Raw genomic sequence first — 56,303 nt, forward strand, 5'->3', positions numbered from 1 at the left:
ACGGGACCGCATCTGTACCTTGACAACTCAACAGTGTGAACAAGCCTGCTGACCGACCGACCCGAACGTCAGCGACGGACGCGACACCATCGCGGCCGGTCGGTCAGCACGCTCGATCAGCCGGCTTGGCCGGCAACGACCGACGCCAGCGCGGAGACCGACAGCTGCCACAGCTCGGTGAGTCGTCCGGCTTCTCCGGCGGTCAGCAGGCTCTCGCCGTAACGCCAGTTGGCGACGAGCTGTGGGCCATTCTCGGTGGCGCGCACCACGGTTACCACGTCGAGTGTGTATCGAAGCGGCAGATCGGGCTCCGGATCGGTAGGGAGCCGATCGTTGAGCTCGAGGTCGGTGATCGGCGCCCACGGCTGCCACGAATCGTCACCACGGCGCGAACCCCCACCGCTGCGCGAATCGTCAACACCGCGCGAATCGGCACCGTGCAGATCGAAGCGGCCGAGATAATTGAACTCGATCTGCGGCTCGACCGTATCGACCAGCTCGTCGGCGCCGCGGACATACTTCAGGATGCCGAAATCGATTCCGCTGCCCGGGATCGTGGAGAGGTCGGTGGCGACGTCGTCGAGCAGACGGGTGGCGGCGGCCCGATCGCCAGCGGCCTGCGCGGGGTCGAGATCGTGTCCGGTGCCGAGCCGGACCGGATAGACGGTGGTGAACCACCCGAGAGTTCGAGTGGTGTCCACCGACGGGCCGGCCAGTTCGTCGTCGCGTCCGTGCCCTTCGAGGGCTATATAGGCACCCTGGGTGGGATCGGCGCCGCGTTCCCGCCGCCATCCGGCGATCGTCAGGGTCAGTGCGGCCAGCAGGAATTCGCGCATGCCGATACGTTTGTCCAGCGCGCCCAGGATGGTCCCGGTGATGTCGGCGGGTGTCAGAGTGACCGCGGACCGCAGCGACGACCAGGTGTCCACGCGCGGGTCCGGCAGCCGGGCACCGATTGGGGCGTCGGGTGCGGACACCTGCGAGACCCAATGGTCGAGGTGTGCCGACACCTCCGGACGATCGGCACGGGCCCGGATCTCGGTGCACCAGTACCGATAGTCGGTGCGTTCGCCGTCGATCGTCGGCGGGGCACCCGCGGCCAGAGCCGCACCGGCGCCGGCGAGGTCGCCGAAGATGATCTGCCAACTGACTGCGTCCACAGCCAGGTGATGGATCGCGAGCAGCAAGATGTCATGGGCGCCCAGCCGGTTCAGTCGAACCGCGGCCAGCATCCGCCCCTTGTCGGGGTCGACCGCGTCATTGGCGCGTCGCGCGGCAGTGGTGATGCCCGCGGGCAGATCAGTGCTCGGCATCGAGGCGAGAATAGTTGTGGCGTCAACGGTTCCAGCATCACGGGTGACGACCCCCGCGGGCGTACGCGTGGCCCGCAACATGTCGTGACCGTCGATGAGGGTCTGCAGGATCGTCTGCAGATCGCCCTCGGACAGACCATCTGGCAACGCGAACAGCACGGTCTGCGTGAATCGCCGATCGTTGCCGTACTCGTCGAGCCATTCCACGATGGGCAGGGCGGGCACGATGCCGGGGCCGGCGCGGGTGGCGTCGGGTTCATCGACGTGGCGGTCGATGGCATCCGCGAGGTCGGCGACCGTGGGATGCGCCAACACCATCCGTGGTGTCACGGTCAGGTCGTGCTCGCGCAGTGCGTGCACCGCGGCCATGGCGACGATGCTGTCGAGGCCGAGGTCGAAGAAGTCCTCGTCGGCCGCCGGGGTACTCCCCAAGACCGCACCGATCACCGACGACACCACGCGCCCGGTGGGGGTCAGGTCGGCGCTGTCCGCGCCGGATCGCGCTTGCAGCGCCTGCGCCGCGGACTCGGCCAGAGCACGGCTGTCCACCTTGCCGTTGCTGTTCATCGGCAACACCGGCAGCGTGACGATCCGGGTGGGCACCATGTGCGCGGGCAGCAGTTCGGCCAACCCTGATCGCACCAGGCGCGCGTCGAGCTCGGCACCGGCAACGAATCCGACGAGCGCGGGACCGGCCGTACGGTCGACCACCACGACAGCAGCCGACCGAATCCCGGGCAGCCGCCGCAGCGCCGCCTCGATCTCGCCGGTCTCGATGCGATAGCCGCGGATCTTCACCTGGTCGTCGCGGCGACCGACGAAGACGATGTCGCCACGATCGTTACGGCGCACCAGATCTCCGGTGCGATACATCCGTTCCCCTTCGGTGAACGGGTCGGCCACGAAGCGTCCGGCGGTCATCGCCGCCTTGCCCGTGTAGCCGCGGGTGACCTGCGTGCCAGAGAGATACAGCTCCCCGGCGACCCCCGTAGGAACGTGACGCAGACGGGTGTCGAGGATGTAGGCGGCCATCCGATCGGTGGGTGAGCCGATCGTGGGCACGGGCGAGTCCGGTATCCGAGCGACCACGGCCTCCACCGTGGTCTCGGTGGGCCCGTAACAGTTGTGTGCGGTGGTGCCGGGTAGCGCGCTCAGCTGACGCCAGAGCGCGGGGCCGATCGCCTCACCACCCAGCGCGAGTACGGACAGATGGGCATGACCGACGCCTTCATCACCGACCAGTCCAGCCGCCGCGAGCTGACCGAACATCGACGGTGTCGTGTCGATCATGTCGATGGCGCGCTCGGCGAGTCCGGCGACAAGTCGTCCTGCATCGCGCATCTCGTCCTCACCGAACAGATGGACGGCGTGACCGTCGAGGAGCGCCGCCAGCGGCTGCCACGACGCATCGAAGCTGAACGTCCAGGCATGTGCCACCCGAAGCGGCCGGTCGAGCCGCTGGCGTGCCGGGGTGAGCATGTGATCGCGGTGGTCGCGGCAGTAGCTCACCAACGCCGCATGAGTGCCTATGACACCCTTGGGTTCTCCGGTCGACCCCGACGTGAAGATCACGTAGGCGGCACTCTCGGGGCATAGCGCGGGGCGCGTGATCTCAGCGGGACGGGCGGCGATCCGGTCGGCCGTGTCAGCATCATCGACGACCACCGCGGTGACCCTGCCGTCGGTCCGGAACCGCGACAGATTGGCCAGATCGGTCACGACGACCCGCGCACCGGATTGCTCCAGCATGTTGGCCATCCGCTGATCGGGCAACGCGACATCGACCGGGACGTATGCGCCACCGGCAAGCATCGTGGCCAGGATGGTGATGACCGAATCCGCCGATCGCGGCAGCGCGATCGCGACCACCGACTCGGGTCCAACGCCGCGGGCGCGGAGTTCACCGGCGAGCTGGGACGAGCGCGCGGCAAGCGCGGCGTAGCCGATGGACTGTGTCGCGTCGACGAGCGCAGGTGCCTCCGGTGTCCGACGGGCCTGATCGAGGAACGCCGCGATCACCGACGGTGCGAGGTCTGCGGCCTCGGCCCGCCGCGTGGAGGTCCGGTCGATCAGTGCGCGCTCCTCGGGCAGCAGCACGTCGATAGCATCTGTGGGACCATCGCCCGCGGCGGGCAGCTGTTCGAGCACCCGCAGCAGTCGCGCCGCGATCTCGGCCGGGCGGAGGTCACCGAGCGCACCGTCGATCGCCTCGGTGATGATGACGAGTTCGCCGTCGAGCACGTAGGCGACGACGGTGAGGGGGTAGTGCGCCAAACTCTCCATGGCCAGCGGTAGGAAGCGGGTGCCGTCGGGCGCGGAGACCGGCTCGGTGGCCGACCCGATCGGGGCATTCTCGAATACGAAGAGCGTGTCGAACAGGGCCGAATGCCCCGACGCCCGTTGGATATCCGACAACCCCAGGTATCCGTGGTCGCGCATCTGGATCGACGTGCTTTGCAGGGCAGCGCAGTTCGCTCTCACCGTCTCGGGTTCACCGGCGGCCGCAGTGAGTCGGACGCGCGCCGGGACGGTGTTGATGAACAGGCCGATCATCTCGTCGGCGCCCGCAAGACCCTGCGGACGCCCGGAAATGGTGGTCCCGAACACGACCTCGTCTCGATCGGTGAGCCTTCCGAGCACGGTGGCCCAGGCGTATTGGACCGCGGTGTTGACGGTCAGGCCCGCCGATCTGGCCCACGTGATCAGGCGTTCGGTGTCGGCGACCGGCAGACGATGACGTGTGCGCACGGGTTCGGTGGTCGTCGTACCGGCCTCACCGAGCATCAACGGCTCGATCCCCGCGAGGTGGTCCACCCACCGCGCGCGGGCCGCGTCGACGTCCTGCGCGGCCAACCAGGCGATGTAGTTGCGGTACGGCCGAACCGGCGGCAATGTCGAACTCGAGGCGCCCGCGGCGTAGATCGTGAGCAGTTCGGAGAAGAACAGCGCGATCGACCACCCATCCATCAGAATGTGATGTGCGGTGACCAGCAGTCGCCATCGGCCGTCGAGCTCGACGAGCTTCACCCGGATCGACGGCCCGCGGCGCAGATCGAACCGGCGGGCGCGTTCGGCGGCGGCCAATTCGTCGAACTGTGCGGCGGTGGCGCTGATCTCGTCCCAGGGGACCTTGACGCGACTGGGCACGATCTGCACCGGTTTCGGTAGATCTTTGTCCCACAGGGACACCCGGAGATTAGGGTGTCTGTCGACGATTACGTCGACGCTGCGATGCAGCCGGTCCACGTCGAGCGGGCCGGTGATCTCGACGACGAATTGCATCGAGTAGACATCGAATCCCTCGCCGGCCATCTCGGACAGCGTGAACAGCCCTTCCTGTAGGGGGCTGAGCGCCAGTACATCCTCGATCTCGGGCGCGGTGGTCACTGCTGCGACTTCCAGGCCGCGCCGAGCGACGACAGCATGTCGTCGCTGAGACCCGACGCACTCATCGGTGCAGCGTCGGCCTGGTCATCGGCGTGCCGTGCTGCGGAATCGCTCCCCGCTTGATCGGCACCCGGATCCTGGGTCGACGATCGGGTCTGCTCCTCGTCGACGGCCGCGGCCAATTCGGCGATCGAGTAGTGGTCGAAGATCTGCTGCGGTGCCAGCGGGAGACCTTCCGCGGCTGCGCGGGCTGACCACTGGATCGAGATGACGCTGTCGCCACCGACGGCGAAGAAGTTGTCATCGCGACCGAGTCCGCCCACACCGAGCAGATCGGACAGGATGACGATCAGCCGTTCCTCGGTCGGGGTCTGCGCCCCTCCCCCGGCAGTCGCGGTCATCGCCATCACCATCGGCGCCGGAGTCGAATCGAACGGATCGGTGAATCGCGATCCGGGTGCCAACGCGGACAGCGTCTCCCCGAGTGCGGCTCCCGCCCCCGACTCGGTGGCCACCCACTCGCGCACCGACCCCAGGTCGGTCGACCCGGTGTGCTGTAGCGCCGCCAGCGTCCGCGGTGTCGCGTGCACGCGGTGCGGCCGGTCGCGGGTGATGATGGCGGCGAGTTCGGCCGGGTCCTCCGCGTGCATGTCCGGGGTGATCACTCCGGGCAGCGGCGGCAGCACGATCGCCTCGACCGGGGTGTCGGCGTCCGCGGCGAAGGCGGTCAGCATGGCGCCGAGCGCGGCCGCGATCCCGTCGATGGTGCTCTGGTCGTAGAGATCTGCACTGCCGACGATGCGACCGTCGAGACCGCCGTCGGCGCTCACGGTGAGGATCACGTTGAGATCCAGGAACGAGGTGTCCTGCTCCACGGGCAGCAGCGCAATGGTGGCATCGGCGTCGTCGAGCGGCCGGCCGGTGATGTTCTGGTCCCGATCACGGAAGTGGATCATGCTCTGGAACAGCGGGTTCCGGGATCTGGTTCGCCGCGGATTGAGCGCCTCGACGAGCCGCTCGATGGGCACATCCTGGTGAGCGAAGGCGTCGAGGACCGTGTCGCGGCAACGCCGGATGAGTTGCCGCACGGTCGGCGCGCCGTCAGTACGCGAACGCAGTGCCACCATGTTGGCGAACAGACCGACGAGGCGTTCGGTACCGACGTCGACGCGTCCGGCCACCGGGGTACCGATGGTGATGTCGTCCCCACCACCGAGCCTGCTCCAGAGTGCCGTCAACGCAGCGGTGATCATCATGAACTCGGTGGCGCCACAGTCATCGGCCGTGCGCCGCAACCGTCGATGCGTTTCCGGGGACACCGCCAGGTCGGCGAGCACGCCGCCCTTCCCGAGCGCGGGCGGGCGTGGCCGATCGGCGGCAACCGTGATCTCATCTGGTTGCCCGTCCAGCACGGCACGCCAGTGCTCGATCTGCCGACGGCCGAATTCTGCTGCGCTGTCCGAACCTGCGGCGCTGTCGGGCTTCGCGGCACCGGACGCATCCGTGGCGTGCACGTCGGCTCGGTCCACCCCCACCGGGAACACCCGATGCTGCCAGAGTGCGTAGTCGGTGTAGGTCAGTTCCGGTGTGGGCAGTGCGGGCGCCATCCCCGCGACGCGGGCCCGATAGGCCGCGATCAAATCGTCGATCAGCACATCGGTGGACCAGTGGTCGATCACCATGTGATGTACCACCAACGACAGGGTGTGCCGGGTGTCGTTCTCGCGCAGCAGACTCACGTTCAGCAGCGGCCCCTCGGCGAGGTCGAAGAGATGCTCGCGGGTCTGAGCCAACTGTGCGGTGAGCGTGTCCGGGCCATCGACGTCGACAACCGGCACGTCCAGACTCACACTGTCGGCGACGCGTGCGGTCGGCAGGCCGTCGCGCTCCACGAACGTGGTGCGCAGCGCGGAGTGGCAGGCGACCACATCGTCGAGCGCGGCACGCAGCGCAGCCACGTCGATCGGACCGTCGAGTCGCAACGCCAGCGGGATGTTCCCCGCCGCGCCCGGCCCTTCGAAACGGTGCTGGAACCACATCGCGAGCTGCGAAAAGGACAGCGGAACCGGGTCGGGCACATCGACATGGCGCAACGGTGGGCGGGTGGATGCCGTGGCGTTCGGGGATGCCGGCATGCTCACCGATGGTGCGGCCGGGACGCTGGTGTCGACGCCGGTGCTGTCGTCGAGACCGACAGCACCGTCATCCAGGGCGTCGAGTTCACCCAGGTCGTCGATATCGCCCAGGTCGTCGAGGTCGATACCGAACTCTTCGCGCACCGCGGCATTCACCGCAGCCGCCAGTCCGGCGACGGTCGGATTGTCGAGCGGCAGACGTACATCCACATCGATACCGAACTCGGTGGTCAACGTGGTCACGAGCCGAGCAGCGAGTAACGAATGGCCACCCAGGTCGAAGAACGATGCTCCGGCCAAAATGTCGTCGCGGCCGAACAGTTCGGCATAAACCGCCGCGATCCGCTTCTCGGTCGGCGTCTGCGGTTCCCGGTCATCGCGGGGACGCACCGTGATGATCGGCAGCGCATCCCGATCGAGCTTGCCGTGCGTCGTCAGCGGCACCTCGTCGATGACGGCGACCGCGGACGGCACCATGTAGTCCGGAAGGCGGGTGCGGGCGTCGGCCAACACCGCGTCGAGGTCGATCGCCGACCCTGCGTGTGCCGCCGGGATGACGTAGGCGATCAGACGCGCACCGGAATCGTCGGAGTCCACCAGGACGAGCGCATGGGCGACGTCGGGATGGTGGGTCAGACCGGCTTCCACCTCACCGAGTTCGATGCGGAATCCGCGCACCTTGACCTGCTCGTCGGCGCGGCCCACGAATTCCAGGTCGCCGTCGGGATTTCGGCGCGCGAGGTCTCCGGTGCGATAGAGACGAGCTCCCGGCGTGAACGGATCGGCGACGAACCGCGTCGCGGTGAGCATCGGGCGACCGAGATATCCCCGCGCCAGTTGCGTACCGCCTAGATAGATCTCCCCGACCACACCGTCAGGGACCAACCGCAGTCCCGGGTCGAGCAGGTAAGCGGCCACATTGGTGTTGGGTGTGCCGATCGGCACCACGGTGTTGCCCTGGGGTGTGGTGATCGGGTGATGTGTGGCTGCGACGACGGCCTCGGTGGGGCCGTAGTTGTTCGACAACGCCGCATCGAAGTTGGTGGTGAAGGCGTCGGCCACCTCGCCGGAGAAGGCCTCGCCGCCGACCGGGACGGTGCGCAGCATCGTCCACTGTTTGACCTCCGGCACCATCAGCAGCGTCGACAGCAAGGTCGGCACCATGTGCATCACGGTCACGCGACGACGTACGAGAAGCTCTGCCATATAGGCGATGTCGTGCACCGCACCGGGCTTGGGCACCACCAGGGTCGCGCCCACGGCCAAGGTGCAGAAGATCTCGAACATCGATGCGTCGAAGCTCACCGACGACGTCTGCACGAGCCGATCCTCGGCACCGATCACCTCGCCGGCACCGAATCCGATCAGATGATCGGCGATGGCATCGTGCGACACCGCAACACCTTTCGGCGCCCCGGTGGAACCGGAGGTGTAGATCACGTAGGCGAGATTCGATGGATGCAGCGGCGATCGACGTTCGGCGTCGGTGGGAGCGCTTGCCGCCGAGGCGTATTCCGTGTTCGACGACACCTCCTCCTCGGCGGCCGCCAACGCGGCTGCGTCGAGTACCAAGCGAGGCGCGGCGTCGGAGATGAGGAACTCGGTTCGGTCGGCCGGATAGTCGGGGTCGATCGGCAGATATGCGGCACCCGACTTGAGTACAGCCAGCGCGGCGACCACGAATCCGACCGATGCGCCGAGGCGGAGTCCGATCACGTCGTCGGGGCCCGCACCCGATCGGATCAGCCAGTGCGCCAGCCGGTTCGATCGCTCGTCGAGGGCCCGGTAGCTCAGGGTGACATCATCGGAGACGACCGCATCATGCTCGGGGCGCGCGGCGACCGCGGCGGCGAACAGATCGACGACGGTACTCGACGCGACCGGCGCGCGGTGCCCGGTGGAGGCCGCCAGCACGCGCTCGCGTGCGGCGGGGGCGAGAAGTTCGTGGTCCCGGATCGGCGCGAGCGGATTGCCCAGCATGTGCTCGAGCAGGTTGAGGTAGCCGTCGGCGATGTCGGATGCCAGGACGTCGCCGAAGCGTTCGGTGTCGTATTCGATCTCCAGCGACGCCTGCTCACCGGTCACGATGCTGAACTCCAACGGCAGCTGACCATTCGGCGTGCTCAGCTCGACGAGAGGTTCAGCGGCGACTCCGCGCAAGGCGAAGCCCTGTGCGTCGCCGCGGGCGCTGAGGCTGATCTCGACGAGTTGTTCGAGTCCGTCGGCTCCGGGCGCGCGCTGCGGGTTGAGCGCTCCGACAACCGCGTCGATCGGCGCACTCTGGTGGGCCAGTCCGTCGGTCAGGCGCTGTCCCGCCAGCGAGATGAGCCGGTCGAAGTTGTCGTGGCCGGCCAGCCGGGTTCGCATCAGCAGGGTGTTGCCGAAGTAGCCGATGAGCGGGGCTGCCTGGGCAGGCCGCTGGGTGACCGGAACCGCGATCGTGAAGTCGGTGGCCCCGGTGAGCCGATGGATCAGCGCGTCGAGGGCGGCGGCGTAGACGGTGAACGGACTGACCGCGCCCGCGCGGGCCAGCTCGTCGACTCGGTCACGCATGGTGTCGGGCAGCGGACGGGTGAGCAGCGCACTCTGGCGCCGCCCGGAGGCGTCGGCGCGCCGGGCCGGTAGGCCGACCGGTTCCGGAAGCGGGGTGAGTTGGGTTCGCCAATGGTCGAGGTCTGCGGCCACTGTCGCGGCGTCGGTGTCGGGCAGGTCGACATACTGCCGCGGCAACGGCGTCGACCCGCCGGCGTCGGCCACACCGTCCTCGGCGTTGTATGCGCGGTTGACCTCGTCGAACAGAATCGGCCACGACTCGTCGTCCCAGCAGATGTGGTGCACGGTGAGCAGCAGGATGTGTTCGTCGGTGCCGGAGGCGATCAGTAGCAGCCGGATCGGCGGCTGCGTCGTGAGATCGAACGGCGTCCCGAACTCCCGGCGCGCGAGCACCGTCAGCCGCCGGTCGCGACGAGTGCCGGTCAGATCGCCGATGTCGTCGGTGCGCCAGGCCAGGGTGGCGGCGGCGTGATGACGCGCACGTGGCTCGCCGTCATCGTCCGATTCGTAGGTGGTGCGCAGGATCTCGTGGCGGGCCACCACCGCGGTGAACGCGGCACGCAGCCGCTCCTCGTCGAGCGGACCGGCGAGCCGATAGGCGACCCCGACGTTGAGGCTGGTGTCCGCGCTGTCGCGGTGCGACACGAACCAGAGTCGGCGTTGGGCCGCCGCCAACGGACTCGTCGCACCGTCCGGGCGGGCCGCGATCAGTGTGTCCGTACCGGAACCGGCCAGCCCGCCGGCCGCCAGCCGCTGACGGAGAAGTTCTTTCCGGCGCTGGGTGAGATCGTCTGCCATCGCGGTCAGAGGCTGCAGGGGATCTGCGCGTAGGAACCGATGTCACAGATCGACCGGTTCGACAACTTCCACTGGCCGCCCTGCCACACCCAGTACACCGGCATGCGGGCCGGCTGGTAGCCCGGCGACTTCAGTTCCAGCGTCGCCTTGGCGGTGTTGCCGTTCACGGTGACCGGCCCGGTCACGTTGTAGGTGAAACCGAGCGGCTTGAACCGCTGGAGCAGCAGCACGATGGGCTGCGCCTGGTTCACTGCGCGCTGACCACCCTCCAGACGCTGCGCCTTCTGGGCATTCGATCCACCACCGACGAGGACGTCGAGGTCGTTCTGAAGCTGACCGACCGTCGGCGTCGCACGCGATGCGGTGGTCGTCTGGGTGGTCTGCTGAGTCTGCTGGGTCGGCTGCTGCGGGGCTGCCTCAGGCACCGCACCCGGTGCCAGTCCCCCGCCGGAGGCGCCGCCACCGGCGGGCAGGTCGGCGCTGCTGCCCTCGCCGGGCGGGCCGAGCACCTCCCCCTTGGGCCCGGCCGCGATCGACGGGTTCGCGGCACCGGCCGGCGGTGCGGCAGACGTCGGCGCACCGGCGGTGGGCGCCTGCTGCGGCAGCTGTCCCTGCGCGGAACCCAGGTTGACCACCGTGGGCTGCGCGGTTGATGCCGACGTGCCCTGCCCGATGTCGGACAGCAACAGACCGACCACACCGATCGTCACGATCAGCGCGGAGATGATCGCCGAGACGCCGCCGGCCACGAGCACGGTCGGCCAGCTGACACCCCCGGCCGGGCCATTCGTGGCGTCGCCCGAGTCATCTGCCGGCTCGTCGGTCGGGGTGTCCACGGCGCTGTCGGCCGCGGACTGCTCTGGCGTTGCCGAGTAGGCCTGGGCACCGATCGGTCCGGTGGCGGTGTCGTCGTAATCGCTCGACATGGGCTCGCTCCCCTCACTGGGCCCGTGCTGTTTCATTAGCCTGACCTTACTTCATCGACCTGCAGGGATGTCAGGAGCCATCAGGGCGATGACCTCCCGCAACGTCGCACCACCGAGTATCGCCTCGATCGGGAGATCCTGGCCGAGCGTGGCCTGCACTCGCTTGCGTAGGTCGAGGGCCTGCAGTGAATCCAGACCGAGTGCTACCAGCGGCAGATCGGGGTCGAGATCCATTTCGCCCGCCGGCAAGCCCATCGCGCCGGCGAGTTCGGCGCGGAGCAGTTCGGCCTGGCCAGATTTGGTCGTCCCAGGACCCGCTTCGACACTGTCGGCGCCAGGTGCAGGAGTGTCGACTGTCTCCATCGGAGTGACCGGGGGCGGTGCCGCGGGTGCCGGATCGCCGACAGACGGCGTGGGGCTGTCACCGACCTCGGTCAGGATCTGCGCGGCTCCCAGCACACTCAGCAATGCACGCAACTCGCCGAAGTCGGCGGCGAGGACGACGCTGTCACCGGACAGATCCGCGAATCCCGCCGCGATGGCCGCAGCGGGAGCCATCGGGATCACCCCGGCGCCCGCCACCCGGGCCACACCGTCGGCGTCGAGCGGCCCTTGAGCCTGCCACAGTCCCCACTGCACCGACACCGCGTTGATCCCGTCGGCGCGCAGCTCGGCGGCCGTGACGTCGAGCATCCGGTTTGCCATCGCGTACAGGGCCTGGTCACGGCCGCCCAGCGTCGCGGCCAGCGACGAACACAGCACCACGCGCACATCGTCGACCTGTGGGACGGCGCGGATGACGTTGCCGATGCCGACGACCTTGGCGCGGGTGGCGGTCGCGATGTCCGTGGTGGAGATGGTTTCCATCGGCCCCGCCACATAGTTCAGGGCCGCGTGCAGGACCACGCTGACGGGTTCGGGCAGGCGGGCCGCGAGGTCGTCGATCGCGGCCTCGTCGCCGATGTCGCAGGCGACCACGTCGATGACCGTCTGGTATCGACGGCGGATGGCGTCGATACGGCCGAGTGCCTCCGCCGTGCCGCCCGAGCGGCTGACCAGCGTGATGCGGCCGGCGCCCCCCGACGCGAAGTGCGCACAGAATTCCAGTCCGAGCTTGCCGGTGCCGCCGGTGATGAGGACGTGTGGCGTGTCTGCCCGCAGCGGCGCGGCGGTCGTCGCATCGGGTGCGGCGGGGATCAGTCGTTTCACGAATGGCGAGCCCCCGCGCAGCGCGATCTCCGGTTCGTCGGCGATGTGCAGCGCGGACAGCACAGCGGATGCCCGCTCGCCGGCGGACGCAGTGTCTTCGGCGGCGCCGAGGTCGAGGTGTCGGAACCGGGTACCCGGGTGTTCGGCGGCCGCGCACCGCAGCGCGGAGCTCACCGAGGCCTGGACCAGATCCGGTGCCGTTCCGTCTCCGGCCGCGTCGCTGTCCACCGATTCACCATCGATCGTCAGCCACCAGAACTGTTCGACGAGCGGCCCCGGGCCGGGCCGCCAGCGTCCGTCGGCGAGAACAGCTGCGAGGTGATCGCCGGCCGTGTCGGGTTTGGTGCCCGGCAGGCCGGTCAACAGCAGCACGGTGTCGAACTCCGACTCCGGTTGCTGCCCTTGACCGTCGGTCGTCGTCGGGTCGACCACGTCGGCGACTGCGCCGTGATCCGGAGCCGCCGCACAGATCTGCGCGGCCAGGTCCGCGCATTGACCGGTGGGATCGAGCACCGCGATCTTTCTCGGCGCCTGGGTCTTGCGGCGCTTCAACGGAAGCCAACCGGCCTGCAGACGATGCGCGGCCCGGCCGACCTGCCGGGCGGCCCAGTCCGGCGAATTGACGTCGTCGCCGAGCCCGGATTCGCGGTCGGCCCACAGATGGACCCGGCGCATCACGGTGTTCGGGAACCCTTCCAGCGGTGGCCGCGGAGTCGCCTGCGCGTCGGCGTCCCCCAGCGCGTCCCACCGGAATCCGGTGTCGGCGACGGCCACCGCGGCGACGTTGCGCGTGAATTCGGCCAGGCCATCGGCATCACGCCGCGACGTACCGAGGATCTGTCGACTCGATCCGGCATCGTCGACCCCGGCCAGCGTCTCGCCGATCGCGAGCAACAGAGTGGGGTGTTCGGACATCTCGACGAACAGGTCGGCGCCATGGGTCCGCGCGGCATCGCTGATCGCCTTGTCGAAGCGCACCCTGTTGCGCAGGTTCCAGAACCAGTAGTCGCCCAGCGACATCGACTCGTCGAGGGCACCGCCAAGTGTCGCGCCGACGCACGGCACACCGCCGGCCAGCATCGACTCGTTCTCCAGGTACGTGCCCAGCGCGTCGAGGAAGGCGGGTTGATACTCGCTGACGATGCTGGTGTGCGCCGGATACTCGACGCGAATCTCCTTGGCGAATTTGCCTTGGGCGGTGAGCGATTCCACCATCTCGAGCACTGTGTCCCGTTGGCCGGAGATGCACAGGATGTGGGCGGAGTTGACCACCGACAGCTGCGCCCACCCAGAGTGGCGAGCCAGCATGTCCTCGCATTCGTCGACGTCGATGCCGACGACGGCCATCGTGTGCCCGCGCGGCGACAGCTCGTGGACCAGCCGGGCGCGGATAGTCACGATCGTCAACGCATCCGGCAACGTCATCGCACCGCTGCGGTAGGCGGCGGCAATCTCACCCTGCGAGTGCCCGACGGTGACCGCGGGCGCCACTCCGGCGGCGTCCCACATCGCGGTGAGCCCCACCATCTGCATGAACAGGGCCGGCTGGATCACCCGGACATCGGATGCCGCCGGGTCGTCCTCGGCGAGCTCGCCGAGCACGTAGTCGCGCGGCGACGTGCCGAACAGTCGCATCGACTGTGTGTGACATTCCTCCACCGCGCGCCGATACGGTTCGGAGAGTGCGTGATACCCCCGTCCCATGCCGGGTCGCTGGCTGCCCTGGCCGGGGAAGGTGTAGGCGATCTGCCGGGATGTGGCGGCGCCGGCACCGACGATGACGTCGGGATGCGGCCGTCCCTCGGCGAGTGCGTCGAGCGCGCCGGCGAGCTGATGAGGCTCGGTGGCGAGGATAAGTGCGCGATGCCGGCGGGCCGGCCGGGTGCGCAGCAGCTGATCGGCGACGGCGGCCACCGGCACACCCGGATGTGTTCGGACGTAGTCGTGCAGGGCTGCGGCCTCGGCTGCGATGAGCTCTGCGGCATCGGAACTCACCAGCACCGGCACCCGCCCGTCGGGCATCCGCGGTCCCGCGAACGGGGGTGCGGCACCCGACATTGCGCGTGTGGTCGTCTCAGACATGGGCTGCCTCGCTCTCCGCGACCGGCATCGAGATGATGGCGTGGGCGTTGGTTCCCGACACCCCGAAACTCGACACCGCGGCGTAGCGGCGGTCTCCGCGCGCCTGCCACGGCTGTGTCGTCGTCGACAAGCGCAACCCGCCGCGATCCCAGTCGATGGCGGCGGTGGGGTCGTCGGCGTACAAGCTCGGCACGGTCATCCCGTGTCGGCCACACTGCAGCACCTTGATGAGTCCGAGGATGCCCGCGGCCGCCTGTGCGTGTCCCGCGTTGGATTTCACCGACCCGAGCAGGACCGGGCGGTCGGCTGGCCGGGCGGCACCGTAGGTGTTCTGCAATGCCTCGAGTTCCATCGGATCGCCCAGCGGCGTACCGGTGCCGTGTCCTTCGATCACGTCGACGTCGGCCGGGCACACCCCGGCGGCAGCGATGGTGCGATCGACCAGCTGCTGCTGGGCGCGTGCACTGGGCACGACGATCGGGCCGCCGCCACCGTTGTGGTTGACCCGCGTGCCGAGCACGGTGCCGTAGATGCGATGGCCGAGCCGCCGTGCGCGGCCCTCCGGTTCCACCACTACCACGCCGGCACCCTCGCCCCACAGGGTGCCGGTGGCGCCGGCACTGTAGGAACGGCAGTGTCCGTCGTCGGCCAGTCCGTTGTTCTTGGCGAACTCGAAGAAGGCGCCGGGAGAGCCCATCACGCACACACCGCCGGCGAGCGCCCACTCGCATTCCCCCGACCGCACGGCGTTGGCGGCCAGATGCAGCGCGGTCAACGACGACGCGCACGCGGTGTCGACGGTCATCGACGGGCCGACCGTACCCAGGACGTGCGAGATCCGGCCGGCCACCGCACCCAGCGCGGTACCGGCGATGCGATGACCGGAGTAGTCGTTGACCGCGGCAGCGCGCGGCCCGTACTCGGCGATCGAGGCACCCATGTAGACGCCGACCTCATGGTCGCGCAGCGCCGCGGGATTGATTCCAGTGTTCTCCAGCGCCCGCCACGCCACTCGCATCGCGACACGCTGCTGTGGGTCCATGGCGACCGCCTCACGGGGACTCACCCCGAAGAACAGCGGGTCGAAATCGGCCGCGCCGCGCAGAAATCCGCCGGCATCGGGGACCTCACCCCAGCCCTCGAGTGCGCCGAGCGCCAGCACCTGATCGACCGGCCAGTCGCGGTCCCGCGGAAACGGTTCGATGAGTTCCACACCGTCGGCCAGTGCGGCGAAGAAGTCCTCGGGTGTCTCGATCCCACCGGGCGCCTCCACCGCCATGCCGGCGATGACGACGGGTTCGACGCTCATCAGTCGCCCACCCGGTGGGTGGCCGCATCGCGCGTCTCGACGAGCACCTCGAGGATCTCCGTGTCGTTGGCGTCGAGGTAAAAATGTCCCCCGTCGAGGACGCTGACCGTGACGTCGTCGGCGTGCTGGGCCCAGGTGTGCAGGTCGTGCGGCCGGATCACCGGGTCGTCTGCGCCACCGAGCACCGTGATCGGCGCGGCGATGCGCGCATCGGTTGTCGCGCTGTACGCGTCGAACGCCTGGTAGTCGGCGCGTAGCACCGGCAGCGCCATCCGCATGACGGCGTCGCTGCCCATCACCGCTCCCCCGGTGCCGTCGAGCGCCGACAGATGCGCCATCAACCCGTCGTCGTCGGTCGGATGCGGCGGGAGGTCGGCGACCTTGCTGGGCGCGGTCGCCGCCGAAACCACCAGTCCCGCGATCGGTACCGCCGAACCCTCCGCGCGGCGAACGAATTCGAACGCGACGATGGCGCCGAGGCTGTGGCCGAAGACGGTCAGCGGGCGTTCGGATGCGTCCGGTCGGGCGAGATAGGCCGTGTGCGCTTCGGCGGCCAGATCGGTGAGAGCGGTGGCTGCCGGTTCACGCATCCGGTCCTGGCGCCCGGGGTATTGCATGATCAGCACGGTGAACTCGCGACTGAACAGTTCCGACAGCGCGCGATAGGCCGATGCCCCGGCGCCGGCATGCGGAAACACCAGCAGCGGAGGGAGGTCGGGTCGCAGCGGCTGATGGAACTGCCGCAGCGCACCGAGGGCGGGGCGGGCGGTGCCGGTCTGGTTCTGCGTCATGTCAACTTCCTGTGTGGGTTAGCCTGGCCAGCATGTCCACTCGAGACCGAACGGAGCCGACCCTCATGGAATCCGCCGCTGCCGGGACGCCCGATGGGTACACCATCGGCCGCGAGATCACCGATGTCGGAGCGGATGTGGTCGCCGTCGGCGGCCCGGTGGTACCGGCGCTGACCGGCCGTTTCCGGTTGCGGGCGGTGGACCCGACCGGCGACGACCCGGCGATGCTGGTGTCCTGGTTCGCTCGGCCGCATCTGGTGGAAACCTGGGAGCAGGAGTGGTCGGAGGCGAAGTGGCGGGCCGACTCGACGCACCGCCTCGCCGGCGACTATTCGCGTCCGCTGATCGTCTCGCTCGACGGAACCGAGATCGGTTACGTCGAACTGTACCGGCCCGCTCGTGACGAGATCGCGCGGCTGTACCCGGTGGACCCGTACGACATGGGCATCCACATCGCGACCGCTGACCCGGCACTCACCGGCCGCGGCGTGATGTCGGGGTGGCTCGCCGAGTTGGCGCAGGCTCTCTTCGATGCCGATTCTCGTTGTCGGCGTGTGGTTCTGGAGCCCGATGCGCGCAACTCGCGAATTCGCCGCGCACTGACCCGTCACGGGTGGACCGATGCGGGTGAGTTCGATGTGCGGCCGGATCGGCGGATCGCCCTGCACATCCTGGGCCGCACCCCGGCCGACGTGCCGCAGCTGTGATCCGAGCATGTCAGCGTTCCTCACTCAGGACGGCCGCGCGTGCACCGCGGCCCTGACGCTCGGTGATCCGTAGCACCCGGTTGGACAGTTCGCCGAGCGAACTCAGGTTAGGGAAGCCCGGACCTTGTGCAAACCCGGCGAGGTTGGGTAGGAACAACTTCGGCGTCAGGCCAGTGACGGCGAGGTCGTGACCGATGGCCGACTCGATGCGTTCGAGCGTGGGCGGCCAGCCCAGTGTCAGTTCCAACAGATCCGCGGCGTCGTCGGTGAACAGGTCCAGGAACCATAGTGGTTGCCCGCCGGTCGCGTCGACGACGAGGTCGAAGGTGAGGGTCTGCGGGGCGCGCCCTTCGTTGTGCAGTGTCACCGCGATCAGCTCACCGGCCCGGCGGGCCGCCACCACGCGACCCTGCAGATGCTGGATACGACTGTCGCCGAGCAGGTTTTCCTGCACGCTGACCGAGAAGACACCGCGGTCGGTGCGCCGGATCACGTCGCGCCGTTCGGCCGGCGAGATGGCCGACCATCCGGTCGGATCGCTGAACATGGCGTTCTCGAAGTAACTCTCGCCACGTGTGTAGATGGTGGCGCCCGGCGAGATCACCGAGACCGACATGACCTCGTGGCGGGCCAATTCGTCGAGGGCAGAACCTGCGGTCTCGCCGCCACCGATGACCGCGGCGCGGGAGGCCACGGGCAGGTCGCGGCGCGAGACGCGGTCCCAGAACGCGGCAACCGACAGCACGTGCTCGTCGTCGAGGATCGCGGTGTCGCTCGATCCGGGTCCGGTGATCATGAGCGCATCGCCCACCACCTCACTGCTGCCGCCGTCGGGCATGGCGATCTGCAGGCTCCACTGGTCGTCGTCGGCGGAGACTGAACGCACGGTGCCGATGGTGATGTCGAGGTCGATGCGGGTGGCCACCCACTGCAGGTAGCGCGCCCACACATGGTGATGCGGGTTGGGGCGACCTCGGTCGATCCACTCGGCGTAGGTCTGGTGTTCCACCAGGAACGACATCCAACTGTAGGCCTGCATGCGGCGGCTGATCTCGGCGTTGAGGTCGCTGTGTGCAGTGCGGCCGGTGACCGTCGACCGGTACGGGAAACCGATGTCCTTCTCGGGTCCCGTGCCGAGCCGGTGACGACCGTCGGTCCAGCCGCCGATGGACTGCCAGTTCGCGCCCACCGCATGCGATTCCACCACACGGACGTGCGGCGCCGGCAGCCCGAGTCCACGCATCACGGAGGCTTTGGCGGCCACGGCGATCGCCTTCGGGCCGGCCCCGATCACCAGCAGGGTCTGCGGAGGTCGAGTGCTCATCAGCGCGATCCCCCAGCCAGTTCGGCATCGGTGAGTTCGGCCTCGTCCATGGCCGCCACCTCGAGGTAGATCGCCGCCACCTGGTAGAGCCGGCCGGGCTGTTCGTCGGCCGCATCCACGCGCTGCGCGAGTTCACGCACCGTACGGGCGGTGAAGATGTCGACCACACCGATCTGCGGGGCGTCGAGCCACTCCCGGGCGCGCGCCACCACGGCGGTCGCGAGGACCGAATCGCCGCCGACGGCGAAGAAGTCGTCGGTCACCCCGATCCGGGCGGGGTCGGCGCCGAGCACCTCGACGACGATCATCAACAGCGCCCGCTCGAGGTCGTCCGCCGGTTCCACCCTTTGATGGTTGCCGGCGCCGGTGTCGTCGAACACCGCGGCGATCGCGGCGCGGTCGAGCTTGCCGTTCCCGGTCAGCGGGAGCTCGTCGAGGATCTCAATGGTGGCCGGGATCATGTAGGCAGGCAACAACTCCCGCAGCGCAGCGGCGATCGTTTCGGCGGACGGCCTCGTGGCGGCGGTGTCGTCGGTGGTGACCGCGGCGGCCAGACTGCGGGCACCGCCGGGCGCGGTGTGCACGGTCGCGACCGCGTGACGAACACCGTCGACCGATCGCAATGCACCCTCGACCTCACCGAGTTCGACCCGGAATCCACGGATCTTGACCTGATGGTCTGCCCGACCCAGGAATTCGATAGTGCCGTCCGGCCAATACCGCGCCAGATCGCCGGTGCGATACCACCGGTGGCCGTCACGTTCGATGAACCGTTGCGCGGTGCGCTCGGGATCGTTGCGGTATCCGTGCGCCACACCGGCACCGCCGACCCAGAGTTCACCGGTGACCCAGTCCGGGCAGTCGCGGTCGGCCGAATCGACGATGCGACACATCACGTTGCGCAGCGGGGTTCCGAACGGCACCGACGTCCACTGCGCCGGCGGATCGACGACCTCGCAGACGGTCCCGTGAATGGCGATCTCGGTGGCACCGCCCAAGCCGGCGAAGCGGGCGCCGGGTGCCAACGCATGCAGGCGGCGCGGTAGGTCGACGCCCACCCAGTCCCCACCGAGCAACACCGCGCGCAGCGAATCTCCGAGCCCGGCAGATCCTTCCTCGGCGACGGTCAGCAGCATGTCCAGCGCACTGGGGACGCAGGTGAGGATCGATGCGCGATGGGTGCGCAGCAGATCGAGCCAGCCGGCCGGGTCGCGGGCATCGTCGGCGTCCACCGCGATGACGGCACCGCCGGCGCTGTAGAGGCCGAAGATGTCGTAAACGGAGATGTCGAACTCGAGTGCCGCCACGGTCAGCGAGCGATCCTCGGGGCCCACCGCGAAGCGGTCGTTGATGTCGTCGATGGTGTTCATCGCGGCCCGGTGCGGCACCTCGACACCCTTGGGCGTGCCGGTGGAGCCGGAGGTGAACAGGATGTAGGCGATCGATTCCGGGTCGGGCAGCACGGCTTGCGTGAACGGCGCGCGATGAGTCCTGGCGTGGGCGAGGTCGATGCCGACGACCCCGTCGAGCATGTCGTCGAGCGCGCCGTCGGCGCCGAGGACCACCCGGATGCCGCCGGTGGACAGGATCGTCGCGCGGCGCGTGACCGGCTGGTCGTGACCGATCGGTACCCAGGTGGCCCCGGTCGCGAACACCCCGAGTGTGGCCACCACCTGGTCAGGCCCCTTCGGGATCTGCACGCCGACCGCGTCGCCGGGAAGCACCCCTGCATCGCGCAGGGCGCCGGCCACCGCGAGTGCCTGACCCGCCAGTTCGCCGTAGCTCAGCGTGCCGCCACGCCAGAACAGGGCGGCGCGGTCGGGTTCGGCGACGGCGCGGGTGAAGAATTCCTGGTGCAGCACTCGCCCACTGCTCGGTGCGGCGGTGTCGTTGACCCGTCGTCGCACCTCCCGCTGCGGGGCGGGCAGCGCGGGGACAGCTGTACCCAGCCAGCCGGAGTCCCCGTCGGTCAGCCGTTCGATGGCCGAGATGTAGTGCGCGAACATCGCTTCCACCACGCCCGGCGGAAACGCCGCAGCGCGGACATCCCAGTTGAGCAGCAGGCCGCCGCGCACCTCGGTCACCTGTGCATCCAACGTCACCTGCGGGCCCTGCGACACGATCCAGGAGGGGTCGCCCAGGCGCGCCAGCACATCCTCGGAGAACAGCTCACCGAGGCCCAGCGCACTGGTGTAGACCACCGGTGCCAACACCTGTTCGCCGCGGGCACGCCCCAGGTCGCGCAGGACCTCCAACGCTCCGTAGCTGGCGTGTGACCCGTTGACGTGCATTGTTTTCTGCATCGACCGGGCGAGATCGAGCACCGACCGGGTGTGCCTCACGTCGACATCGACGAGTACCGAGGAGCTGAAATCCCCGGACACCCTCTCGATCTCGGGATGCAACGGCTCGCGGTGGAAGAGCGGGACGTTGAGCAGGAAACGATCATCGCTGGACCATGCCCCGATGGTGGCGGCGAACACCGCGGCCAGCGCGATCGCGGGCGTCACGCCGCGCTGATGCGCGGAACCGAGCAAGGTCTCCTTGGTCGCGGCATCGATCCAATGGTGATGGCGCACCACACGGTTGGGTCGTTCGGGGTGGCTGTCGGTGGTGCCGGCAGACTCGCTCCAGGCGGGCAAGGCCGGTCCGGACGGCAGTTCGTCGAGGCGTTCCGCCCACCAGCGGCGATCCCGGTCGCGGTTCGGGTCGGGATGCTCGGCGCGATAGGTGAGGTAGTCGCGATAGGTGACCTCGGCCGCAGGCTGCGCCTGGCCGTCGTAGAGTGCGACGAGATCGGCGAGCAGCATCCGGTAGCTCATCGCATCCGCGGCGAGCATGTCGATGTCGAAGTGCAGGCGATGACGCGCGTCCGGCAACCGGGTCAGGGTCAGGTCGTACACCTGACCTGCGGCGACGTCGAGCATCTGGTGGCTCTTGGTGTCGCGCAGGACAGCCAGTTCGCGTTCGATCGCCGCTGGAGTTTCCACGCGGAGATCGTTGATTACCAACGGATCTCGGCCGACGTGGTCGAGCACCTGTTGGGTGCCGTCGGGCCGGAAGCGGGCACGCAGCATCGGGTGACGTTGAACGAGACGGTCGGCGGCGGCCCGCAGGCGCTCGACATCGATTCCAGCGCCGTCGAATTCGACGTAGAGGTGGGCGGCCACCCCGCCGAGGTCGGCGGCATTGGTGCGGCCGATCCAGTACGCATGCTGCATGGGGGCGAGGGGAAACGCGGCATCGTCCGAATCCGCGATACCCTCGGCGAGATCCGGGGTTCCGTCGCCGGGGTTCGGGGCGCTCTCGGCTGGATTCGGGGTTGCGTCGGCGGTGGTGGCGCTGTCGGCGGGAGCCGCGGTGGCGTCGAGCATCCGGGCCCAGGCGTCCACACTCGGATCGGCGGCGAGTTGGGCGAAGTTCAGACGGTGTCCGCGTTTACGCCAGCCTCCGGCGATCTTCATCATCCGAATCGAGTCCAACCCGAGCGAGATGAGGTCGGCGTCGTCGGCGATCTCGTCACGCGGAATGCCCAGCGCGTCGGCGATGGCGTCCTTGACCTCGTCGCGTGCTCGCATGAATCCGCTCATCGGCCACCTTCCCCGCGTCGCACCACATACGGCGCGACGCTGCCGAGCTTCTCGCAGGTCTCTTCGAATTCGCGTGCCGGAGTGGACTGCCCGACGATCCCCGCACCCGCTTGCAGCCACGCGGCTTCGTCGGTGGCGAACACCGTGCGCAACGCCAGGGTGGCTTCGAGTTCACCGGCCGACGACGCGGTGATCACCGCACCGGAGTACAAGCCGCGAGACTCCGGCTCCAGTCGATAGATCGCCTCCAACGCAGGTGCCTTCGGGATTCCGGAAGCGGTGATGGATGGGAACAACACCGACAGCGCCTGCCAGGGATCGGCATTCGGGGCCAACTGCCCGGCCACCGTCGAGGCGAGATGTTGCACGCTGCCGCGCTCGCGCACCACCATGTACTCGCTGACCGCAGTGCTACCCGGGGTGGCGATCGAAGCGATCTCCTCGATACATGCGCGTACCGACATTGAGTGTTCCACAACCTCTTTCGGATCGGACAGCAGATCGGCGCGGGCAGCCGCGTCGTCGGCGTCACCGCGTCCGAATGCTCTCGTGCCGGCCAGCGGTTCGGTAACCACCCGTCGGTCGGCATCGACGGCAACCACCAACTCGGGGCTGAACCCGGCGCCCGACATCGCGCCGAGTCGGAACAGATAGGACCGGGCCGGATCGTTGGCCTCGCGCCCCCGGACGAAGGTGGCCGAGATGTCGATGTCGAACGGGATGTCGACACGCCGCGACAGGATGACCTTCTGGTAGTCGCCTCGGGCGATCTCGTCGACCGCGCGGGCGACCCGGCCGCGGTAGTCGTCCCGGTCATCGGACACATCGACGGGCATCACATCGACCGCCGCAGGCTCCGGCGTCGCCGTTGCTCGCGCAGCGACCGCCAGCAGTCGTGCTGCGCGATCCGGGGCGGTCTCACCGGTGTCGATGTGGGCGGGATCGACGGTGTCGGGTTCGATGACCAGCTCCACCTCGGGCACGATCAGATGCGCCAGCTCCGCGTCTTCGGGAACCCGCTCGAGCAGACCATGACGGGGCGCACAGAAATCGAATCCCACCCACCCGTAGACACGCCACGTCGACGACTTGAGGCCGGCCAGCGCATCGGCGATGACACGGGCCGGGTCTCCCGACCACTCTGTCGTCGTTCGTGAGTGCCCGTCGACGACGTCGACCGTGCTGCGGGTGAGGATCAGCCGTGCACGCACACCGGCCGCGAACACCCAGCGACCTTCACGCTCGTACACCAGGTACTCGTCGAACTCCCCCGATGCGGCCCACGCGGCGCAGATCCGGGCCGCGGAGAGCGGCGGACGCAGGTCGTCGGCCACACCCCCGGCGGCCGCTTCAACGGTCAGCGACATGACCGAGTCCTCCTCGCACAAGCTCGTGATTCGTACAACCCCCGTTAGGTAAGGCTAAACGATGGAGACGGACAACCGAAGCTCACATCGGTAAGCCTGGCCTTATCGGTGTGTTTGAATACCCCCATGAGTGCCCGGAAATCGTCGTGGCGGCGGCGAGTGAACATCCCGGTCGTGATCGCCGCCGCGGGCGTCGCCGCGGTGATCTCGGCGTTCGCGGTGGCCCTCGTCCTGATCGGACTGGTCATCGCCGACGGTCGGAGCCCCGCACCGCAACCGCAGCCCAGCGTGATCGACATCGGCGCCGGAACCTCGGCCCTCTTGGGCTTCCACACGACGGCGGCAGCCCATGTCTGACGTCGGCACACCTGACACGACCTGGGTCGCTGATCTGCAGATCGGCTTCCGCCCCCACCCCGATGCAATCGCCGCGCGCTATCGCGACGCAAGCATCTTTCCCGACCTGCCGTTGTGGCACCCACTCGAACGCGCCGCGGCCCGGCACCCGGATGCGCCCGCCGTCACCGATACCGCGACCACCGACCACCTCACCCTCAGCTATGCCGAGCTGTATGCCGCCGTGTTGCGCCGGGCGGCAGGCTTCGTGCAGGCCGGCCTGCGGCCGGGTCAGCGGGTGATCCTGCAGCAACACAACTCGGCGGCGTTCGTCATCACGCTGTTCGGGCTGCTGCGCGCCGGTGTGGCGCCGGTGATGACGCTGCCCGCGCATCGGGTCAGCGAGATCGCACACCTCGCCGCCGGTTCCGCTGCCGTCGCCTACATCACCGAGGACGACCGTCGCGGATACGACTACCGCGAATTGGCCGCGGATCTGCAGCGACGCGTCGGCACGGTGGGGACTGTGTTCGTCGACGGCGACCCCGGCGTGTATGCCGCACTGCCCGATGCCGACCCGGAGACCACCGGATTGCCGTCGGCCGAGGACACCGACCCGGACGCGCCGGCACTGTTCCTCATCTCCGGCGGCACCACCGGGCTGCCGAAACTCATCGCGCGGACCCACAATGACTACGCCTACAATGCGCGCCGCTCCGCCGAGGTGGCCGAACTCACTGCGGCCGACACGTATTTGGTGGCGCTGCCCGGTGCCCACAATTTCCCGCTGTGTTGTCCCGGGATGCTCGGGGTGATGACGGTTGGGGGGCACACCGTCGTCACCGACAACCCCAGCCCGGACAACACCTTCGACCTGATCGAGCGCTACCGGGTCACCGTGACCGCACTCGTCCCGGCGCTGGCCCAGGTGTGGTGCGCGGCCACCGAGTGGGAACCCGCCGACATCAGCAGTCTCCGACTGCTTCAGGTGGGTGGCGCCAAGCTGGCCGAACCCGACGCCGTCGCACTCGATGCCGCACTGGGCGACGTGGTCCAGCAGGTGTTCGGGATGGCCGAGGGACTCATCTGCTACACCCGCCTCGACGACCCCCGCGAGTTGGTGCACGCGGTGCAGGGTGCACCGATGTCGGAGTTCGACGAGGTGCGGGTGGTCGATGAGAACGGTGACGACGTGCCCGACGGCACCGACGGCGAACTGCTGGTACGCGGTCCGTACACTATCCGCGGCTACTACCGCGCCGACGAGCACAATGCACGCTCGTTCACCCCGGAGGGCTTCTACCGGTCCGGCGACCGGGTACGCCGACTGCCGTCGGGCCATCTGGCGGTGACCGGCCGGATCAAGGACACCATCGTGCGGGCCGGTGAGAACGTCGCTGCCGATGACGTCGAGGAGAATCTGCTGGCCCACCAGTCGATCCGTGCAGCCGCAGTCGTCGGCCTTGCCGACGAGTCGTTGGGTGAAAAGATCTGCGCCGCCGTGGTGCTGTCGCACGATCATCCGCGGGGACGCGAACTGACGCTCCCTGAGGTCCGCACGTTCCTCGCCGAACGTGGACTCGCGTCGTTCAAACTGCCCGACCGCCTGGTGGTGGTGCCCACCCTGCCGGTCACCGCGGTCGGGAAGATCGACAAGGCGGTGCTGGTCCGGTCGCTGCAGGAGCCGTGACCGGGCACACGCCTCGGCGTCGTCAGGAAGCCGGACCGTTCTCCCGCCAGTAGGCCTGGGCCTTCACGTTGGCCTTGCCAAGCTTGTAGTCGTTCTTGAACAACCCGGACACCGCGCGTGTGGACTTCATGTCCAGGGCGACGAACCCGTGATGATCGGTGGCGTCGAACGCGGCATCGCGGACCGCATCGGTCAGCGCCGTGCCGTCACGCTTGATCCAGTTGATGGTGTCCTGGTCGCGCAGTCGCAGCGGTAGCGACGTGTCGGATTCGTGCACGTACTCGAACCAGATCGTCGCCGGCGCCGACGGGTTCGACGACGCGGAGATCGCGTCGAGCAGCGAGTTGATTGCCGGCAGCGCCGCGGTGTCGCCCGCGATCAGCCAGCCCTTGGGGGCCGGGTCGCCGATGGCGAACTTCGACCCCATGAAGGTCGACGAGATGGTGTCGCCGGGCCGGGCCGACTGCGCCCACCGGGTGGCTGCGCCGTCGTGGATGGCGAACTCGAGGGAGAACGAGTCGGTCGCCGGGTCCGGATCGACAAGGGTGTAGGCGCGCTGATGGAGCTTGCCATGCTTGTTCTCGAACCAGATGCGCAGCCACATCGTCGGGTGGACCGGGCGGTCGGCGAGCAGGCCGCCACCGGTGAAGCCGAGCCGGATGTAGTCGTCGGTGACCGGTTCATTGCTGGTCACGGTGAGCTCGTAGTCGTCGGCACCCATGAGCTTGAGGACGGCGCCCTGCCACCCGCGCGACTTGGACTTGGTCTGTTCCGCCATGTGACACGGCCTTCCCTCGACAGCAACTTCCGTCAGGGTAGCCTAACTTAGGCTGCGCTCACGCCGGCGCCAGCGGCACGATCCCCGGATGGGAATCGAGGTACGACTTGGTGAACGAGCAGACCGGCCTCAGCCGAGCTCCTTGGTCACGCACATACGCGATGGCCCCGACCATCAGGCGGGTGCCGAGACCGTGGCCGGTGTATTCGTCGTAGAGCACGGTGTGCAGGATCGTGATTGTCGGTTTTCCCTCGCTGACCTCGGTGCTGTACCCGAGCACGCCGACGAGGTCGCCGGCCACCCACAGCTCGAACCTGTCGCGGTCGGGATTGTGGACCACCTGGGCGATCTGCTGCAGAATCGCCTGCGCAGACTGTGGTGGTCGATGCTGATGCTTCCTCTGCACAATCCCTCCTGAACGCGGCGGATCGCCGGCGGCGGGGCTCCCCTCCCGACACCGACGTAGGACCCTATGTGATCCCTGTCACAGGCTACCCTACGATGGCGTAGGTTGTCGGTCGCGGCCCCCGGCCCGCACCGAGCACCGCGACGTCGTAGGGTGGTGCTGATCCCGGCGGACGCCGCGATCGACAAATTGAACACGCGGGGGCTCCCACGATCACCGGGGGCTGAGATGGCGACGGGACGGTCGCCGACCGCCTGAACCTGTCCGGGTAATGCCGGCGTAGGGAGTCGCATCATGGGAACACGTGTATCCGAAACTGCCGTCTCGACTGTCACCCAGGGGCCGATCGAGGGAAGCAGCAAGCACTACCGCGAGATCGATCATCTCCGGGTTCCGGCGCGACGCATCCAGCTGACCAACGGCGAGCACCTCGACGTCTACGACACGTCCGGTCCATACACCGACGTGACCGCGACCATCGACGTGGAGCACGGATTGCCGCCGACTCGCGATGCGTGGCACCGACCCGAACCAGTGAACGGGGCGTCGACGCAGCTGGCGTGGGCACGCGCCGGCATCGTCACCGACGAGATGCGCTTCATCGCCGCACGTGAGGGTGTCGAGGTGGAACTCGTGCGTGCCGAGGTCGCCGCAGGACGTGCGGTGATCCCCGCCAATCACCGTCATCCCGAATCCGAACCGATGATCATCGGCAAGCGGTTCGCGGTGAAGGTCAACGCCAACATCGGAAATTCGGCAGTCACCAGTTCGATCGCCGAGGAGGTGGAGAAGATGGTGTGGGCCACCCGATGGGGCGCCGACACCATCATGGACCTGTCCACAGGTCGCGACATCCACATGACCCGCGAATGGATCATGCGCAACTCCCCGGTCCCGGTTGGCACGGTGCCGATCTATCAGGCGCTGGAGAAGGTCAACGGTGATCCCACCAAGCTGACGTGGGAGATCTACCGCGACACCGTGATCGAGCAGGCCGAGCAGGGCGTGGACTACATGACCGTGCACGCCGGGGTGTTGCTGCGGTATGTGCCGCTCGCGGCCCGGCGGGTCACCGGCATCGTCTCGCGCGGCGGATCCATCATGGCCGCCTGGTGTCTGGCGCATCACCAGGAGTCGTTCCTCTACACCCACTACGAGGAGCTGTGCGAGATCTTCGCCCGCTACGACATCACCTTCTCGCTGGGCGACGGTCTGCGGCCCGGCTCGATCGCCGACGCCAACGACGAGGCGCAGTTCGCCGAGCTCCGCACCCTTGGCGAACTCACCACGATCGCCAAATCGCATGGTGTGCAGGTGATGATCGAAGGACCGGGCCACGTACCGATGCACAAGATCGCCGAGAACGTGCGACTCGAAGAAGAGTTGTGCGAAGAGGCGCCGTTCTACACGCTCGGACCGTTGGCCACCGACATCGCACCTGCCTATGACCACATCACCTCGGCCATCGGCGCCGCGATGATCGCGCAGGCCGGCACCGCGATGCTGTGCTACGTGACGCCTAAAGAGCATCTGGGACTACCCAATCGCGATGACGTCAAGGTCGGTGTGATCACCTACAAGATCGCCGCTCACAGCGCCGACCTCGCCAAGGGGCATCCGGGCGCGCAGGAGCGCGACGACGCGCTATCCAAGGCGCGCTTCGAGTTCCGCTGGACCGACCAGTTCAACCTGGCCCTCGATCCGGATACCGCACGCGAATATCACGACGAGACGATGCCCGCCGAACCGGCCAAGACCGCGCACTTCTGCTCGATGTGCGGGCCGAAGTTCTGCTCGATGCGCATCTCGCAGGATGTGCGCGACTACGCCGAGCAGAACGGCCTGGTGACCGCCGAGGACATCGACCGCAAGATCGCCGAGGAGATGGCCGCCAAGTCGGCGGAGTTCGCCGAGCACGGCAACCGGGTCTATCTACCGTTGGAGGCCGCGGCCGGAGGCTCCCCCACCTGATGACCGATGACCTCCGATTACCCACGGCGCCACCCGGTGTGACGCCGCGACGGGTTCTCACCATCGCGGGTTCGGACTCGGGCGGCGGCGCCGGCATCCAGGCCGACATGCGCACCTTCGCGCTTCTCGGACTGCATGCCTGCGTCGCCGTGACAGCGGTGACGGTGCAGAACACGGTGGGCGTGCAGGATTTTGCGGAGATCGCGCCGGCGACGGTGGCCGCGCAGATGCACAGCGTGGTCACCGACATCGGCGTCGGGGCGGCCAAGACCGGGATGCTGGCCTCGGCACCGATCATCGAGGCCGTCGCCGCGGCATGCGGCGAGCTCGGCGTCGGTCGCGATCGGCCCGTCCCGCTGGTCGTCGACCCGGTGTGTGCGTCGATGCACGGTGACCCCTTGTTGGCTGCCGAAGCCCTGGAGACGTTGCGTTCCACCTTGATCCCCATCGCCACCGTGGTGACGCCGAACCTCGACGAGGTGCGGCTGATCACCGGCATCGACGTCGTCGACGCCGCGTCGCAACAGGACGCGGCCCGCGCCTTGCACGCGCTGGGGGCACAATGGGCGCTGGTCAAGGGCGGGCACCTGCGCACGTCGGCCCAGAGCCCCGACCTGCTGTTCGACGGCGAGCACTTTCACGAGTTCGCCCATCCACGCATCGAGACCGGGCACGATCATGGCGCCGGGGACACCCTCGCGGCGGCCACCGCCGGTGCGCTCGCGCACGGATATGGGGTGCCAGACGCGATCGACTTCGCCAAGCGGTGGGTGACCCGGGGACTCGAGGCCGCCTACCCGCTGGGCGCCGGGCACGGACCCGTCAATCCGCTGTGGCGGGTGTCAGAGCGTCCCGACTGACCGCCCGCGGCGAACGCGGCACCCACGACCGAAATGCACCCCAGCGAAGCAGTCCTGGGGGCGCATTTCGAGGGTTCGACGCGGCCATTGCCGAGCCCGGCCATAATGCGGTACATGAGCTGGAACTATCTGATGGACATGGACGGTGTTCTCGTCCGCGAAGAACACTTGATCCCCGGCGCCGACGAGTTCCTGGCCGAGCTGCGCGCCAACGATGTCCCGTTCATCGTGTTGACCAACAACTCGATCCGTACCCCGCGCGACCTGCGGGCACGCCTGCTGCGCACCGGCTTGGACATTCCCGAGGAGTCGATCTGGACGTCGGCACTGGCCACTGCCCGGTTCCTGGAGTCACAGCGCCCGGGCGGATCGGCGTACGTCGTCGGCGAGTCGGGTCTCACCACGGCGCTACACGAGATCGGCTACGTGATCACCGATTCGGACCCCGACTACGTCGTACTCGGGGAGACTCGGACGTACTCGTTCGAGGCGATCACCACGGCCATCCGCCTGGTGGAACGCGGGGCCCGGTTCATCGCGACCAACCCCGACGCCACCGGGCCGTCGGCGGCCGGCTCGCTCCCTGCGACAGGCGCCGTGGCCGCCCTGATCACCCGGGCCACCGGCCGCGAACCGTATTACGTGGGCAAGCCGAATCCGCTGATGATGCGCTCAGCGCTGCGGCAGATCGGTGTGCATTCCGAGCACACCCTGATGATCGGTGATCGGATGGACACCGACGTCATCTCCGGCATGGAGGCCGGGCTGGAGACCATCCTGGTCCTGTCCGGCATATCGACTCCCACGTCGGTGGAACTGTTCCCCTATCGGGCCACCCGGGTGATCGATTCGGTTGCCGATCTCGTCGGCCACACCGCGAACCCATTCGGGACCTGACAGGCTCGCGCGCCCGGCACCCCGCAACCTCACCTCCCACGCGCCCAGCACGGCAGCCGACAGAAGTTCGGGACCTGAGCGGGTGTCGCGCCCAGCACGGTAGCCGACAGAACCCGGTTCTTCGTCGACAGCACCTGTCCAACAACGCCGACAGCACCCGCCCCCACAGGGAACGGGTGCTGTCGGCGAATAACCGGGTTCTGTCGGCGCGAAACGGGGTTCTGTCGGCGCGAAAGCCTGTCGGCGCAACCCCGATCAGAATCCGCTCTCCGAGCGAAAGCTAGCTGAGCGCCTTCGCCTTCAGCGAATCGAACTCCTGCTGGGTGATGGTGCCGGAGTCCAGCAACTGCTTGGCGTCGGCGATCTGCTCGGCCGGGCTCTTGGCCGTGGCGACCGACTGGATGTAGCTGTCGGTGGCCTGCTTGGCCTCCTTGACCGCCTCATTCTGACGCTCTGCCATACCGCGGCCCTTGACCAGCAGGTAGACGATTGCAGTGATGTACGGCAGCAGGATCAGGAAGATGATCCACACGGCCTTGATCCAGCCGGAGGACTTGTCACGGAAGAGGTCGATGATGATGTGCCAGAGGACGATCAGATAGGCCACGAACGCGAAAATGACGATCGTGTACCAGATGAAGTCCCAGAACGAGTCCCACATCGGGCATACTCCTTAGCCGGTAGGTGACGTCGGGGTGTCCGACGCTGCGTTCCATAGCTTCTCACAGCTGCGCTCACGCAGTGCGCTTTGACCGGCAAAGCTAGGGTGCTCCCATGGAACTCGGCCTCGATACTTTCGGCGACGTGACGGTTGACGACGACGGGAATGCGGTGTCTGCGGCACAGACCATCCGTGACGTCGTGGCACAAGCAGTCCTCGCCGACGAGGTGGGTGTCGACTTCTTCGGAGTCGGGGAACACCACCGCGACGACTACGCCGTCTCGGCACCCGAAGTGGTCCTCGGTGCCATCGCCGTTGCGACCCACCGGATGCGGTTGGGCTCGGCGGTGACCGTACTCAGTTCCGACGACCCGATCCGGGTATTCGAGCGTTTCGCCACCGTGGACGCGTTGTCGGATGGCCGCGCCGAAGTGATTCTCGGGCGCGGATCGTTCACCGAGTCGTTTCCCCTGTTCGGCTACGACCTCGCCGATTATGAGGAGTTGTTCACCGACAAACTGTCGCTGTTCGCCCAGCTGCGGACGGGCGAACCGGTGACCTGGTCGGGTGCGACCCGCACTCCGCTGACCGGACAGTCGGTGTACCCGGGGTTGTCGTCGGCGCCGCTGCCAACCTGGATCGCGGTCGGCGGGAGTCCGGAGTCGGTGATCCGCGCCGCGACGCACGGTCTGCCGCTGATGCTGGCGATCATCGGGGGCGATCCCGCCCGGTTCACGCCCTACACCGATCTGTACCGCCGTGCGCTCGGTGAACTCGAGCAGCCCACCGATCTGCCGGTGGGAGTCCACTCCCCCGGCCACATCGCCGACACCGACGAGCTGGCACGCGAACAGCTCTGGCCGCATTACCGGACCTACATGACCCGGATCGGCCGCGAACGAGGCTGGCCGCCACCCACGCGGATCGAGTTCGAGCGCGCCGCGGGCCCGGCCGGCGCGCTCCATGTGGGCTCTCCCGACACCGTGGCCCGCAAGATCGCGGCAACCGCGAAGACACTGGGGCTCAACCGCTTCGACCTCAAGTACTCACACGGCACGCTGCCTCACGAGCATCTGATGCGCAGCGTCGAACTGTACGGCACCCAAGTAATCCCGCAGGTCCGCGACCTGCTCAGCGCCGACTGAGCGTCACCAGGAAGTCGTCGTGATCGTCGGTCCACTGCCGCTCCACCACGACCCCGGCCTGAGCCAGTTCGTCGGCGAGTGTCGAGCGATCGAACTTGGTGCTGATCTCGGTGAGGACCTCGGCACCGCGCTCGAGCTGCCAATTCCGGTCCAGGCCGCGGAACCGGACGTCGACATCGCGGCGGGCACGCAGCCACATCTCGATGCGGTGCTGCACCGGGTTCCACCGGGCAATGTGGTCGAAGTCGTCGACGTAGAGTCCGTCGGCGTCGAGCCCGCGGCGGAGCACCTCGATCATGTTCCGATTGAAATCGGCCGTCACACCGGCTTTGTCGTTGTAGGCCGCCACAAGTCGGCCAGTGTCCTTGATGAGGTCGGCGCCCAGCAGGAAGTAGTCTCCCGGATCGAGCGCCTTGGCCAGGCGGCCCAGGAAGGTGGCGCGCATCGCGTCGTCGAAGTTGCCGATGGTGCCCCCGAGGAACACCGCAATCCGCGGACCGTCCGAGGCCGGCAAGGTGAGGTCGGGTGCGGTGAAATCGGCGACCGCCGGTTCGATGTCGATATCCGGGTAGTCGCGGGCGAGTTCGGCGGCCGAGGATTCCAGGATCTCGGTGCTGACATCGAGCGGCACATAGGTGAATCGACGCCCCGTGGCCTCGGCCCGGTCGGCGAACGCCGCCAACAGCAAGCGTGTCTTGGTGGAGGTGCCCGACCCGAATTCCACCATGGTCGCCGCATCGGTCAGCGCAGCGATCTCGGTGGCACGTGCGTACAGGATCGACGTCTCCCGACGCGTCGGGTAATACTCCGGCAACCGGGTGATTTCGTCGAAGAGCAGGCTGCCCCGCTCGTCGTAGAGCCACTTGGTCGGCAGGGTCGGCGGATCGGACCACAATCCGTCGGCGGCGTCGTCGGCGAGTTGACGACCGGCGTCGGCGGTCATCGGGCCAGTCGCAGACCGGAGAAGGCCCACCGCGCCGAGGCCGGAAAGAAGTTCCGGTAGGTGATGCGCTCGTGCCCGGGTGGGGTCACCGCGCTCGCACCGCGCAGTACATGCTGGTCGCACATGAACTTCCCGTTGTACTCGCCGACCGCGCCGTTGGCGGGCACGAATCCCGGGTAGGGCAGGTAGGCGCTGGCCGTCCACTCCCACACGTCGCCGATCATGGTGGCGTCGGCTCTCCCGGGATGGCAACGTCCCACGTCGAGTAGCTGTCCACGTGCGCTGTCGCCGGTCTCGGCGGCTGCCTCCCATTCGAACTCGGTGGGTAGCCGCGCGCCGGCCCACCGGGCAAATGCGTCGGCCTCGTAGAACGACACGTGCACCACCGGTTCGTCGGCGACCAGCTGACGTCGGCCAGATAGCGTGAAGGTGGTCCACTCCCCATCCACCAGGCGCCAGTATTCCGGTGCCTGCCAACCGGTTTGCGTGATGTGCGCCCAGCCGTCGGACAACCAGAGTTCGGGACGCCGATAACCGTCGTCGGCCATGAACGCCAACCATTCGGCGTTGGTCACCGCCCGCTCGGCGATCTCGAAGTCCTCCAGGAAGACCCGATGTCGGGGACCCTCGTTGTCGTAGCTGAAGCCGGCAGATCCCGGCGTTGCTCCCACTTCGGTGACACCGCCGGCCACCGAGCGCCAGGTGAGCGGACCGGGTTCACCGGGTTCGTCGATGTCGCGATCCACGTAGACCGGATCGAAGGCATGTGTGGAGAACAGGTGCTTGATGTCCATCAAGAGCAGTTCCTGATGTTGCTGCTCGTGATTGCATCCCAGCTCGAGCAAGGCCAACGCATCGTCGTCGAGTACCCCGCGTTCCAGCGCATCAACCATCGCGCGGTCGACGTACTCGCGGTAGAGCCCGACGTCGGCGACACCCGGTCGGGTGACCAACCCGCGTTCGGGGCGTGGATGCCGGGCGCCGACCGCCTCATAATAGCTGTTGAACAGGTAGCGGAATGAGTCGTCGTAGACGTGATACGACTCGACGTTTCGGAGGATGAACTCTTCGAAGAACCAGGTCACATGCGCCCGATGCCATTTCGCCGGGCTGGCGTCGGTCATCGATTGCGGCGTCTGATCCTCGGCGGAGAGGTCCGCGCTCAGAGCGTCGGTCAACGACCGCACCTCGAGGAATCTGCGGGCCTGGGCGGACATGGACTCGACGTTGCCGGACTGGGTCGACTCGGTCTCGATCGACACAGGGCGATTGGTGATGCTCACCGGTACCTCCCGTTGTGGTGGACCCGGCGGCAAGGCCGGGGGCGGACGGGCAACCCTGGCATCCATCGTTACCAGCCTCCCCACCGCTGTCAACGACGCTCGAGTCAACGCACTCGAGCGACGACACTCAGCGATGCCGGTGCCTCAGACGTTCGACGGACGGGTTCGGTGTCATCGCATCACACGCCACCGACAAGTTCCGCCGGCAACCAACTGCGTCAACCATTGGTTGACGCATTCTCGATTGTCAACCTAGTGTTGACGCATGCCCGAGCGCACCCAGGTCCACGATGTCCGCCTCGATGATCTGATCGCCGGTGTCCGTGCCGCGCACGATGATCCCCTGGACCAGCTGACCGGCGCCATGATCACCGCCGAACACATCGGCGAAGTGGCCGACCACCTGATCGGCCACTTCGTCGACCAGGCCAGGCGCACCGGGGCCTCGTGGGCCGACATCGGTGCGGCCATGGGGGTCAGCAAACAAGCGGCCCAGAAACGGTTCGTGACGCGCACACCCGCCGACGCCGCGCCGACACCGTTGGCAGATGAGGCGAATCCGTTCGCGCGTTTCACTCCGCGAGCACGCAATGTGATCGCCGAGGCACACAATGTGGCAGTCGCCGATCACAGCACCGCGGTCACGCCCGAGCACCTGGCGCGGGCATTGGCCGTGGCTCCGGAATCCATCGCCGATTTGACCTTGCGCGCCCACGGTGTGCCGGCGGCATCGCTTGCCGCCGCGTGCACCGCCAACAGCCCGGCGTCGACTGCGATGCAGCCCTCCGAGGGCGAGAAAACTGTTGTGCCCTACGACGAGCGGTCCCGTTTAGTGCTGCAGGCGACACTGGCGTCGGCGGTCGATCTGGGCCACGATTTCGTGGGCACCGAACACATCCTGTTGGGCCTGTTCACCGATCCGGAGATGGCGGCCATACTGTCGGGGCTCGGCATCGAGCAAACCGTCGCCCGCGCAACCATCGTCAGCTCGCTCGCCGACCTCGGTCACGGCGCGAGCTGACGCCGACGATCAGCTGTCCGATCGACCGGATCCACCGGCAGTGGAGTCGGACTCATCGGACCACTCCACCTCGTCGGCGGCGATGTAGTGCATCGCCGCCTCTTCGGCAGATGCTCCGGCGCCGTCGATGCCGACGTCGCCGGCCACCGCATCCTTCTCGCGGTCGACGCCCGACCCCTCGTCCGGAGCCACCAACCGTCCCGACCGCCCGTCCCCGGCTTGTTCGTCGCCTTCGAAGTCATCCGAACGATCGGATTCGTGCGACCGCCAGCGCTTCTCGACGTTCTCCTCGGCTTCGATGTCGTCGAGCGGATCGGTCGCCCCGATGTCGGCTTCTTCCTCGGCGAGCCGTTCGTCCAGGGTCTCCCCGTCGCGCTGCTCCCGCTCGGTGAGCCCGTGACGCGCGCCGCTCGGCTGATGGTCGGGCGGCGAATATCCCTCGTCGAGGACATCGTCGACACCACGGTCGACCAGCGTGTCCTCGGGTTGCAGTTGATCGTCGTCGTCGAGGCTGTACTCGCCGTCGGAACCTTCCGGGGTGCTGCCGATGTCACTCACGGGTTCCACGATGCCAGCCCACCGGTGCCGAATCCAGGTGTCGCGGTCGTGCACGCCCATTGAGGACGCCGGGCACCTGAAATCCTGACGCCGAGACACGACGTGGAGTGCCAAACACTGTTGACCGGCGCCGGTGTTCCGTATCCTCCCTGCCATGACCACACCGTCAGATCCACAGAATCCCGGTTCTTCCGACCCCGACCCGGGTGCAGGCGCCGAGTCCGGTCGTACCCCGGAGCCGGGCACCGGCGGCACACCGCCGCCGTCGTATCCGCCGCCGGGCTCCACACCCCCGCCGCCGCCGTCCGGCTACCCACCGCCCGGTTCTTACCCGCCGCCCTCGGGCCCGCCGCCCGGTGGCGCCTACCCGCCGCCACCGGGTCCGCCGCCATCAGGCCCGCCCCCGCAGGGGCCGCCCCCCGGGTACGGCGCCCAGCAACCCGGCTACGGTGCGCAGCCCGGCTACCCGCCGCCCCCGGCCGGTGGCTACGGCCAACCCGCCGGCGGTCCCGGCGGATACCCGCCGCCGCCGGGCGATTACGGCGCACCGGGCGCCTACGGCGGTGGCGCGTACGGCGCTCCGACGGCCGAGCAGTTCTCCATCGGCGAGGCCTTCAGCTACGGCTGGAACCGTTACAAGGAGAACGCGTTGTCGTGGATCGTGGTGATCCTGATTTCGCTCGTCGTGTCCGGTGTCATCCAGTGGCTGGGCAACATCTCGTCCGACTACGGCCGGATCTTCTGGATCAGCGCCATCTTCGGCATCATCGCCACGATCATCGGCTACATCTTCCAGGGCGCCTATGCGCGTGGCGCGCTCGACGAGACGTCGGGTAGCAAGCCCGATATCGGCCGCTTCTTCAACGTCAACTTCGCCGCGGTCATCATCACCGCGTTCCTGGTGGGACTGGGCACCTTCATCGGCCTGATCCTGCTCATCATCCCGGGCATCGTCTTCGCGTTCCTCGCCTACTGGTCACTCACCTTCGTAGTGGACCGCGACATGGACCCCATCGAGGGCATCAAGGCCAGCTTCTCGGTGATCAGCAAGAACGCGGGCACCCTGTTCCTGCTGGCGTTGGCCGTCATCGGCCTCAACATCGTCGGTGCGCTGCTGTGCCTGGTGGGCCTGCTGGTGACCCTGCCGGTCACCATGATCGCCACGACCTACGCCTACCGGTTCTTCACCGGCGGCCAGGTCGCACCGTTGGCGTCGGCGGCCCCGATGGCCCCGCCGCCATATCCGCCGAATCAGCAGTACTGAGCGGCTTCGCTCGACGCAACGACCCGGTCACCTCACGCCAGGTGGCCGGGTCGTTTCGCGTCTGCATGTCGCGTGTCCGGATGAATTCCGCCCGCAGGCCCGCCGAGTGCGGAACAATCGACACATGCTCGCGGAAATGCAAGACGAGGCCGAGGCATATCTTTCGGCCGGCGAGTACTCGCACGCGCTCGCCGAGTTCTCCGTGCTGCGAGAGATCCGGTCGCGACGCGAGGGCCCGTACTCGGTGATGTACCTGTCCAACCTGCACGACTGTGTGCGGTGCATGTCGGAGTTGCAGTTGTGGGCCGATTCCACCCCGCTGTGCCGCGAACTCCATGGCAAGTATGTCCGCACCCACGGTCGTGGACAGTCGGACACGGTGGATGTCGCCAAGCACTGGGCGTGGGCGCTCGTGCATCTGCACGACTATCCGCCGGCCGTGCAGCTGTATCTGACAACTGCGGACGCTTTGTGGGACAGTCACCCAGCGCAGGCACGGCGCCTGCTGGCGGCGGCGGTCGCCCACCGAACCGGCGTCGATCCGGCGGCGTCGATCCTCGATGCCACCGGATCCCACGTCGATCCGGTTCGACTGGCACACGGCCCGGATGTCGAGGCCGCGATGACCCAGTTGATCGAGCGACTTCCCGCCGACGTCGAGGCCGCCCGCGCCGCGGTCACGATCGACGGCCTCGAGTTGGCCTGATTCTCAGAAGCTCGGCAACCCGCGACTCAGACCAGCGGCTCCTCGATCTTCCTCGGCAGGGTCAGCAGCGTCACGACGCTGATCACGATGAGCATGATCGCCGCGATGATCAGGAAGGTGGCCAGGGCGAGGCCGGGGATCAGCATCATGACGATGCCGGCGATGATCGAGACGACACCGGACAGGATCAGCACCCATCGCGGCACGTGCTGGGACCCGGCGGACGCGCGGGCGAGGTCGGCGATTCCCTGGAAGATCCAGCCGATGCCGATGAAGATCGCGAGGAAGACCAGCGATTCCTCGGGATTGAACACGGCGATGACGCCGGCGGCCAGGATCAGTGCGCCGATGAGACCCAGGGCAAAGCGCCAACCGCCGGACAGCAACGTCGAGGCGAAGGCCTCGTAAAGCCGGAACAGTCCGGCCATGATCAGCGAGATCCCGAAGAGCACACCGATGATGAGCAGGGTCGCCTTCGGCCAGACGAGCGCAATGATCCCCAGGACGATGCCGACCACCGAGGTCGCAATCATCGTGGTGCGCACCGCGGCCACGAGTTCGTTGGGGATCTGCCGTGCGTAATCTGCAATTGTCATGGACGCAGGTTAGTACGCGCCGAATGGTTCGACACCACATTCTTGGGTCGAACAGAAGGGAAACTTCGTGTCGTCGATCGCATTCTTCTCCGTCGATTCCGGCGGCACCGATTCCACTGGACAGAGTCTTTTCCTGCCGACCCGGTATGCCGCGAGCCTGTGGGCTCCGGGCACTCTGAACGGTCCCGCGGTGTGTGCGTTGGCTGCCCGGGCGGCCGAACGTGACCACTCGGTGCCGGGCTTTCGACCGGCACGCTTCACCATCGATCTGTTCAGGGCGGCTCGCGACGTCCCCACCGCGACCCGTGGCCGCCTGCTACGCAACGGGGGCCGGATCAAGGTGGCCGAGGTCGACGTCGTGCAGTTCGTCGACGACACCGAGGTCACGGTTGCCCGCAGCACCACCGTGTTCGTCAAGGAGGCCGCCAATCCGCCCGGGGAGCGCTGGGAGCGGTCGCCGGAGATGATCGAGTTCCGGCCGCCTGAGACCGATTCCGACGATCCGCTGCCCTGGTTCGGCACCGCCACCGCCGACGGCACGATCGAGTGGAGCCAGGACATGGGCGCCCATCAGAACGCCCAACGCACGTGGCTGTGGACGCGCGCGGTGTCCACTGTGGTCGGCGAGCGGCCGTCATCGTTCGAGCGCTCGGTGATCAGCGGCGAATCGACCAGCCTGGTCTGCAATTGGGGTAGCGAGGGCATCGCATTCATCAACTGTGATCTGACGGTCGCGCTCTCGCGTCTGCCGGTCGGGCCGCGCATCGGGGTCGAAGCGGCCAGCCATGTGGAAGTCGACGGGATCTCCACCAGCACCACGAATCTCTACGACAGCGACGGCCAGTTCGGCGTCGGCATGGTCACCGGCGTCAGCAACGCGGCCGCCACCATCGACTTCACCGCCGTCGATACCGGGGGGCGGTACAGCGAGGCGTGAATTTCATTCGTTCGGGGGTCGATGTCACACTCCGGTGACGCTCAGGTCTTGATAAGGTCACCGCCATGACGCGGCTCACAGGACGGTGGCGCACAGCCCTGACGGTCACGGCACTCGCCGCCACACTGACCGCCGGCCTTGCGGCTACTCCGCAGGCCGAGGCGACCGATGTCGCCGCGGCCAACGGCCGGATCGTCGCCCGGCTCACCGGCCCCGGCTCAATCAACGACACATTCGGGCGTTTCAACATCGTCGGCACCGACCTGGGCGTCCTGTGGGACAACGGGCACGGCGAGATCATGGCCGCCTTCGGCGACACCCAGACATTCAACGGGTGGTCGCTGCTGTACGGCGAGTTGTGGTACTGGCGTTCCAATGTCCTGCTGCGCAGCACCGACCGATATCTGGGCGACGGAATGACCTTCACCGGTCACGCCGGACCACCCGGTCACGCCAAGCGTCTACTCAAACCCGACCTGCGCAAAGAGATCACCATCATCCCGACCGCCGGGGTGGCCGCGAACGGCAAGCAGTACATGAACGTCATGTCGGTCAAACACTGGGGACCGCCGGGGATCTGGTACACCAACTGGTCCGGCCTGGTGGTGTCGGGGAACAACGGGCAGAGTTGGCGCGCGGTCAACGCATTCCGCCCCAACGGCGGCGGAAACCACAAATTCCAGATGTCGGCGTACCTGAAGGTCGGTGACACGGTCTACACCTACGGCACCCCCGACGGCCGATGGGGTGCGGTGTACCTGGCCCGCGTGAAGGCCTCCGACATCGAACATCTCGGCAAGTACGAGTACTTCTCATGGGGCCGGTGGGTGCGCAACAACCCGGATTCGGCGACCCCGGTGATGGCGGCACCGACCGGCGAGTTGTCGGTCGCGTGGAATGAGTACCTCGGCAAGTTCATCTCGTTGGGCCAGAAGGATTCCGGTGTGGTGCTGCGGACCGCCGACCGGCCCGAGGGACCGTGGTCGTCGGGCGAACTCGTGGTCCCCGCCAACGACCCGTACTCGGGCTACGCCCCCTACATTCACCCGTGGTCGTCGGGCAGCAGCCTGTACTTCACCTACTCCATCTCCGCGGGCTATCAGGTCTATCTGATGCGCATCCCGTTGCGGAAACCCTGACCCGCCCCGCGGGTCGGTCCGGACTCCGATGCGTCACGTCCGGACCGACCCGTCACCGCATCACCGTCGCAGGATCGAGTTCATCTCGTCGATCTCGGCCTGCTGGGCGGACTTGACGCGCTTGGCGAGCTCCCGCGACGGACCGTTGACGCCGTCGGCGAGTTCGGTGTCGGCCATCGCGATCGCGCCCTCGTGATGCGCGATCATGCCTTCGAGCCACATCCGGTCGAAATCTGTGCCCTCCGCCTGTGACAACGCCGCCATCTGTTGCGGCGTCATCATGCCGGACATGTCGTGGCCGCCCGCGCCGTGAGCACCACTGTGACCGCCCATCTCGCCGGAGACGCCCCAGGAAGTCAGCCGCGCGGTCATCTCGTCGATCTCGGGTTTCTGGGCGGCCCTGATGCGGTCGGCCAGATCCCGCACCGCAGGTGTGGTGGTCCGGTCGGCCACCAGATCGGCCATCATGAGCGCCTGCATGTGATGCGGGATCATCTCCTGGTTGAAGGTGACGTCGGCGTCGTTGTGCCGGCTGTCCGACGACTCGGTCGCCGACTCGGCCGACGGCTCCATCGGCATCGTCGTCGTGGTGACGGCGGTGACCGACGACGGTGGCGCGGCGTCGTCGACGTCCGAACACGCGCCCAGCAGGGCCACGGCCGCCACGGCCGCGCCCACGAAAATCTGTCGTTTCATTGTCTTGGGATCCTCTGCAGAGTGAAGGGGCCGCGCTGCGGTCAGCGCAGGCGGAGATGTCGGCGGGCCGGACATACGGTCCGGCGCACGCCGATCAGCAGCGGATCACCTGCATTCGGAGATGGGTGGGCATGGCCCACGGCGGCGGCCGACCAGAGCGACCGACCAGGCGGGCATGAATCGACCGCAGCAGCGGCGGGATCGGGAATCCCCACGCCAGCACCAACACCGCGATCGCGATGACGACCGGGTCGTCGTTGCGCAGGAACATGCAGGGATGTTGGTGGGTGTCGCAGTCGCCGGCGTCATCCATCGTCGGTTCATCGAGTTGATGAGCCGCCGGGCCGATCGTCGTCGAACCGTGTGACGCCGACGGCGGGTGATGACCGCCGGCGGCGGTGCCCACGGCGATCACCGAATGCATCAGCAGGATCGACGCCGCGACCGCGAGCAGTAGCCCCACCCGCAGCTGCGTCGACGACGGGCGACGCAGGCGGGATCTCAACACGCAGCCGAGACTACCCAGAGACCGGTGAATCGGACTCGGCCGCCTCGGTGGTCGCCGCGGACTCGGCACCGGCCTGCTGCTCACGTTGCTTCTTGCGCGGGATCAACCACCTCCGGTCGACGACCTGCGCCACCAGGATCACGAAGCCCGCCAACGCCCAGCCCAGGATGATGTCGAAGACGTAGTGCTCGGCGGTGTAGACGAGGGTGAACGCCATCGCGACCGCGTAACCCATGAACAGCGTTCTGCCCAGGGCCTTGACCCGGGGCCACATGAACAGCGCGAGCAGCATCGTGAGACCAGCGTGCAACGACGGGATCGCCGCAACCAGGTTGGCCTTGCCCTGCCCCACCTCCACGAGGGTGGAGGCGGCGTGGATGTTGAGGAAATTCCAGCCGCGCGCCGAGATCCGTTCGACGTAGGGTTGCGCGTCCGGGTTGGACGGGGTGACCTCGCCGAGGATGCCGCCGTCGGCGACCGCGCCCTCGTACGCCATGCAGGTGGGTTCGCGGGGGTGGTCTGCGACCTGTTCTGCGGTGCATCGGGCCGCGGCCCACGGCGGTGCGGCCGGCACGAGGGTGTAGCCGACCAGGGCCAGGAACGTCGTGGCGACGAAACAGGCGGCGTACCGGCGCCATGCGGACCGGTCCCGCAGCCACAGCACCGCGGCGGCGGCGTACGGGACGATGAAATACGACATGTAGATGACGCTGGTGACGACTTCCCACCACGGCGGCTCGGGGGCCTTGATGTGGCTCTGCAGCCACACGGTCGGGTTGACACCGAACATCCACTGGTCGACGTCGACCGCCAGATGCCACTGGGTCGGCATGTCGACGATGCGCGCGACGTCGCGCGTCCAGTCGTAGAGCAGCAGGATCAGCGCGAAGGGAAGCCAATCGATGATGACGCTGATCGCCTTGCGACGACCGATCGACGCCGCGAGCATGCCCAGACACAGCAGGATGATCAAGCGGGTGCGGTCGAAGGCGAGTCCGTAGGCTACGAACTCGTAGATCATGAACACGACCCACGCGACGATCGCGATGCGCCGCACCATGGTGAGGTCACGTCGTCGCTGAGGCCCGGTGTCGACGGCCGCAGCCGCCGCGACGTCGTCGATCACCGGCTCGACGCCGCGGGTGCGCGACGTGGCGGCAGACCCGTCCGAGGCCGGACCGTCGTCGACCGCGTCGTCAATGCTCACTCGTGTTGGTCCTGCCCGCCCACGCCCGTCGAGCCGATCCCGACAGGGCTCCTGCACGTTACTTTCCGTAAGCCTAGTGATCACCTTCCGTTCGAGAGCCGGTAAACCGCCGTCAGAGTGCCGACAAGTCCCGGATTCACCCATATGCTGGTGATCGGCGTCACATCAACGGAGAGGAGAGCCGTGCCCGACCGCTACCTGCGCTACGGCGAACAGCGCTACATCATCACCAAGGAAGCCGAGTCCCGACTCAACCGCGCGCTCGACTCGGTCTACGCCGAGGGCAGCCGCGGCCACGAGTGGCTCAACCTCTACAACGGCACCGAGGCGCCGTGTCGCCTGCTGATAGCGACCGGGGTGCCCATCACGATCGAGACCGTCCCCGGTCTCGATGACTGAACCCGACGCGCGAACCGCGGCGTCGGAGGCGACCATTATCGTTGAGCCATGCGCATCGGAGCACACCTGCGTGAGGACGCCGACCCGTTGTCCACCGCCGACGAACTGGGCATCGACGTCTTTCAGATGTTCGTGACCGACCCGCAGAGCTGGAAGAAACCGCAACCACGCCCGGACGCCGAGGCGATCCGCGACTCCGCGATCGACGTGGTGGTGCATTCGAGCTATCAGATCAACGTCGCGAGCCTCAACAACCGCTTGCGGATGCCGTCGCGCAAGGCGGTCGAACAGCAAGCCGCCGCCGCTGCCGACCTCGGCGCCTTCGGTCTCGTCGTGCATGGCGGACACCTGCGTGACGGCGAGGACGCCAAGGAGGGATTCGCCAACTGGCGCAAACTCTTCGATCGTCAGGTCGACAAGGGCGGCTTCGGTGTACCGATCCTGATCGAGAACACCGCCGGCGGCGATCACGCGATGGCCCGCACCCTGGAGGCCATCGACCGGCTATGGGAATCGGTGGGCGATTTCGAGCAGGCCGGATTCTGTCTCGACACCTGCCACGCGTGGGCGGGCGGCGAGGACCTCGTGGGTCTGGTCGAACGCGTGAAAGCGATCACCGGGCGCATCGACCTCGTCCATCTCAACAATTCCCGCGACGAGTTCGACTCGGGTCGCGACCGCCACGCCAACCTCGCCGGCGGCCACATCGATCCCGACGTCCTCGTTGCGGTCGCCGCCGCCGCCGACGCCCCGGTCATCCTCGAGACCCCGGCCGACGGCATCCCCGACGACCTGACGCTCCTCCGCGACGCCCTCTGACCGACCCGTTCCGGCTCGTCCCCCGGGTATCGCTTCATCCCCCGGTTGCCGCTGGGGGATGAAGCGATACCCGGGGGACGAACCGTCGGGACACGCGCACGCTTGCTCGAGTTAGCGCAGATCACAGACCGATCAATTGCTCCGTGCCGCGGATGACGCTATTCTGTAGTTACCGGCGAGTAACTTAGCTTCTGCCGATCGTGCTTCACCACACGCGTAGCCCACACCGCCAGTCAGATAAGGAACCTCCATGGGCCATTACAAGAGCAACATCCGCGACCTGCACTTCAACCTCTTCGAGTTGTTCGACCTCGACAAGGTGCTCGAAGAAGGCGACTTCGGCGATCTCGATCACGAGACCGCCGTGGACATGCTCCGTGAGGTCAAGGCGCTGGCCGAGGGACCGATCGCCGAATCGTTCACCGACGCCGACCGCAACCCGCCGGTGTTCGACCCGGAGACCCACAGCGTCACCATCCCCGAGAGCTTCACCAAGTCCTACAACGCACTCATCGAGGGCGGCTGGGACAAGATCGGTATCGAGGAAGAACTCGGCGGCCTGCCCGCACCGCGTTCGCTGTACTGGGCCATCGGCGAGATGATCCTGGGCGCCAACCCGCCGGTCTTCATGTACGCCGCCGGCTCGGGCTTCGCCAACATCTTCTTCAACAACGGCACCGAAGAGCAGAAGAAGTGGGCCGCCATCTGCTCGGAGCGCGGCTGGGGCGCCACCATGGTGCTCACCGAGCCCGACGCCGGTTCCGACGTGGGCGCCGCCCGCACCAAGGCCGTCAAGCAGGAAGACGGCACCTGGCACATCGACGGCGTGAAGCGCTTCATCACCTCCGCCGACCAGGACATGACCGAGAACATCTTCCACCTGGTTCTCGCCCGCCCCGAAGGCGCCAAGCCCGGCACCAAGGGACTGTCGCTGTTCTTCGTGCCGAAGTTCCACTTCGACCACGAGACCGGTGAGCTCGGTGAGCGCAACGGCGTCTTCGTCACGAACGTCGAGCACAAGATGGGCATCAAGGCCTCGGCCACCTGTGAGCTGAGCTTCGGCCAGCATGGCACCCCGGCCGTCGGCTGGCTCGTCGGCGAGGTGCACGACGGTATCGCGCAGATGTTCGACGTCATCGAGCACGCCCGAATGATGGTGGGCACCAAGGCCATCTCGACACTGTCGACCGGCTACCTCAACGCCCTCGATTACGCCAAGGAGCGGGTGCAGGGCGCGGATCTGACCCAGATGACCGACAAGACCGCCCCGCGTGTCACCATCACCCATCACCCGGACGTGCGTCGTTCGCTGATGACCCAGAAGGCATACGCCGAGGGCCTGCGCGCGGTATACCTCTACACCGCGTCGCACCAGGATGCCGCTGCGGCACAGATCGTTTCCGGCGCGAGCCCCGAGTTGGCCCACAAGGTCAACGACCTGCTGCTGCCGATCGTCAAGGGCGTCGGCTCCGAGCGCGCCTACGGCATCCTCGGCCACGAGTCGCTGCAGACCCTCGGTGGTTCCGGCTTCCTGCAGGACTACCCGATCGAGCAGTACATCCGTGACTCGAAGATCGACTCGCTCTACGAGGGCACCACGGCCATCCAGGCGCAGGACTTCTTCTTCCGCAAGATCATCCGCGACAAGGGCCAGGCCTTCTCCCACGTCGCCGGCGAGATCGCCAAGTTCCTCGACGCCGAGGGCGGCAACGGTCGGCTGAAGTCCGAGCGCGCGCTGCTCAAGACCGCGATGGACGATGTGCAGACCATGACCGCCACCCTCACCGGGTACCTCATGAACGCACAGGAGGACCCGAAGGAGCTGTACAAGGTCGGTCTCGGTTCGGTGCGGTTCCTGCTGTCGGTCGGCGACCTGCTCATCGGTTGGCTACTGCTGCGTCAAGCCGAGGTCGCGCTGGCCGCACTGGATTCCGGCGCCTCCGCCGAGGACAAGCCGTTCTACGAGGGCAAGGTCGCCGTGGCGAGCTTCTTCGCGAAGAACATGCTGCCCGAGCTGACGACCGCCCGTGTCAACATCGAGAACATCGACGCCGAGATCATGGAGGTCGACGAGGCGGTCTTCTGAACCACTCGCTGATCACCTGACACAGTTCGTCCCCCGGGTAACTTCCCCGGGGGACGAACTGTTTTCGGCGTACGGGCACCGTCGTCGGAGTAATCTGCTTCGTAACACACCGCCACGAGAGGATCAGCGATGTTCGCTGCGCTCGCCCGTGTGGTCGTCGGCCATCCCTGGCGGGTGGTCGGCGTGTGGATCGTCGCTGCGCTGGCGATCATCCTGTTCTCCCCCAACTTGTCCGACCACACCACCGGCAACCAACAGGACTTCCTGCCGTCTTCTTTCGAGTCGGTGACCGCCCAGAACATCGGCGAAAGCGAGTTCCCGGCCACCGCCGGTGCCACCGGGACACTCGTGGTCTCCCGTCGCGACGGCGGCGCGCTGACGCCCACCGATCAGCAGACGGCGTTGGGCCTGGCCACCACCCTGCAGAACGACAACATCGCCGGAGTCGGCGCCGTATCGGCTGGGCCGCAATCGGTCTCGCCCGACGACAAGGTGGTCGCCATTCAGGTGGCGTTCACCGGACAGCCGGGCGAGCCGCAGGTGAACGACGCCGTGCCGGCGGTGCGCGAAGCAGCGTCGTCGGCGTTGCAGAACACCGATCTCACCTCCGGCCTCACCGGCAACGCGGCGATCCTGGTGGACAGCAACACCGCCTACGACGACGCCGAACGCATCATCTCGATCGCCACCGTCATCGTCATCCTGGCCACCCTGGGCATCCTGTTCCGCAGCCCACTGATCGCCGTCCTGCCGGTGTTCGTCATCGGCGTCGTCTTCCTCGCTGTTCGCGGCGCAACCGCGTGGGCCACCCAGATCTTCGACTTCGAGGTGAGCACCACTCTCGACGCCATCCTGGTGGTGGTGCTCTTCGGCGTCGGCACCGACTACACCGTCTTCCTGCTGTTCCGGTATCGCGAACAGATGCGCGCCGGCGCCGATCGGCTCGACGGCCTCGCGCCGCGACGGGGGCCGTCGGCCGCGTGATCGCGTCCTCGGCGCTGACGGTCATCGGCGCGTTCGCCGCGCTGTTCTTCGCGCGACTCGGCTCGCTGAACTCCTTGGCCCCGGGGTTGATCATCGCGGTCGCCATCATGCTGATCACCGCCCTCACTCTGATCCCGGCAGTGATCTCGATCCTCTCGAAGGCCATGTTCTGGCCGGTCGGCCCGGGACACGAGCCGCAGCGATCAGCTTTCGCCGCCCTCGGGCGCAGTGTCGCGTATCGCCCGGTGATCACGGCCGCGGCCATCGGGGTCACCCTCATCGTGCTCGCGGTGTTCAGCTCGGGCTACAAGGCGACCTACGACACTCTCGGCGAGATGCCCTCGGACACACCGTCACAACAAGCATTCGACACCCTCGCCGCGTCGATGCCGCCGGGCGACCTGAGTCCCACCCAGGTCTACGTGAAGGCCAACGGCCCCATCCCGCAAAACGAATTGGCTGCACTGACAACGAATCTGGAGGGCGTGGCCGGTGTCGCCGCAGTGACGCCACCACGGGTCAGCCAGGACGGCACGGCTGCGGTCGTCAACGTCGTACTGGACACCTCACCGTTCTCCACCCAAGCCCTCGACACGATCGACGATTCACTACGCCCGGTCGCGCATTCCTCGGTCCCCGGCGCAGTGGTCGCCGTGGGCGGACAAACCGCCACACTGGCCGACGTACGTTCCCAGTTGCATTCCGACACCCGCCACGTGTTCCCGGTCGCCGTGGTGATCGTGTGGATCATCTTGGGCGCGCTGTTACTGGCCGTCCTCGCCCCGGTGAATCTGATCGTCAGCGTCTTCGTCACCTTCGCCGCGACCCTCGGCACCCTGGTGATCGTGTTCCAGTATCTGCTCGACTATGTCGGCATCGACTTCTCGACACCGATCGTGCTCTACCTGTTCGTGGTGGCCATCGGCACCGACTACAACATCCTGATGGCCGAACGCGTTCGGGAAGCCTTCGTGGGTGGTGAAACACCTCGCGACGCAGCGCAACTCGCGATCACGAAGAACGGCCAGACCGCAGCGGCGGCCGGCGTGATCCTCGCGTTGACCTTCGCCTCGCTCACGCTGACCGGGTTGAAGAATCTCGCGGAGTTGGGTGCCGGCGTCGCCATCGGGGTGGTGCTGGCGTCGTGTGTGATGGCCCCGATGCTGGTGCCGGCATTGTCGGTGATCGAGCGCAGCGCGTTCTGGTGGCCGACGCGCCAGTCGGCGACCGGGACCGAGGCGGGCCGCCGCTTCGACGACGCGCACCCATCACGCTGACGCGCATGTCGCGACGTGCGCGGTCACGCGACGGGTGCGCGGATGATCTGAAAGGCGACCTCTCACAGCAGCTTCAGCCGGACTCCCAGCGCGCGGTAGATCGGTTCGGCACGACGGTCCAGGCTCAGCAGGGTGAGGTTCGCGTGTGCGGCTGCTGCTCCGACGAGTCCGTCGTACACCGCGCCACCCGAGATACCGACCGTCGCGAACCGCTCGACGAGTTCGGCCGTGTGCTGCGGGCTCAGGTGACACCGGTGCGGGAAGTTCGTCGTGATCAACCGGGCAGCGGCACGAGCGGTCAATCGCTGCGGCGGCGGCAGGCGGGTGAGCACCGAGTACATCTCGAACGCCGCGTGACCGCTGAGCCCCAGCGTTCTTCCCTTCACCTCCGCACGGACGTCGGAGTGCCCTACCTGCTCCGGACGCACCAGCGCGATCGCGGCACTCGTGTCCAGCAGGAGGACCTCAGCGTTGGTCGCCAAGGCGCAGTTCTCGAATGTCGTCGACCGATAGGTGCGCGCCGCCCTCCGGCAGCATCAGCATTCCTTCGTCATCGACGAGCTCATCGGTGGCCACCGGTTCCAGGACCAACCCGCTACCCGCAACGGTGATCTCGATCTCCCCAGGGATCAAACCGACCCGGTCGCGCAGTTCCTTGGGCACCACCACCCGGCCGGCACGATCGATGGTCGTTCTCATACCATGACGCTACCACTGAAATGGCAGCGAGCAGCGGCTTCACAACAGCGCGCACCCGCCCGGCAACCGCGCGCGTCTCGACGTGCGCGCGGACCGAACGGGTGCGCGTGAGTGTGTGTCGCAGCCCTACTTCGGAGGCATCCGGATGCCGCCGTCGACGCGGATCACCTCGGCATTCATGTAGGAGTTGGTGACCAGCTCGATCACCATCGAGGCGAGTTCGTCGGGCTTGCCCAGGCGGTGCGGGAACAGCACGGACTCGCCCAGCTTCGCCTTGAAGGCCTCGGCGGCTTCGCCCTCACCGTAGATCGGGGTGTCGATCAGGCCGGGCGCGATGGTGTTGACGCGCACACCGACGGCCGCGAGGTCACGCGCAACCGGCAGGGTCATGCCGACCACGCCACCCTTGGACGACGAGTACGACGCCTGACCGATCTGACCGTCGAACGCGGCGACCGACGCCATGTTGACGATGGCACCGCGCTCGCCGGACTCCAGCGGGTCGTTTTTGCTCATCGCGGTGGCGGCCAGACGGCAGGCGTCGAAGGTGCCGATCAGGTTGATGGCGATGACCTTCTTGTACGCATCCAGGTCGTGCGCCGACGAGAACTCGCCGTCGCGGCCGATGGTGCGCTGCGCCCAACCGATACCGGCCGAGTTCACCAGCGCACGCAGCGGGCCGAGCTCGGTGGCCTTGTTCACAGCCGCCTCGATCTGCGCGGTGTCGGTGACGTCGACGCGCACGAACGCACCGCCGACCTCCTTGGCGAGGGCCTCACCCTTGTCGGCCTGCAGGTCGGCGACGACGACCTTGGCTCCCTTGGCCGCCAGCTGGCGAACCGCGGCCTCGCCGATACCCGACGCGCCGCCCGTGACGATTGCACTTGCTCCATTGATATCCACGTTGCGGAGCCTATCGAGCGTTACATCGCTCGGTCTAGTGTCCCGCGCCGGAAGTTCGTTTCATGAGTTCGGCGGTCCAGGTGGATGCATCGCGAGGCGGCGGAGGAAGCAGGTACTGGATGTACCTCCGACGACGCCAACGAAGCGAGGCGCCGCCTGGGCGTCGAAATCATCAACGAATTTCCGGCGCGGGACACCAGAGGGGGCGGGGGTTGATCTCAGACGCAGGCGACGTTCGGCGCCGGATCGTATTTCACCGTGCGGGTGTTGCGACTGATCTCGGCGCCGGACGCGGCGTCGCTGATGATGCGGGTGTTCGACGTGGTGAACCCGCGGCTGCCGGTGGAGGCTATGCAGTTGTCGCCTTTGGGCAGCTTCAACGACGGAGGGTCGGTGTAGGCGTACCGCTCGCCCGTGATCGATTCGACATCGACGGTGGTGGTGCTCCACATTCGGACGGTGACGTCGGACGGTGACCAACCGGTCTCGATGTAGATGCCGTGCTTGGTGTTGTTGCGGAACACCAGGTCGATCGCACCTTCGAAGACGGTGGCCTCGCGAGCTTCGGGATACCGGGAGATGTAGTAGCTGTGCTCGGTGTGTGCGACATCCTCGAGACCGGCGAAATAGGCCGCGTTGTAGAGCGTGGTCGCGAACTGGGAGATACCGCCGCCGACCGCTTTGTCGGCGTGCCCGTCGTCGATGATCGTCGACGTGACATAGCCCTGCGCGGTGCCGCGCGGCCCGGTGTAGCCGTTCAGCGAGAACTTCTCGCCGGGCATGACCAGTGCGCCGTCGACCTCGGCGGCGACGAGGCGGATGTTCTCGCCGGATGCGCTGGAGAACCCCGAGGTGGTGAACTCGCTGACCACTTCACGCACGCCGAGTCCGCGTGCCTGCCGGGTGGTCAACTTTGGCTTCACCGGCGCATAGGCGACCTCGACCACCCGCGAGTCCGACACGTCTGCGCCGGTCGCGGTCGCCGCGGTGGAGGCCACGGTCTTGTCCCAGTCGACGCGCGAACCGTCGCGCGACGGCACCACGGTGGGACTGCCGCTGCTCAGTGAGAACGTGGCGTCCACGGCTTTTCGTTCGGTCTCGGCGAGCTCGGGCCGCAACATCTCGGCGCTACGTTTGGGGTCGATCTCGGGTTGCAGTCCGCCACGCCCGTCCGCGACGAATGTCAGCACCGAGCCGAGCTGGGCCGGCGTGACCCGTACTGACACGTCGTCGGCACCATCGAGGGTGACCGGCGCAGCCACCGCGCGGGTGGCAGCACCGGCGACCGTCTGACGGACCACCTCGGCCGACACGGACGGATCGAAGTCCTCTGTGGGCAGGTCGATGGGTTTGTCGTCAAGCCATTCGGTGACCAGCGTCGTCGCCGCCGCATCGCGGGCCACGCGCTTGCCGGCGGCGGGCATGTCTGCGACCGGGGTGGGCACGTCGTCGGTCACCTCGTAGTGCACCCCGCCTTCGACGGCGGCCTTCTCCAGTTCGGGGCGCAGGTCGTCGAGCGTGGCGTCGAAGACCGCGCGGTCGATGGTCACGACCGGTTCCACGGTGTGGGTGCGCCCGAGAATCGCCATCAGCCTGGGCAGCGGACTGCGGGGCTGCTCCATCAATCGGGCTTTGGTGGCCGCGGCGTCGAAGTAGAGGCCGAGATCGTCGGGCGCGACGGTGGCCGATCCGGAATCGGTGCGCAGGCGCACCCGGTGATTCGCTCGTTCGGACAGTCGGTCGACAACTGCCTGGGCCTGCGCATCGGCGAGATTGCCCGCCGGAATGCCGGCGACCACGGCACCGCGCGCGGTGGTGTCATCGGTGAGGACGAGGTCGGTCGCGAGGACGATGCCGAGTGTGGCGGCGATGCCGACCGCGACACGCACCACCGCAAGCACGGCCGGATGTGTGTTCACGGAGACAACCATAAGGAAACGTTGATGGATACGCCGCGTCGAGTGTTCGACTGTCGGGCGCCCCACAAAGTAGGCGCCCCGACCGAGCTGCCGGGTCGGGGGTCTGGCAGCTCAGCCGGAGCTACTCGTATATCTACGCTACTTCGCGCGGCGTTACAGCTTTCCGAGAACTTTTTTTCGGCGAGTGTGACCGGATCGTTGCGCAGGCCTCAATCCGGTCACATCTGCGCTGGTCAGCCCTCGACTATGGCCGTTACGCCCTGGCCGCCGGCCGCACAAATCGAGACGAGCGCACGGCCGCCGCCGTTCTCGCGGATCGTCTTGGCCGCCTGCGCGATGATCCGTCCTCCGGTTGCGGCGAACGGGTGACCGGCGGCCAGCGAGGAGCCGTGCACGTTCAGCTTGGCGCGGTCGATCGCTCCGAGCGCGTTGTCGAGGCCCAGACGCTCCTTGCAGTACTCCTCGGACTCCCACGCCGCGAGGGTGGCCAGCACGACGCTGGCGAAGGCCTCGTGGATCTCGTAGAAGTCGAAATCCTGCAGGGTCAGCCCGTTGCGCTCGAGCAGCCGGGGCACCGCGTAGGTGGGGGCCATCAGCAGACCGTCCGGGCCGTTGACGTAGTCGACGGCCGCGGTCTCGCTGTCGACGAGGTAGGCCTGCACCGGCAGCCCCTTGGCCTCGGCCCATTCGTCGGTGCCCAGCAGCACCGTCGACGCACCGTCGGTCAGCGGGGTGGAGTTGCCCGCGGTCATCGTCGCGTCACCCAACGAGACACCAAAGACCGGCTTGAGCTTGGCGAGCTTCTCCGCGGTGGAATCGCCCCGCAGGTTCTGGTCGCGGGTCAGTCCCAGGAACGGGGTGATCAGGTCGTCGAAGAAGCCGGCATCGTAGGCGGCCGCCATGTTCTGGTGGCTGGCCGCAGCGAGCGCGTCCTGGTCGGCACGCTTGATGCCGAACTCCTTGGCGGTGATGGCGGCGTGCTCCCCCATCGACATGCCGGTGCGCGGTTCACCGTTGCGCGGGATCTCGATGCCCAGTTTCGGCAGCAGCTTCAACGCGTTGAGCAGCTGATCTTTGGTACTGCGTGACCGGTTGACCTGGAGCATCTGCCGCCGCATCGACTCCGAGACACCGATCGGCGCGTCGGAGGTGGTGTCCACGCCGCCGCCCACGGCGACGTCGTAGCGGCCGGCGGCGATGCCGTCGGCCACCGCGACGATGGCCTGCAGGCCGGTGCCGCACGCCTGCTGGATGTCGAAGGCGGGCGTGTAGGGCGACAGCGCCGAACCGAGGACACATTCGCGCATGAGATTGAAATCACGTGAATGCTTGAGGACGGCGCCGCCGGCGACCATGCCGAGACGCTCCCCCTGGAGGCTGTAGCGGCTCACCAGGCCATCGAGAGCTGCGGTGAACATCTCCTGATTGCTGACCTCGGCGTAGGTTTTGTCCTGGCGGGCGAACGGAATCCGGTTGCCGCCGAGGATCGCGACCGGGCGCTGCGTGCGGGTCTTGGGTGTCTGAGCCACTTCGATCTCCCAGGGGGTGTAGTTCGATGTCTGTACAGTATTCTTACTCATGAGTAAGTTAGTTGTCGAACGTCGCTTTGCGTGAGCGTCGTCGCACACGGACTTCACCCAACCCGATCTGCCGTAGAAGCACAGAGGAGATCTCCCGTGGCAGCCACTGGCCTGTACTCGAATTTCGTCCATTCCGCACCCGGCTCGTTCCTCGCGAAGCAGGCCGGCCTGCCCGTCCCGCCGACGCTGCGCCGCTACAAGCCATCGGAGCCGCCGCTGCCCGGCCCGGTGCTGCTGGGTGGATCGGGCCGGCTCGTCGAGCCGCTGCGCGAGATGTTGTCGGCACCCGACTACACCCTCATCCAGAACGCCACGTCCGGCCGCAGCGCCGACAAGTACGGCGCGCTGGTGTTCGACGCCACCGGCATCACCTCGCCGTCGGAGTTGCGTCAGCTGTTCGAGTTCTTCGGACCGCAGATGCGTTCGCTGGCGCCCAGCGCGCGACTGCTGGTGCTGGGCACCACCCCGGAGCTCGTGTCCGACCCCAACGAGCACGTCGCCCAGCGCGCGCTCGAGGGCTTCACACGCTCGGTCGGTAAGGAGCTACAGAAGGGCGCGACGGTCCAACTCGTCTACGTCTCCCCCGACGCCAAGACCGGCCTCACCGGCCTGGAGTCGACAGTGCGGTTCGTGCTGTCGGCGAAGTCGGCGTTCGTCGACGCACAGGTCATCAGGGTCGGCGACGCCGATGCGACCGCACCGAAAGACTGGGATCGCCCACTCGAGGGCAAGGTGGCCGTGGTGACCGGCGCCGCCCGCGGCATCGGCGCCACCATCGCCGAGGTCCTCTCCCGGGACGGCGCCCACGTCATCTGCGCCGACATCCCGGCCGCCGGTGAGGCGCTCGCCGAGACCGCCAACAAGGTCAGGGGCACCTCGTTCCCGCTGGATGTCAGCGCCGACGACGCCGGCGCGAAGCTCGCCGAGCACGCGCTGGAACGCCATGGCGGTATCGACATCATCGTCAACAACGCCGGCATCACCCGCGACAAGCTGCTCGCCAACATGGATGCCGCGCGCTGGGACTCGGTGATCGCGGTCAACCTCATCGCGCCGCAGCAGCTCGTGAACGGACTGATCGAGAAGGGCGCCCTGAAGGAGGGCGGCGCCGTGATCGACGTGTCGTCGATCGCCGGCATCGCCGGCAACCGCGGCCAGACCAACTACGGCGCCTCGAAGGCCGGCGTGATCGGCCTGGTCGACACCTACGCGCCGATCCTCGCCGAGAAGGGCGTCACCATCAATGCGGTCGCCCCGGGCTTCATCGAGACCAAGATGACCGCCGCGATTCCCGTCGCGACCCGCGAGGCCGGCCGCCTGATGAGCTCGCTCCAGCAGGGTGGGCAGACCGTCGACGTCGCCGAAACCGTGGCGTACTTCGCCAACCCGGCGTCGAGCGCCATCACCGGCAACGTGGTCCGCGTGTGCGGCCAGGGATTCCTGGGGGCCTGATGGCCAAGACGATCACACTGTCCAGCGCGCCGGGCACCGCCGAGGTCTACTCGAAAGCCGTCGGTGCGATGCTCCCGGTCATCGGCAAGCCCGCCAAGGTGCGGGCCGACGCCGTCATCCCCGACCGTCACTATCGGTTGGAGAACGTACGGGTGAATCCGGAGCAGCTGCACGCCTACACCCGGGTCACCGGCCAGCGATTCGGTTCGACACTGCCGATCACCTACCCGTTCGTATTGCAGTTCCCGCTTGCCATGAAGGTGATGACCGACGGCGACTTCCCTTTCGGCGCAGTCGGTTCGGTGCATCTGGAGAACTCGATCCACCGGGCTCGTCCGATCGGTGTCGACGAACCGCTGACCATCGACACCCATGCGGAGAACCTGCGCGAGCACCGCAAGGGACTGTTGATCGACATGATCTCGGAGATCCGGGTGGGCGCCGAGCTGGTCACCACCCAGACCGCGACGTTTCTCAAGCAGCAGCGGACCAGCCTGTCCGACGAGCCGCGCGGCCCGGAGCCCAAGCAGTACGCTCCTCCACCGCCGGATTCGATCCTGTCGGTGGACCTCGGGCGCATCCGTCAGTACGCCGAGGCCTCAGGCGATCGCAACCCCATCCACATGGGCAACCTGACCGCGAAGGCGTTCGGCTTCCCGAAGGCCATCGCGCACGGAATGTGGAGTGCCGCCGCCGCGGTGGCCAACGTCGAGGCGCAGCTCCCCGACGACGTCACCTACACGGTGCGCTTCGGCAAACCGATCCTGTTGCCCGCCAAGGTGAATCTGTACACGCGACGCATCGACGGAGACGGCGCGTTCGACATTTCGGTGCTCGACCGCCGCAAGGGTGCCCCGCACCTGACCGCGTCCACCCGCGGCGCCTAGCGAGATACCCCACCACGTCTCACCACGGCGGCCGAGAGAACCCTGTTTCGCGCCGAGAGAACCCAGCAGACCCACCACACTGGGTCTTGGGCTCAAGTGGTCACCGCAACAGCCTGTCTGTTGGAGGTTGCTGGTGGCGAACAATCGTGTGCCCGCGGTGAAGCGTGAGCGGTTTTGGGTAGCTCTCGGGGAGGGTAGTTCGGTG

The 56,303-nt window shown here is 67.5% G+C and carries 43 protein-coding genes and 1 riboswitch; of the genes, 19 read left to right on the forward strand and 24 right to left on the reverse strand.

What is annotated here, in order from left to right:
• Window positions 1–116: 116 nt before the first annotated feature.
• From L1892_RS21475 to L1892_RS21500, 6 genes are read right to left on the reverse strand one after another with little or no spacing between them, the layout of a single operon-like run.
• Window positions 117–4,700 (reverse strand): non-ribosomal peptide synthetase, encoded by a 4,584-nt coding sequence (locus tag L1892_RS21475; protein ID WP_235725808.1) that lies wholly within the window; start codon window positions 4,698–4,700, stop codon window positions 117–119.
• A complete protein-coding gene (locus L1892_RS21480; protein ID WP_235725809.1) occupies window positions 4,697–10,186 on the reverse strand; it encodes a non-ribosomal peptide synthetase in 5,490 nt (1,829 codons plus the stop codon). Before L1892_RS21480 ends, L1892_RS21475 begins: the two co-directional genes overlap by 4 nt.
• 5 nt (window positions 10,187–10,191) lie before the next feature.
• Window positions 10,192–11,112 carry an MTB12 C-terminal domain-containing protein gene (locus L1892_RS21485; RefSeq protein WP_235725810.1) on the reverse strand — a complete coding sequence of 307 codons (921 nt, stop codon included), beginning with the start codon at window positions 11,110–11,112 and terminating at the stop codon, window positions 10,192–10,194.
• Window positions 11,113–11,163: 51 nt separating this feature from the next.
• Complete coding sequence (nbtC, locus tag L1892_RS21490; RefSeq protein ID WP_235725811.1) at window positions 11,164–14,403, reverse strand: nocobactin polyketide synthase NbtC; 3,240 nt, start codon at window positions 14,401–14,403, stop codon at window positions 11,164–11,166.
• Window positions 14,396–15,712, reverse strand: coding sequence for a beta-ketoacyl [acyl carrier protein] synthase domain-containing protein (locus L1892_RS21495; protein ID WP_272492747.1), 1,317 nt, complete (start codon window positions 15,710–15,712; stop codon window positions 14,396–14,398). The genes nbtC and L1892_RS21495 overlap by 8 nt, the downstream gene beginning before the upstream one ends.
• Complete coding sequence (locus L1892_RS21500; protein WP_235725812.1) at window positions 15,712–16,503, reverse strand: thioesterase II family protein; 792 nt, start codon at window positions 16,501–16,503, stop codon at window positions 15,712–15,714. The genes L1892_RS21495 and L1892_RS21500 overlap by 1 nt, the downstream gene beginning before the upstream one ends.
• A gap of 65 nt (window positions 16,504–16,568) precedes the next feature.
• On the opposite strand from L1892_RS21500, the gene L1892_RS21505 reads away from it, so the two are divergent.
• Window positions 16,569–17,210: a GNAT family N-acetyltransferase gene (locus L1892_RS21505; protein ID WP_235725846.1), complete on the forward strand. Its 642-nt coding sequence runs from the start codon at window positions 16,569–16,571 to the stop codon at window positions 17,208–17,210.
• A gap of 10 nt (window positions 17,211–17,220) precedes the next feature.
• Here L1892_RS21505 and L1892_RS21510 read toward each other — a convergent pair whose 3' ends face one another.
• The 3 genes from L1892_RS21510 to L1892_RS21520 are packed head-to-tail and all read right to left on the reverse strand — an operon-like array spanning window position 17,221 to window position 23,491.
• Window positions 17,221–18,534 carry a SidA/IucD/PvdA family monooxygenase gene (locus L1892_RS21510; RefSeq protein WP_235725813.1) on the reverse strand — a complete coding sequence of 438 codons (1,314 nt, stop codon included), beginning with the start codon at window positions 18,532–18,534 and terminating at the stop codon, window positions 17,221–17,223.
• The gene (locus tag L1892_RS21515) at window positions 18,534–22,124 is read right to left on the reverse strand and encodes a non-ribosomal peptide synthetase (protein WP_372475373.1); all 3,591 of its coding nucleotides are present in this window, start codon (window positions 22,122–22,124) and stop codon (window positions 18,534–18,536) included. The genes L1892_RS21510 and L1892_RS21515 overlap by 1 nt, the downstream gene beginning before the upstream one ends.
• Complete coding sequence (locus L1892_RS21520; protein ID WP_235725814.1) at window positions 22,121–23,491, reverse strand: salicylate synthase; 1,371 nt, start codon at window positions 23,489–23,491, stop codon at window positions 22,121–22,123. Before L1892_RS21520 ends, L1892_RS21515 begins: the two co-directional genes overlap by 4 nt.
• 126 nt (window positions 23,492–23,617) lie before the next feature.
• Here L1892_RS21520 and L1892_RS21525 point away from each other — a divergent pair, with 126 nt between their 5' ends.
• A complete protein-coding gene (locus tag L1892_RS21525) occupies window positions 23,618–23,848 on the forward strand; it encodes a hypothetical protein (protein ID WP_235725815.1) in 231 nt (76 codons plus the stop codon).
• Window positions 23,841–25,517: a (2,3-dihydroxybenzoyl)adenylate synthase gene (locus tag L1892_RS21530; protein WP_235725816.1), complete on the forward strand. Its 1,677-nt coding sequence runs from the start codon at window positions 23,841–23,843 to the stop codon at window positions 25,515–25,517. The genes L1892_RS21525 and L1892_RS21530 overlap by 8 nt, the downstream gene beginning before the upstream one ends.
• 22 nt (window positions 25,518–25,539) lie before the next feature.
• Here L1892_RS21530 and L1892_RS21535 read toward each other — a convergent pair whose 3' ends face one another.
• Together L1892_RS21535 and L1892_RS21540 are read right to left on the reverse strand one after the other, a co-directional pair.
• On the reverse strand, window positions 25,540–26,295 hold the full coding sequence (locus tag L1892_RS21535) for a siderophore-interacting protein (RefSeq protein WP_235725817.1): 756 nt from the start codon (window positions 26,293–26,295) through the stop codon (window positions 25,540–25,542).
• 58 nt (window positions 26,296–26,353) lie between these two features.
• On the reverse strand, window positions 26,354–26,701 hold the full coding sequence (locus tag L1892_RS21540) for a GNAT family N-acetyltransferase (RefSeq protein ID WP_235725818.1): 348 nt from the start codon (window positions 26,699–26,701) through the stop codon (window positions 26,354–26,356).
• Between the two features lie 187 nt (window positions 26,702–26,888).
• Window positions 26,889–27,004, forward strand: a riboswitch (TPP riboswitch).
• Here L1892_RS21540 and thiC point away from each other — a divergent pair.
• The 3 genes from thiC to L1892_RS21555 all read left to right on the forward strand — a co-directional run bounded on the left by thiC (window position 26,996) and on the right by L1892_RS21555 (window position 30,429).
• Window positions 26,996–28,672, forward strand: coding sequence for a phosphomethylpyrimidine synthase ThiC (gene thiC, locus L1892_RS21545; protein WP_235725819.1), 1,677 nt, complete (start codon window positions 26,996–26,998; stop codon window positions 28,670–28,672). Its footprint overlaps the riboswitch before it by 9 nt.
• Window positions 28,672–29,532 carry a bifunctional hydroxymethylpyrimidine kinase/phosphomethylpyrimidine kinase gene (gene thiD / locus L1892_RS21550; RefSeq protein WP_235725820.1) on the forward strand — a complete coding sequence of 287 codons (861 nt, stop codon included), beginning with the start codon at window positions 28,672–28,674 and terminating at the stop codon, window positions 29,530–29,532. Before thiC ends, thiD begins: the two co-directional genes overlap by 1 nt.
• Window positions 29,533–29,646: 114 nt before the next feature.
• Window positions 29,647–30,429 (forward strand): HAD-IIA family hydrolase, encoded by a 783-nt coding sequence (locus tag L1892_RS21555; protein ID WP_235725821.1) that lies wholly within the window; start codon window positions 29,647–29,649, stop codon window positions 30,427–30,429.
• Between the two features lie 280 nt (window positions 30,430–30,709).
• Here the strand turns inward: L1892_RS21555 and L1892_RS21560 are convergent, their stop codons facing one another.
• The gene (locus L1892_RS21560) at window positions 30,710–31,090 is read right to left on the reverse strand and encodes an SHOCT domain-containing protein (protein ID WP_235725822.1); all 381 of its coding nucleotides are present in this window, start codon (window positions 31,088–31,090) and stop codon (window positions 30,710–30,712) included.
• A 113-nt stretch (window positions 31,091–31,203) separates the two neighbouring features.
• On the opposite strand from L1892_RS21560, the gene L1892_RS21565 reads away from it, so the two are divergent.
• A complete protein-coding gene (locus L1892_RS21565) occupies window positions 31,204–32,235 on the forward strand; it encodes an LLM class flavin-dependent oxidoreductase (RefSeq protein ID WP_235725823.1) in 1,032 nt (343 codons plus the stop codon).
• On the opposite strand, the gene egtD is transcribed toward L1892_RS21565, so the two are convergent.
• Both egtD and egtB read right to left on the reverse strand, forming a co-directional pair.
• Window positions 32,222–33,178, reverse strand: a complete 957-nt coding sequence (gene egtD, locus L1892_RS21570; protein ID WP_235725824.1) for an L-histidine N(alpha)-methyltransferase — start codon at window positions 33,176–33,178, stop codon at window positions 32,222–32,224. The genes L1892_RS21565 and egtD overlap by 14 nt on opposite strands.
• Window positions 33,175–34,461 carry an ergothioneine biosynthesis protein EgtB gene (gene egtB, locus L1892_RS21575; protein WP_372475377.1) on the reverse strand — a complete coding sequence of 429 codons (1,287 nt, stop codon included), beginning with the start codon at window positions 34,459–34,461 and terminating at the stop codon, window positions 33,175–33,177. The genes egtD and egtB overlap by 4 nt, the downstream gene beginning before the upstream one ends.
• 265 nt (window positions 34,462–34,726) lie before the next feature.
• Between egtB and L1892_RS21580 the strand changes: the two genes are divergently transcribed.
• A complete protein-coding gene (locus tag L1892_RS21580; RefSeq protein ID WP_235725825.1) occupies window positions 34,727–35,482 on the forward strand; it encodes a Clp protease N-terminal domain-containing protein in 756 nt (251 codons plus the stop codon).
• 9 nt (window positions 35,483–35,491) lie between these two features.
• On the opposite strand, the gene L1892_RS21585 is transcribed toward L1892_RS21580, so the two are convergent.
• Window positions 35,492–36,040 (reverse strand): DUF5709 domain-containing protein, encoded by a 549-nt coding sequence (locus L1892_RS21585; protein WP_372475378.1) that lies wholly within the window; start codon window positions 36,038–36,040, stop codon window positions 35,492–35,494.
• A gap of 154 nt (window positions 36,041–36,194) precedes the next feature.
• On the opposite strand from L1892_RS21585, the gene L1892_RS21590 reads away from it, so the two are divergent.
• Both L1892_RS21590 and L1892_RS21595 read left to right on the forward strand, forming a co-directional pair.
• On the forward strand, window positions 36,195–37,304 hold the full coding sequence (locus L1892_RS21590) for a DUF2189 domain-containing protein (RefSeq protein ID WP_235725827.1): 1,110 nt from the start codon (window positions 36,195–36,197) through the stop codon (window positions 37,302–37,304).
• Between the two features lie 124 nt (window positions 37,305–37,428).
• The gene (locus tag L1892_RS21595; protein WP_235725828.1) at window positions 37,429–38,010 is read left to right on the forward strand and encodes a hypothetical protein; all 582 of its coding nucleotides are present in this window, start codon (window positions 37,429–37,431) and stop codon (window positions 38,008–38,010) included.
• 26 nt (window positions 38,011–38,036) lie between these two features.
• Here L1892_RS21595 and L1892_RS21600 read toward each other — a convergent pair whose 3' ends face one another.
• On the reverse strand, window positions 38,037–38,606 hold the full coding sequence (locus tag L1892_RS21600) for an HdeD family acid-resistance protein (RefSeq protein WP_235725829.1): 570 nt from the start codon (window positions 38,604–38,606) through the stop codon (window positions 38,037–38,039).
• Window positions 38,607–38,673: 67 nt separating this feature from the next.
• Between L1892_RS21600 and L1892_RS21605 the strand changes: the two genes are divergently transcribed.
• On the forward strand, window positions 38,674–39,543 hold the full coding sequence (locus tag L1892_RS21605) for an acyl-CoA thioesterase domain-containing protein (RefSeq protein WP_372475381.1): 870 nt from the start codon (window positions 38,674–38,676) through the stop codon (window positions 39,541–39,543).
• 65 nt (window positions 39,544–39,608) lie between these two features.
• Window positions 39,609–40,682, forward strand: a complete 1,074-nt coding sequence (locus tag L1892_RS21610; RefSeq protein ID WP_235725830.1) for a glycoside hydrolase family 183 protein — start codon at window positions 39,609–39,611, stop codon at window positions 40,680–40,682.
• Window positions 40,683–40,742: 60 nt separating this feature from the next.
• Here the strand turns inward: L1892_RS21610 and L1892_RS21615 are convergent, their stop codons facing one another.
• The 3 genes from L1892_RS21615 to L1892_RS21625 form a co-directional block, all read right to left on the reverse strand.
• On the reverse strand, window positions 40,743–41,378 hold the full coding sequence (locus L1892_RS21615; RefSeq protein ID WP_235725831.1) for a DUF305 domain-containing protein: 636 nt from the start codon (window positions 41,376–41,378) through the stop codon (window positions 40,743–40,745).
• 94 nt (window positions 41,379–41,472) lie between these two features.
• Complete coding sequence (locus tag L1892_RS21620; RefSeq protein ID WP_235725832.1) at window positions 41,473–41,886, reverse strand: hypothetical protein; 414 nt, start codon at window positions 41,884–41,886, stop codon at window positions 41,473–41,475.
• A gap of 10 nt (window positions 41,887–41,896) precedes the next feature.
• Window positions 41,897–43,093 carry a phosphatase PAP2 family protein gene (locus L1892_RS21625; protein WP_235725833.1) on the reverse strand — a complete coding sequence of 399 codons (1,197 nt, stop codon included), beginning with the start codon at window positions 43,091–43,093 and terminating at the stop codon, window positions 41,897–41,899.
• Window positions 43,094–43,276: 183 nt separating this feature from the next.
• Here L1892_RS21625 and L1892_RS21630 point away from each other — a divergent pair, with 183 nt between their 5' ends.
• From L1892_RS21630 to L1892_RS21650, 5 genes are all read left to right on the forward strand, one after another.
• On the forward strand, window positions 43,277–43,492 hold the full coding sequence (locus L1892_RS21630; RefSeq protein ID WP_235725834.1) for a hypothetical protein: 216 nt from the start codon (window positions 43,277–43,279) through the stop codon (window positions 43,490–43,492).
• A 48-nt stretch (window positions 43,493–43,540) separates the two neighbouring features.
• A complete protein-coding gene (locus L1892_RS21635) occupies window positions 43,541–44,311 on the forward strand; it encodes a deoxyribonuclease IV (RefSeq protein WP_235725835.1) in 771 nt (256 codons plus the stop codon).
• 250 nt (window positions 44,312–44,561) lie between these two features.
• Entirely contained in the window at window positions 44,562–46,397 is a 1,836-nt protein-coding gene (locus tag L1892_RS21640) for an acyl-CoA dehydrogenase (protein WP_235725836.1), read from the forward strand.
• A gap of 129 nt (window positions 46,398–46,526) precedes the next feature.
• Window positions 46,527–47,381, forward strand: a complete 855-nt coding sequence (locus tag L1892_RS21645; protein ID WP_235725837.1) for an MMPL family transporter — start codon at window positions 46,527–46,529, stop codon at window positions 47,379–47,381.
• Window positions 47,378–48,658 carry an MMPL family transporter gene (locus L1892_RS21650; protein ID WP_235725838.1) on the forward strand — a complete coding sequence of 427 codons (1,281 nt, stop codon included), beginning with the start codon at window positions 47,378–47,380 and terminating at the stop codon, window positions 48,656–48,658. Before L1892_RS21645 ends, L1892_RS21650 begins: the two co-directional genes overlap by 4 nt.
• A gap of 62 nt (window positions 48,659–48,720) precedes the next feature.
• Here L1892_RS21650 and L1892_RS21655 read toward each other — a convergent pair whose 3' ends face one another.
• From L1892_RS21655 to L1892_RS21675, 5 genes are all read right to left on the reverse strand, one after another.
• Window positions 48,721–49,140, reverse strand: coding sequence for a type II toxin-antitoxin system VapC family toxin (locus L1892_RS21655; protein WP_235725839.1), 420 nt, complete (start codon window positions 49,138–49,140; stop codon window positions 48,721–48,723).
• Window positions 49,124–49,357 carry an AbrB/MazE/SpoVT family DNA-binding domain-containing protein gene (locus tag L1892_RS21660; protein WP_235725840.1) on the reverse strand — a complete coding sequence of 78 codons (234 nt, stop codon included), beginning with the start codon at window positions 49,355–49,357 and terminating at the stop codon, window positions 49,124–49,126. The genes L1892_RS21655 and L1892_RS21660 overlap by 17 nt, the downstream gene beginning before the upstream one ends.
• A 126-nt stretch (window positions 49,358–49,483) precedes the next feature.
• Complete coding sequence (locus tag L1892_RS21665; RefSeq protein ID WP_235725841.1) at window positions 49,484–50,260, reverse strand: SDR family NAD(P)-dependent oxidoreductase; 777 nt, start codon at window positions 50,258–50,260, stop codon at window positions 49,484–49,486.
• 218 nt (window positions 50,261–50,478) lie between these two features.
• Window positions 50,479–52,191, reverse strand: coding sequence for a VanW family protein (locus tag L1892_RS21670; protein ID WP_235725842.1), 1,713 nt, complete (start codon window positions 52,189–52,191; stop codon window positions 50,479–50,481).
• Between the two features lie 221 nt (window positions 52,192–52,412).
• Entirely contained in the window at window positions 52,413–53,708 is a 1,296-nt protein-coding gene (locus L1892_RS21675; protein ID WP_235725850.1) for an acetyl-CoA C-acetyltransferase, read from the reverse strand.
• 147 nt (window positions 53,709–53,855) lie between these two features.
• Between L1892_RS21675 and L1892_RS21680 the strand changes: the two genes are divergently transcribed.
• Window positions 53,856–55,211, forward strand: a complete 1,356-nt coding sequence (locus tag L1892_RS21680) for a 3-oxoacyl-ACP reductase (RefSeq protein WP_235725843.1) — start codon at window positions 53,856–53,858, stop codon at window positions 55,209–55,211.
• Window positions 55,211–56,098: a MaoC/PaaZ C-terminal domain-containing protein gene (locus L1892_RS21685; protein WP_235725844.1), complete on the forward strand. Its 888-nt coding sequence runs from the start codon at window positions 55,211–55,213 to the stop codon at window positions 56,096–56,098. The genes L1892_RS21680 and L1892_RS21685 overlap by 1 nt, the downstream gene beginning before the upstream one ends.
• Window positions 56,099–56,303 lie beyond the last annotated feature (205 nt).

This window comes from Gordonia tangerina (assembly GCF_021556435.1).
GTDB lineage: Bacteria > Actinomycetota > Actinomycetes > Mycobacteriales > Mycobacteriaceae > Gordonia > Gordonia tangerina.

What these genes read in the sequence shown, in the direction of transcription:
- L1892_RS21480 (WP_235725809.1), bottom strand. Translation starts at nt 10,186, where the DNA reads ATGGCAGACGATCTCACCCAGCGCCGGAAAGAACTTCTCCGTCAGCGG.
- L1892_RS21485 (WP_235725810.1), bottom strand. Translation starts at nt 11,112, where the DNA reads ATGTCGAGCGATTACGACGACACCGCCACCGGACCGATCGGTGCCCAG.
- nbtC (WP_235725811.1), bottom strand. Translation starts at nt 14,403, where the DNA reads ATGTCTGAGACGACCACACGCGCAATGTCGGGTGCCGCACCCCCGTTC.
- L1892_RS21495 (WP_272492747.1), bottom strand. Translation starts at nt 15,712, where the DNA reads ATGAGCGTCGAACCCGTCGTCATCGCCGGCATGGCGGTGGAGGCGCCC.
- L1892_RS21500 (WP_235725812.1), bottom strand. Translation starts at nt 16,503, where the DNA reads ATGACGCAGAACCAGACCGGCACCGCCCGCCCCGCCCTCGGTGCGCTG.
- L1892_RS21505 (WP_235725846.1), top strand. Translation starts at nt 16,569, where the DNA reads ATGGAATCCGCCGCTGCCGGGACGCCCGATGGGTACACCATCGGCCGC.
- L1892_RS21510 (WP_235725813.1), bottom strand. Translation starts at nt 18,534, where the DNA reads ATGAGCACTCGACCTCCGCAGACCCTGCTGGTGATCGGGGCCGGCCCG.
- L1892_RS21515 (WP_372475373.1), bottom strand. Translation starts at nt 22,124, where the DNA reads ATGAGCGGATTCATGCGAGCACGCGACGAGGTCAAGGACGCCATCGCC.
- L1892_RS21520 (WP_235725814.1), bottom strand. Translation starts at nt 23,491, where the DNA reads ATGTCGCTGACCGTTGAAGCGGCCGCCGGGGGTGTGGCCGACGACCTG.
- L1892_RS21525 (WP_235725815.1), top strand. Translation starts at nt 23,618, where the DNA reads ATGAGTGCCCGGAAATCGTCGTGGCGGCGGCGAGTGAACATCCCGGTC.
- L1892_RS21530 (WP_235725816.1), top strand. Translation starts at nt 23,841, where the DNA reads ATGTCTGACGTCGGCACACCTGACACGACCTGGGTCGCTGATCTGCAG.
- L1892_RS21535 (WP_235725817.1), bottom strand. Translation starts at nt 26,295, where the DNA reads ATGGCGGAACAGACCAAGTCCAAGTCGCGCGGGTGGCAGGGCGCCGTC.
- thiC (WP_235725819.1), top strand. Translation starts at nt 26,996, where the DNA reads ATGGGAACACGTGTATCCGAAACTGCCGTCTCGACTGTCACCCAGGGG.
- thiD (WP_235725820.1), top strand. Translation starts at nt 28,672, where the DNA reads ATGACCGATGACCTCCGATTACCCACGGCGCCACCCGGTGTGACGCCG.
- L1892_RS21555 (WP_235725821.1), top strand. Translation starts at nt 29,647, where the DNA reads ATGAGCTGGAACTATCTGATGGACATGGACGGTGTTCTCGTCCGCGAA.
- L1892_RS21560 (WP_235725822.1), bottom strand. Translation starts at nt 31,090, where the DNA reads ATGTGGGACTCGTTCTGGGACTTCATCTGGTACACGATCGTCATTTTC.
- L1892_RS21565 (WP_235725823.1), top strand. Translation starts at nt 31,204, where the DNA reads ATGGAACTCGGCCTCGATACTTTCGGCGACGTGACGGTTGACGACGAC.
- egtD (WP_235725824.1), bottom strand. Translation starts at nt 33,178, where the DNA reads ATGACCGCCGACGCCGGTCGTCAACTCGCCGACGACGCCGCCGACGGA.
- L1892_RS21580 (WP_235725825.1), top strand. Translation starts at nt 34,727, where the DNA reads ATGCCCGAGCGCACCCAGGTCCACGATGTCCGCCTCGATGATCTGATC.
- L1892_RS21590 (WP_235725827.1), top strand. Translation starts at nt 36,195, where the DNA reads ATGACCACACCGTCAGATCCACAGAATCCCGGTTCTTCCGACCCCGAC.
- L1892_RS21595 (WP_235725828.1), top strand. Translation starts at nt 37,429, where the DNA reads ATGCTCGCGGAAATGCAAGACGAGGCCGAGGCATATCTTTCGGCCGGC.
- L1892_RS21600 (WP_235725829.1), bottom strand. Translation starts at nt 38,606, where the DNA reads ATGACAATTGCAGATTACGCACGGCAGATCCCCAACGAACTCGTGGCC.
- L1892_RS21610 (WP_235725830.1), top strand. Translation starts at nt 39,609, where the DNA reads ATGACGCGGCTCACAGGACGGTGGCGCACAGCCCTGACGGTCACGGCA.
- L1892_RS21615 (WP_235725831.1), bottom strand. Translation starts at nt 41,378, where the DNA reads ATGAAACGACAGATTTTCGTGGGCGCGGCCGTGGCGGCCGTGGCCCTG.
- L1892_RS21635 (WP_235725835.1), top strand. Translation starts at nt 43,541, where the DNA reads ATGCGCATCGGAGCACACCTGCGTGAGGACGCCGACCCGTTGTCCACC.
- L1892_RS21640 (WP_235725836.1), top strand. Translation starts at nt 44,562, where the DNA reads ATGGGCCATTACAAGAGCAACATCCGCGACCTGCACTTCAACCTCTTC.
- L1892_RS21645 (WP_235725837.1), top strand. Translation starts at nt 46,527, where the DNA reads ATGTTCGCTGCGCTCGCCCGTGTGGTCGTCGGCCATCCCTGGCGGGTG.
- L1892_RS21660 (WP_235725840.1), bottom strand. Translation starts at nt 49,357, where the DNA reads ATGAGAACGACCATCGATCGTGCCGGCCGGGTGGTGGTGCCCAAGGAA.
- L1892_RS21670 (WP_235725842.1), bottom strand. Translation starts at nt 52,191, where the DNA reads ATGGTTGTCTCCGTGAACACACATCCGGCCGTGCTTGCGGTGGTGCGT.
- L1892_RS21685 (WP_235725844.1), top strand. Translation starts at nt 55,211, where the DNA reads ATGGCCAAGACGATCACACTGTCCAGCGCGCCGGGCACCGCCGAGGTC.